At 67.3% G+C, this 57,671-nt stretch carries 51 protein-coding genes (1 of these 51 running past the window's edge); 21 read left to right on the top strand and 30 right to left on the bottom strand.

Annotation, left to right across the window (positions count from 1 at the left end; genetic code table 11):
• On the top strand, positions 1–251 hold the final stretch of the coding sequence (locus RI03_RS24710) for an ATP-binding cassette domain-containing protein (RefSeq protein ID WP_238542388.1). The gene continues 670 nt to the left of window position 1, outside the view; the window shows 251 of its 921 coding nt (coding positions 671–921); its start codon lies beyond the left edge, outside the window; the stop codon is at positions 249–251.
• A gap of 356 nt (positions 252–607) precedes the next feature.
• Here RI03_RS24710 and RI03_RS14815 read toward each other — a convergent pair whose 3' ends face one another.
• Together RI03_RS14815 and RI03_RS14810 are read right to left on the bottom strand one after the other, a co-directional pair.
• The gene (locus RI03_RS14815) at positions 608–979 is read right to left on the bottom strand and encodes a phospholipase domain-containing protein (protein ID WP_238542387.1); all 372 of its coding nucleotides are present in this window, start codon (positions 977–979) and stop codon (positions 608–610) included.
• Positions 980–1,439: 460 nt separating this feature from the next.
• Complete coding sequence (locus tag RI03_RS14810) at positions 1,440–3,617, bottom strand: phosphocholine-specific phospholipase C (RefSeq protein ID WP_010218226.1); 2,178 nt, start codon at positions 3,615–3,617, stop codon at positions 1,440–1,442.
• A 125-nt stretch (positions 3,618–3,742) separates the two neighbouring features.
• On the opposite strand from RI03_RS14810, the gene RI03_RS14805 reads away from it, so the two are divergent.
• Together RI03_RS14805 and RI03_RS14800 are read left to right on the top strand one after the other, a co-directional pair.
• Positions 3,743–4,306 carry an HD domain-containing protein gene (locus RI03_RS14805; protein WP_238542386.1) on the top strand — a complete coding sequence of 188 codons (564 nt, stop codon included), beginning with the start codon at positions 3,743–3,745 and terminating at the stop codon, positions 4,304–4,306.
• A 48-nt stretch (positions 4,307–4,354) separates the two neighbouring features.
• Positions 4,355–5,128, top strand: coding sequence for a UTRA domain-containing protein (locus RI03_RS14800; protein ID WP_010160735.1), 774 nt, complete (start codon positions 4,355–4,357; stop codon positions 5,126–5,128).
• Positions 5,129–5,430: 302 nt separating this feature from the next.
• Here RI03_RS14800 and RI03_RS14795 read toward each other — a convergent pair whose 3' ends face one another.
• Positions 5,431–6,096, bottom strand: coding sequence for a GntR family transcriptional regulator (locus RI03_RS14795; RefSeq protein WP_010218223.1), 666 nt, complete (start codon positions 6,094–6,096; stop codon positions 5,431–5,433).
• Positions 6,097–6,192: 96 nt separating this feature from the next.
• Between RI03_RS14795 and RI03_RS25260 the strand changes: the two genes are divergently transcribed.
• Positions 6,193–6,507 (top strand): DUF1272 domain-containing protein, encoded by a 315-nt coding sequence (locus RI03_RS25260; RefSeq protein ID WP_010218222.1) that lies wholly within the window; start codon positions 6,193–6,195, stop codon positions 6,505–6,507.
• Positions 6,508–6,531: 24 nt separating this feature from the next.
• Complete coding sequence (locus RI03_RS14790) at positions 6,532–7,014, top strand: OsmC family protein (RefSeq protein WP_010218221.1); 483 nt, start codon at positions 6,532–6,534, stop codon at positions 7,012–7,014.
• Between the two features lie 231 nt (positions 7,015–7,245).
• Here the strand turns inward: RI03_RS14790 and RI03_RS14785 are convergent, their stop codons facing one another.
• The 9 genes from RI03_RS14785 to RI03_RS14745 form a co-directional block, all read right to left on the bottom strand.
• Positions 7,246–8,202: an aspartyl/asparaginyl beta-hydroxylase domain-containing protein gene (locus RI03_RS14785; protein ID WP_010218220.1), complete on the bottom strand. Its 957-nt coding sequence runs from the start codon at positions 8,200–8,202 to the stop codon at positions 7,246–7,248.
• 4 nt (positions 8,203–8,206) lie between these two features.
• A complete protein-coding gene (locus tag RI03_RS14780; protein WP_010218218.1) occupies positions 8,207–10,117 on the bottom strand; it encodes a tetratricopeptide repeat-containing sulfotransferase family protein in 1,911 nt (636 codons plus the stop codon).
• Positions 10,114–10,734: an aspartyl/asparaginyl beta-hydroxylase domain-containing protein gene (locus RI03_RS14775; protein ID WP_010218217.1), complete on the bottom strand. Its 621-nt coding sequence runs from the start codon at positions 10,732–10,734 to the stop codon at positions 10,114–10,116. The genes RI03_RS14780 and RI03_RS14775 overlap by 4 nt, the downstream gene beginning before the upstream one ends.
• A complete protein-coding gene (locus RI03_RS14770) occupies positions 10,731–11,369 on the bottom strand; it encodes a sulfotransferase family 2 domain-containing protein (RefSeq protein WP_010218215.1) in 639 nt (212 codons plus the stop codon). Before RI03_RS14770 ends, RI03_RS14775 begins: the two co-directional genes overlap by 4 nt.
• A gap of 67 nt (positions 11,370–11,436) precedes the next feature.
• Entirely contained in the window at positions 11,437–14,232 is a 2,796-nt protein-coding gene (locus tag RI03_RS14765) for a TonB-dependent receptor (RefSeq protein ID WP_010218214.1), read from the bottom strand.
• A gap of 225 nt (positions 14,233–14,457) precedes the next feature.
• Positions 14,458–16,575, bottom strand: coding sequence for a phosphocholine-specific phospholipase C (locus RI03_RS14760; protein WP_238542385.1), 2,118 nt, complete (start codon positions 16,573–16,575; stop codon positions 14,458–14,460).
• Between the two features lie 11 nt (positions 16,576–16,586).
• Positions 16,587–17,912 carry a DUF5690 family protein gene (locus tag RI03_RS14755; RefSeq protein ID WP_010218212.1) on the bottom strand — a complete coding sequence of 442 codons (1,326 nt, stop codon included), beginning with the start codon at positions 17,910–17,912 and terminating at the stop codon, positions 16,587–16,589.
• Positions 17,909–18,721 carry a phosphonoacetaldehyde hydrolase gene (gene phnX, locus RI03_RS14750; RefSeq protein WP_010218211.1) on the bottom strand — a complete coding sequence of 271 codons (813 nt, stop codon included), beginning with the start codon at positions 18,719–18,721 and terminating at the stop codon, positions 17,909–17,911. Before phnX ends, RI03_RS14755 begins: the two co-directional genes overlap by 4 nt.
• Complete coding sequence (locus RI03_RS14745) at positions 18,718–19,845, bottom strand: TIGR03364 family FAD-dependent oxidoreductase (protein WP_010218209.1); 1,128 nt, start codon at positions 19,843–19,845, stop codon at positions 18,718–18,720. The genes phnX and RI03_RS14745 overlap by 4 nt, the downstream gene beginning before the upstream one ends.
• 230 nt (positions 19,846–20,075) lie before the next feature.
• Between RI03_RS14745 and RI03_RS14740 the strand changes: the two genes are divergently transcribed.
• The 5 genes from RI03_RS14740 to RI03_RS14725 all read left to right on the top strand — a co-directional run bounded on the left by RI03_RS14740 (position 20,076) and on the right by RI03_RS14725 (position 26,363).
• A complete protein-coding gene (locus RI03_RS14740) occupies positions 20,076–20,966 on the top strand; it encodes a LysR substrate-binding domain-containing protein (RefSeq protein WP_010218208.1) in 891 nt (296 codons plus the stop codon).
• Between the two features lie 291 nt (positions 20,967–21,257).
• Positions 21,258–23,000 carry an amino acid adenylation domain-containing protein gene (locus RI03_RS24700; RefSeq protein WP_238542384.1) on the top strand — a complete coding sequence of 581 codons (1,743 nt, stop codon included), beginning with the start codon at positions 21,258–21,260 and terminating at the stop codon, positions 22,998–23,000.
• Positions 22,958–25,264, top strand: a complete 2,307-nt coding sequence (locus RI03_RS24695; protein WP_238542394.1) for a Pls/PosA family non-ribosomal peptide synthetase — start codon at positions 22,958–22,960, stop codon at positions 25,262–25,264. Before RI03_RS24700 ends, RI03_RS24695 begins: the two co-directional genes overlap by 43 nt.
• Positions 25,261–25,833 carry a 4'-phosphopantetheinyl transferase family protein gene (locus tag RI03_RS14730; protein ID WP_010218207.1) on the top strand — a complete coding sequence of 191 codons (573 nt, stop codon included), beginning with the start codon at positions 25,261–25,263 and terminating at the stop codon, positions 25,831–25,833. Before RI03_RS24695 ends, RI03_RS14730 begins: the two co-directional genes overlap by 4 nt.
• A complete protein-coding gene (locus RI03_RS14725) occupies positions 25,830–26,363 on the top strand; it encodes a GNAT family N-acetyltransferase (RefSeq protein ID WP_037515381.1) in 534 nt (177 codons plus the stop codon). The genes RI03_RS14730 and RI03_RS14725 overlap by 4 nt, the downstream gene beginning before the upstream one ends.
• Positions 26,364–26,373: 10 nt before the next feature.
• Here the strand turns inward: RI03_RS14725 and RI03_RS14720 are convergent, their stop codons facing one another.
• Positions 26,374–27,753, bottom strand: coding sequence for an APC family permease (locus RI03_RS14720; RefSeq protein WP_010218205.1), 1,380 nt, complete (start codon positions 27,751–27,753; stop codon positions 26,374–26,376).
• Positions 27,754–27,923: 170 nt separating this feature from the next.
• Entirely contained in the window at positions 27,924–28,766 is an 843-nt protein-coding gene (locus RI03_RS14715; protein WP_010218204.1) for an MmyB family transcriptional regulator, read from the bottom strand.
• Positions 28,767–28,853: 87 nt separating this feature from the next.
• Here RI03_RS14715 and RI03_RS14710 point away from each other — a divergent pair, with 87 nt between their 5' ends.
• A complete protein-coding gene (locus RI03_RS14710; protein WP_010218203.1) occupies positions 28,854–29,756 on the top strand; it encodes an SDR family oxidoreductase in 903 nt (300 codons plus the stop codon).
• 32 nt (positions 29,757–29,788) lie between these two features.
• Here the strand turns inward: RI03_RS14710 and RI03_RS14705 are convergent, their stop codons facing one another.
• Entirely contained in the window at positions 29,789–30,886 is a 1,098-nt protein-coding gene (locus tag RI03_RS14705; protein ID WP_202949370.1) for an alpha/beta fold hydrolase, read from the bottom strand.
• A gap of 328 nt (positions 30,887–31,214) precedes the next feature.
• Between RI03_RS14705 and RI03_RS14700 the strand changes: the two genes are divergently transcribed.
• The 6 genes from RI03_RS14700 (at position 31,215) to rsgA (ending at position 35,477) form a co-directional block, all read left to right on the top strand.
• Positions 31,215–32,717: a helix-turn-helix transcriptional regulator gene (locus tag RI03_RS14700; RefSeq protein ID WP_010160712.1), complete on the top strand. Its 1,503-nt coding sequence runs from the start codon at positions 31,215–31,217 to the stop codon at positions 32,715–32,717.
• 141 nt (positions 32,718–32,858) lie between these two features.
• Positions 32,859–33,116 (top strand): GlsB/YeaQ/YmgE family stress response membrane protein, encoded by a 258-nt coding sequence (locus RI03_RS14695; protein ID WP_010160711.1) that lies wholly within the window; start codon positions 32,859–32,861, stop codon positions 33,114–33,116.
• Positions 33,117–33,174: 58 nt separating this feature from the next.
• Entirely contained in the window at positions 33,175–33,783 is a 609-nt protein-coding gene (locus RI03_RS14690; protein ID WP_010160710.1) for a general stress protein, read from the top strand.
• Positions 33,784–33,807: 24 nt separating this feature from the next.
• The gene (locus RI03_RS14685; RefSeq protein WP_010218199.1) at positions 33,808–34,116 is read left to right on the top strand and encodes a hypothetical protein; all 309 of its coding nucleotides are present in this window, start codon (positions 33,808–33,810) and stop codon (positions 34,114–34,116) included.
• 163 nt (positions 34,117–34,279) lie between these two features.
• A complete protein-coding gene (locus RI03_RS24095) occupies positions 34,280–34,444 on the top strand; it encodes a hypothetical protein (protein WP_157136818.1) in 165 nt (54 codons plus the stop codon).
• Between the two features lie 7 nt (positions 34,445–34,451).
• The gene (rsgA, locus tag RI03_RS14680) at positions 34,452–35,477 is read left to right on the top strand and encodes a ribosome small subunit-dependent GTPase A (protein WP_238542383.1); all 1,026 of its coding nucleotides are present in this window, start codon (positions 34,452–34,454) and stop codon (positions 35,475–35,477) included.
• Positions 35,478–35,578: 101 nt separating this feature from the next.
• Here rsgA and RI03_RS14675 read toward each other — a convergent pair whose 3' ends face one another.
• Entirely contained in the window at positions 35,579–36,475 is an 897-nt protein-coding gene (locus tag RI03_RS14675; protein ID WP_010218197.1) for an AraC family transcriptional regulator, read from the bottom strand.
• A 150-nt stretch (positions 36,476–36,625) separates the two neighbouring features.
• On the opposite strand from RI03_RS14675, the gene RI03_RS14670 reads away from it, so the two are divergent.
• A complete protein-coding gene (locus RI03_RS14670) occupies positions 36,626–37,351 on the top strand; it encodes an SDR family oxidoreductase (protein WP_010218196.1) in 726 nt (241 codons plus the stop codon).
• Between the two features lie 74 nt (positions 37,352–37,425).
• Here RI03_RS14670 and RI03_RS14665 read toward each other — a convergent pair whose 3' ends face one another.
• The 9 genes from RI03_RS14665 to RI03_RS14625 all read right to left on the bottom strand — a co-directional run bounded on the left by RI03_RS14665 (position 37,426) and on the right by RI03_RS14625 (position 47,637).
• Complete coding sequence (locus tag RI03_RS14665; protein WP_010218195.1) at positions 37,426–38,079, bottom strand: nicotinamidase; 654 nt, start codon at positions 38,077–38,079, stop codon at positions 37,426–37,428.
• Entirely contained in the window at positions 38,076–39,239 is a 1,164-nt protein-coding gene (locus tag RI03_RS14660) for an acyl-CoA dehydrogenase family protein (protein ID WP_010218194.1), read from the bottom strand. The genes RI03_RS14665 and RI03_RS14660 overlap by 4 nt, the downstream gene beginning before the upstream one ends.
• Positions 39,240–39,357: 118 nt before the next feature.
• Positions 39,358–40,584 (bottom strand): NAD(P)/FAD-dependent oxidoreductase, encoded by a 1,227-nt coding sequence (locus RI03_RS14655; RefSeq protein ID WP_010218193.1) that lies wholly within the window; start codon positions 40,582–40,584, stop codon positions 39,358–39,360.
• Positions 40,585–40,799: 215 nt separating this feature from the next.
• Positions 40,800–41,846: a glycosidase gene (locus tag RI03_RS14650; RefSeq protein WP_010218192.1), complete on the bottom strand. Its 1,047-nt coding sequence runs from the start codon at positions 41,844–41,846 to the stop codon at positions 40,800–40,802.
• Positions 41,843–42,610 (bottom strand): SDR family NAD(P)-dependent oxidoreductase, encoded by a 768-nt coding sequence (locus tag RI03_RS14645; protein WP_026046748.1) that lies wholly within the window; start codon positions 42,608–42,610, stop codon positions 41,843–41,845. The genes RI03_RS14650 and RI03_RS14645 overlap by 4 nt, the downstream gene beginning before the upstream one ends.
• 131 nt (positions 42,611–42,741) lie before the next feature.
• Positions 42,742–43,425, bottom strand: coding sequence for an HAD-IA family hydrolase (locus RI03_RS14640; protein WP_010218190.1), 684 nt, complete (start codon positions 43,423–43,425; stop codon positions 42,742–42,744).
• A 32-nt stretch (positions 43,426–43,457) separates the two neighbouring features.
• Positions 43,458–44,972 carry an efflux transporter outer membrane subunit gene (locus RI03_RS14635; protein WP_010218189.1) on the bottom strand — a complete coding sequence of 505 codons (1,515 nt, stop codon included), beginning with the start codon at positions 44,970–44,972 and terminating at the stop codon, positions 43,458–43,460.
• Between the two features lie 5 nt (positions 44,973–44,977).
• The gene (locus RI03_RS14630; protein ID WP_010218187.1) at positions 44,978–46,495 is read right to left on the bottom strand and encodes a DHA2 family efflux MFS transporter permease subunit; all 1,518 of its coding nucleotides are present in this window, start codon (positions 46,493–46,495) and stop codon (positions 44,978–44,980) included.
• Positions 46,492–47,637 carry an HlyD family secretion protein gene (locus tag RI03_RS14625; protein WP_010218186.1) on the bottom strand — a complete coding sequence of 382 codons (1,146 nt, stop codon included), beginning with the start codon at positions 47,635–47,637 and terminating at the stop codon, positions 46,492–46,494. Before RI03_RS14625 ends, RI03_RS14630 begins: the two co-directional genes overlap by 4 nt.
• A gap of 214 nt (positions 47,638–47,851) precedes the next feature.
• Here RI03_RS14625 and RI03_RS14620 point away from each other — a divergent pair, with 214 nt between their 5' ends.
• Complete coding sequence (locus RI03_RS14620; RefSeq protein ID WP_010218184.1) at positions 47,852–48,346, top strand: MarR family winged helix-turn-helix transcriptional regulator; 495 nt, start codon at positions 47,852–47,854, stop codon at positions 48,344–48,346.
• The gene (locus RI03_RS14615) at positions 48,343–49,080 is read left to right on the top strand and encodes an SDR family oxidoreductase (protein WP_010218182.1); all 738 of its coding nucleotides are present in this window, start codon (positions 48,343–48,345) and stop codon (positions 49,078–49,080) included. The genes RI03_RS14620 and RI03_RS14615 overlap by 4 nt, the downstream gene beginning before the upstream one ends.
• 26 nt (positions 49,081–49,106) lie before the next feature.
• On the opposite strand, the gene RI03_RS14610 is transcribed toward RI03_RS14615, so the two are convergent.
• From RI03_RS14610 to RI03_RS14595, 4 genes are all read right to left on the bottom strand, one after another.
• Positions 49,107–49,682, bottom strand: a complete 576-nt coding sequence (locus RI03_RS14610) for a response regulator transcription factor (RefSeq protein WP_010218180.1) — start codon at positions 49,680–49,682, stop codon at positions 49,107–49,109.
• Complete coding sequence (locus tag RI03_RS14605) at positions 49,679–51,226, bottom strand: sensor histidine kinase (protein WP_238542382.1); 1,548 nt, start codon at positions 51,224–51,226, stop codon at positions 49,679–49,681. The genes RI03_RS14610 and RI03_RS14605 overlap by 4 nt, the downstream gene beginning before the upstream one ends.
• Before the next feature lie 125 nt (positions 51,227–51,351).
• Entirely contained in the window at positions 51,352–53,667 is a 2,316-nt protein-coding gene (locus RI03_RS14600; RefSeq protein WP_010218177.1) for a GGDEF domain-containing phosphodiesterase, read from the bottom strand.
• Entirely contained in the window at positions 53,667–55,322 is a 1,656-nt protein-coding gene (locus RI03_RS14595) for a ShlB/FhaC/HecB family hemolysin secretion/activation protein (RefSeq protein WP_238542381.1), read from the bottom strand. Before RI03_RS14595 ends, RI03_RS14600 begins: the two co-directional genes overlap by 1 nt.
• 151 nt (positions 55,323–55,473) lie before the next feature.
• Between RI03_RS14595 and RI03_RS14590 the strand changes: the two genes are divergently transcribed.
• Complete coding sequence (locus RI03_RS14590; RefSeq protein WP_010218173.1) at positions 55,474–57,045, top strand: FecR family protein; 1,572 nt, start codon at positions 55,474–55,476, stop codon at positions 57,043–57,045.
• A 191-nt stretch (positions 57,046–57,236) separates the two neighbouring features.
• Here RI03_RS14590 and RI03_RS14585 read toward each other — a convergent pair.
• The coding region (locus tag RI03_RS14585; RefSeq protein WP_010218171.1) for a GGDEF domain-containing protein at positions 57,237–57,671 on the bottom strand (435 nt) is incomplete at its 5' end.

Below are 57,671 nucleotides of genomic sequence, written 5' to 3'. Positions count from 1 at the left end.
GGCAGCGCCAGCGGGTGCTGCTCGCGCGCGCCTTGTACAGGCGGCCGCACATCCTGGTGATGGACGAGGGCACCGCGCATCTCGACACGGCGTCGGAGCGTCGCGTCAATGCAGCGATCCAGCAGATGGGAATCACGCGCATCATCGTCGCGCACCGCGCCGAGACGATTGCGTCGGCGGAACGCGTGATCGAGATCGTCGGTGGTCGCGTCGTCAGCGACAAACGTCGCGTGACTTCTGTAAAGACATGACCGCCGCGATAGCGGAACAAGAATTGCCGGGGTGAAGTCCACCCCGGCAGAGGTTCTTACATGGGGTTGCGAGGAGGGCGGCCGCCAGCAACCCGAGCGATCTCGGCTGAGGTCAGTTCGCGAGTCTCGTTCTTCTTCATTTCGGTTTTCATGACTTTTCTCCGGATGCCAGAAAGTCTGGCCGGCAAATTTTAAAAAGCCACTATTACATCGTCGCCATGCAATTGAATAGATCGATGTAAAAGCAGGGTGGATGGCGAGTACGGTCCGCCCCGGTCCGCGACCAGCGCCGCGAGTATGTCGACACGGATGCTGCAGCTGACCCTCTACGCGGCGGGGTTCAAGGATGTCGCGCTCTACTGCGCACATATCATCGAGCATCGTGCGTTGTGTTTCCAGCCAGGACGCACATTGCGGCCAGCGCCGCCATCGCCCAGCATGCCGACGTAGCGGCGGAGGAAGTGCGGATCGCTTATGGCGGTGAGGGTGAGATCGTACCAATTGTCGCTGCGCGCGACAGACCGGCGGTCGGCCACGCTCTGGTGCGGCGGCACAATGATCCGACGTTGGCGCGCCCCAGGGGTCGCATAGGGTTCGGCGAGCGCGGTCTGGAACGCGAGCGGTGTCGCGCCGCGATCGAGGAGGGGCCGCGTGACCACCGCATCTTCCGGCTGGTCCGCGAGTGTCGCATCGGCGACTTCTGGAAGTGTGGATCCGGCCAAATGCACCGTGCAGGCCGTGGCGTAGCGGTGCAGCGGAACAAAAATCGCCGGGGCAAAGATTGCCCCGGCAAAGAACTTTACATCGTGGCGCGATGATATGACCCGCCCGCAACCCGAGCGATCTCGGCCGGGGTCAGTTCGCGGGTCTCGTTCTTCTTTGCTTCGGTTTTCATGACTTTTCTCCGGATGCCAGGTAATCTGGTCCGCAAATTCTAAAAACCGACGATTACTTCGTCGCCATGCAAATGAATGAGATCGATGTCAAAGTAGGGGGGGTGACGAGTACGGTCTATCCCGTTCCGCGACCAGCACCGCGCGTATGGCAACACGCAGGCTGACTCTCGATCTTCTACGCGACACGCCGCAGCGAATGCCGGACCTTGACCCGTTGCCCCGCTGTAGCCGGCGCGGCGGCAAGGATGTCACGCTCTACCGCGCGCGTACCATTGAGCACCGTGCGTGGCGCTCAGGCCAGGACGCGCATTGCGCCGATCGCCGGATCGGTGCGCCCAACGCCGCCATTGTCCAGCTTGCCGGCGAAGCGGCGGAGGAAGTGCGGATCGTCCGTGGTGGTGACGGTGAGATCGTACCAGTTATCGCTGCGCGCGACGGACCAGCGGTCGGCCACGGTCTGGTGCGGCGGCACCACGATCCGACGCTGGCGCGCCCCCGGGGTCGCATAGGGTTCGGCGAGCGCGGTCTGGAACACGAGCGGTGTCGCGCCGCGATTGATGAGGGTCAGCGTGACCACCGCATCCTCCGGCTGGCGTGCGAGCGCCACATCGGCGGCCACTGCGACCGGGGACCCGGCCGAATCTTTCGTCAAGGCAGTGGCATAGCGGTGCAGCAGCCCGTTGGGGCCACGCACCGTCACGTCGATCCGCACGGGCACCGGACCCGCACCATGCCAGGCGTCATGGGTGAGGCGATCCCCGGCGCCGACGGTGAAGTTCCACGGCGCCTCGACGTCGAGATTGTCGTGAACGGTGAACGTCGCGCCGACCGTGCCGGTATTGACGAACGCGATCTGCAAGGTGCCCTGATCGGTAAGACCGCCAGTCACGTCGAGGCGGTAGGGAAGCGCGCGGTGTGGACGCTGGCCGGTCATCTGCCGGGTTGGTGCCTGCGCCGCCGGGATCGCGTTGAGCCGGCCCGCCGCGGAACGGGCGATGCGTTCGCGGAAATCGTCGGTCGCGGGGAAGGTCAGCGCGGTGGTGTCGCCGTCGCGGCGGGTAAAGTCGAACGCCGAGGTGAGGTCGCCACACACCGATCGCCGCCAGGCGCTGATGTTGGGCTCGCGCACGCCGAAGCGCCGTTCGATGAAGCGCAGCGTCGACGTATGGTCGAACAGCTCCGAACAGACGAACCCGCCGCGGCTCCACGGCGAGACGATGATCGTCGGCGTGCGGATGCCGAGACCGATCGGGTGCTGGCCGGGATGGCGCAGGTCGTCCTCGTCGGGGTGGTCGCCATAATCCTTGGTCTCGCCGTCGAGCGGTACGGTGCTCGCGCCGCGATAGCCTGGAACCGGCGGCACCGGCGGCGGCATATGGTCGTAAAAGCCGCCGGCTTCGTCGTAATTGACGATGAAGACGGTCTTGGCGAACATCTCGGGGTGATCGACCAGCGCCGCGATCAGGGCGGCGCAGACATGCTCGCCCTTGGACGGCTCGGCCTGCGGGTGTTCGGACAGGTCGGCGGCGGTGACGATCCACGAGACCTTGGGGAGCGTGCCGGCGGCGACGTCGCGGCGGAAGGCGGCGACGAGCTGGTCGCCGTCCGAGCGGGTGCGATCGGCGCCGTCGCGGTGTTCGCTCACCCAGGCGCGGCCGCGCGCGTACAAGTCCGACTCCGGCGCGCAGGGGCGGAACGCGGGGAACACCGACAGCAGATTGTCGCCGAAATTGTCGTGTTCCTGATAGACTTTCCAGCTGATCCCCGCCGCCTGGAGCCGTTCGGCATAAGTCGTCCAGCGATAGGCGTCGGGTCGGAGCGGCTTGTCCTGCGCCATGTCGGCGCTGGGCGTCTCGTCCTCGCCATAATTGGTCATCTGCGGGTCGCCGCCGACCGTCCCGCCGCCGTTGCAGCCGGTAAAGGCGTGGAGCCGGTTGGGGTAGGTCTGCGTCAGCGTCGAACAATGATAGGCATCGCAGACGGTGAAGGCATCGGCGAGCGCGTAGTAGAACGGCAGGTCGCCGGCGGTATAGTGCAGCATCCGCTTGTGCAGTTCCCCGCTCAATCCCCAGCGGTCGAAGCGGCCATGATGATAGATGCCGATATTTTCCTGATGCGACTGCCCCGAGCCGTCGACCTTGAACGATCGGCTGATCTTCGAATCGCCGTGGAACGGCAGGACGAAGCCGTCGGGATGCTCGAGCGAGGGTTGCGCCCACACCGTGCGATCCCCCGCGAGGCGGAGCGGGCGCGGATCGCCGAAGCCGCGGACGCCGTTCAACATGCCGAGATAATGATCGAACGAACGGTTCTCCTGCATGAAGACGACGATGTGCTCGACATCCTCGATCGAGCCGTGCCGCTGTCGGGGGGCGATCGCTGCCGCGCGGGCGACCAGCCCCGGCAACAGCGACGCGGTCGCGCCGAGACCGGCGGCACGGACGAAGTCACGGCGATTGGGATGGGTCATCTTGGGGCTTCCCTGAAAAGCTGCCGCGCTGGGCGGTTCACGCTTGTTGGTCTAGTCCAGTTTCGCTACAGAATTCTGACAGGGGCCGTCGCGCAGAAAGCAGGGTGCTCGTCATGGGGATCGTAATGTCAGCATCTATCGTCGATCGCATCTTCGACACGTTCGAGCAGCACGGCGCGGAACGCTATGGCGAGGATGTCACGCAGCTTCAGCATGCGCTGCAGGCCGCAGAACTCGCGCGGCAGGACGATGCGCCCGAGACGCTGGTCGCGGCCGCGCTGCTCCACGATATCGGTCAGTTCGTCGGTGGGGCGGGCGATGCGGCGGAACTGCAGGACCGTGACGGCCGCCACGAGACGCTGGGCGCAGCGCTGCTCGCAGCGCATTTCGCGCCGGCGGTGACCGAGCCCGTACGGCTGCATGTCGCGGCAAAGCGCTATCTCGCGACGGTCCGCCCCGGCTATGCCGAGGCGTTGAGCGGCGCATCGCTGCTGAGCTTCGGGCTGCAGGGCGGGGTAATGTCGGCGGCCGAGCGCGCGGACTTCGAGGCCGAGCCGCATTTCGCGGCGGCGGTGCGGATGCGGCTGTACGACGATGGCGGCAAGCACGCCGATTGGACGGTGCCGTCGCTCGAGAGCCACCGCGCGTTATTGGTCCGGCTCAGCGCCGCCAACCAGCACCCGGCTTGACCGGTGCCGTCGCGGGCTGTCATCGTCGAACCGCAGCGAGAGGCACCGATGGCGACGCCAAGCACGATGGAAGACTTCCTGTTCGGCCCGAGCGAAGTCGCGAGCGGTCCGCAATATCTCGCGCTGCGCAACCGCATCGCCGAGGGGATCGCGCGCGGTCGGCTCGCGCCGGGTGTCCGGCTCCCGTCCGAGCGGCAGCTTCAGGTCAACACCAGCGCGGCGCGCGGGACGATCCGCGAGGCGCTGTCACAGCTCGAGGCCGAGGGGCTGGTGTATCGCCGCGATCGGAGCGGTTGGTACGTTTCGCCGCCCGCGGTGACCTATGATCCCACGCGGTGGGCGGGGTTCATGACCTATGTCACCGAACAGGGGCGCACCCCCGGCACCGAGACGCTGTCCAAGGAGATGGCGCCCGCGTCCCCCGCGCTCGCCGACATTTTCCGCGTGTCGCCGGGGACGCCGCTGTACGACATCACGCGGCGCCGTTCGATCGATGGCAGGACCGTGCTGATCGAGCGGATCATGGTCGATCCGGCGCTGGCACCGGGGTTGCTCGCGCATTCGCTCGATGCGTCGCTGACGCAGCTGCTGGCGGATCACTATCATCTCGCGGTCGCGCGCAATCGGATCGACATGAAGCCCTGTGCGCTGACCGGGGCGACGGCGGATGCGCTCGGGGTCAACCCCGGCACGCCGGGCCTGCTGGTGGTGCGGAGCAGCTTCGATGCGGCGGGGCGCGTGGTCAATTACGACCACGAATATTGGCGGCACGATGCCATCCGCGTCCATGTCGATCTCGCGGTGCGGGAGCGGACTGGGTAGGGCGCGGTTGAGGGTAGCGGGTCGTGGGGATGATCCGTTCGCGCGCAATGCCGGAAAGACGGCGGGCGCCAGGGAAGCTTGTGCTGATTTCGTGATCGGGTTCCTGACGTAAAACCTGGCGCGGTGCGGGCTCTTGCCGCACGTCAGAAAACCGAACGTTTCACTCGCGGTGCCGATCTCGGGACGATCGGCAGCTTTTGCCCAAACGCGGTCAAACAGCTGAACAAGGCGGCTGCATGAAACGCCCCCTTCGTTCAGGCGCGCTATCCAGACCCCAGTCGCCCCCTGAAAGGGACGGTTTTTTAGCCGCCGGCTCTAGATTGTAGAGGATCCTGCTCGACGATCTGTTCGATGAGAAATGCAGCCGCGTGATCAAGGTGCGCTGATAGCTGCGCGCGCGCCGCTGTTACGTCACCCCTCGCGCAGGCATCAAGCAACCCGCCGTGTTCACGCGTCCAATCAAGTCGGTTCTCAGGCAGCTTACGATAGATCGCTTCATACCGTTCAACTTCAGAGCGCAGGGACATCGCGAGTTCGAGTTGGCGCGGCCGGTTTGCCGGGAGATATAGCGCCTGATGAAATGCCCGGTCCCCCATGAGCCAATCCGGCTTGGAAGACAGCTGCTCAGCGAGCTTCGCGCTCTCGCGTATCGTCTTCAGAGCCGTCGCATCCAAAAGCGGCACGGCCTGACCGATCAGGTCCACCTCGACCAGTTGGCGAAGGTAAAAGATTTCCTGCACTTCCACGATGGTTAGTGTGGCGACATAGGCGCCACGATTGGGCACCAGCGTCACGATCCCCTCACTCTCCAGCTTCTGCAGCGCGTCACGGATGGGAATGCGGCTCACAGCGAAGCGCGCAGCCAGAGCCTCCTGCCGGAGCGCCGCGCCGGGCTGCAACACACCACGACTAATGTCGTCACGCAACGCATCGGCGATCAGTGTGGGAGTGGTCTGGGGCTTGAGCACAATTTCCTTCTAGCACTCACAGCGATTATAGCTATTGGATACATGTATCCAATTCTACGGGGATCAGTGCCTCGTGACGGTGCGGAGATGATATAAATGCTGGAACTCCGACCCAATTGCGAGCTGTGCGATGCGGATCTTCCGCCAGACTCTCCTGCCGCGCGCATCTGCACTTACGAATGCACCTACTGCGCCAGATGCGTCGAAGATGTTTTTGGAGACGTATGCCCAACTTGCGGCGGCAACTTCATGCCACGTCCGATCAGACCCCAGCAGACTTGGCGCAAAGATTTGAATCTCGGCCTGCGCTTTCACCCCGCGAGCCGCGAGCGTCGTAGGAACGCCTGGACGGACGAACAGATCGCAGAACTCACGCAGCGGTTACGAGGCGTCGCACCTGATCGACGTTGAACCCTTGGCGGGAGAGCTTACCAAATGGCCGAGCAGCATGATTTCATGAGTTGTATCGAATGGACCGGGAACCGAGGGGAAGGCACAAAGGCCTATCGGGGCTATGACAGGACCTGGGATATCGTGTCCCCGGACAAGCCGATCACCCACTGTTCGAACGACCCCCGGCTTGGCGGTGATCCTAAACTGCCGAATCCCGAAGACCTGTTCGTCTCGTCGCTCGCAGCCTGCCATATGCTCTGGTATCTTCATCTAGCCAGTCAGGCTGGCATCGTCGTGCTGGCATATCGCGACGCCCCGATAGGTGTCGGGGAGAGCACGCCTGACGGTGCAGGCCGGTTCATACGCGCCATCCTGCGCCCCCACATCGTCGTCGGGAAGGGGGCTGACCTGACCCGGGCCGAGGCAATTCATCACGAGATCGGAGAAGTCTGCTTCATCGCCCGCTCGGTTAACTTCCCCGTTACCTACGAACCGACCTTCAAGATCGCCGAACAGTCCCCATGATCAATAGCTATGCGTGATGTACGGGAACCCCCGCCTGTTTTTGTAATGCCGCGTGGATGGCAGCTATTCTAAATGGCTTACCAATCGCGGACGGTCGCCTAACCACCACTTTTCGCCGTTCCGCCTGATGCGTCGGGGCCGACAGTTGATGGGTCTCGACCACTCTCAACCGTCATCTCCGCGACGGCAGTTTCTTGCCACTATCGCTCTCATCCTCCTGCGCCGCCACCGCTAGGGCAGGGGCAGGGGCGGGGCCGCCACCAGATGCTGCAGCACGCGTTTTTCGAGCACCAGCAGCGCACTCGCGCCGTTGGTCCGCATAACGAGCCCCTCGGCGAGCGGCGTCGCGCCCGCGCGCACCGCGCCAGCGAGGCGCAGGAACGCGTCGCGGTCGCGTCCGCTCACCCCGTGCAGCGCGCAGAGCTGACGCCAGTCGAGCACGAAATGCTCGAGCAGTCGGTCGAACCGTTCGGCACGCGCGAGGGCATCGGGGGTAGCGCGCTCGACCGCGAGGTCTGCGCGGAGGTCGTCGACCAGCAATTGCACTTCGGCGGCGGGCATCACCGCGAAGCGCTGGTCGCCCTCGGTCAGCAGCGTTGGCGTGGCGTCGGGGTTCCACGCGACCGTCCGCCACGCCGCGCGCGGGGGCGTCTGGCCGCAGGCGAACTGCCAGAAGGCGGCGGTGCCGGTGGTATCGGCGACGAGATGGACGCGCGCCGCACTGCTCCGGTTCTCGACCCGGTGGCGGCGCCAGTTGTCGAAGATCCACGCCTCGCCCGCGGCCATGTGCTTCGTTTCCCCATCGCAGTGAAACGCCACCTCGGGCTGGGTGAAGACCGGCACGTGGACGCGGACGCGCGTATGCCAATGGTGGTTGATGTCGGCATGTTCTGGGACGCTCGCCCCCGGTGCGAGGCGCATCAGCCGCGCCCGGCTCCACACCACGCCGAAGCCTGCCAGCACCTGTCTCCCATATGGCATGGCGTCTAGCCAGCGCGTCGGCAGCATCTGCCCCTGATGCGAATCGTTTTCGCCGCCGTCGACCGTGATCAGCCGCGCGGCGCTGTTCCCCGCGATCCCGTCGGGATGCGGCGCCCACGCTGCGTCGGGCAGGGCGGCGACCTCGGCCTGCAGGCGGTCGACGTCGAACAGCACGGGAAGCTGGAAGAAGGGTTGCGACAGCCGCATGCGATCAGCTCCGGTAGGTCGTCAGCGCGTCGCCAAGCGCGGTGCGCAGCGGGGCGAGCCAGGGTTCGTAGTGGCGCCACTGGGTCAGGCTTGTCCGATCGATCGGCTGGCGGACCTGCTCCGAGCTCGGGGTGCGGACGCTGCGTCGGGTTTCGTGGAAGGACAGGCAGGCGGGGTCGAACGGGAGGCCACAATGCGCGAGCAACCGCCGCGCGCTGGCGTCTAGATCGGTCACGACGTCCTCCTGCTGCACGCGCAGCACGCGGCCCGGCAGCACCTCGTCCCAGTGGCGCATCAGCTCCAGATAGCAGCGGTAGTGGCGCGCAATGTCGTCGGTGGCGTAGCTGAATTCCTGGTTAGTCGTGCCGAACAGCTGTTTGAGATTGCTGAAGCAGCATGCCATCGGGTCGCGCCGCACGTCGATGATCGTCGCGCGCGGCAGGATCAGGTGGATCAGGCCGATATGCCAGACATTGTTGGGCATCTTGTCGATGAACAATGGCCGGTCGAGCGTGCGATAGGGGCGCGTCTCGGTCAGGAACCGGTCTCCTAGCGCGCGCGTCGCCGTGGCGGTCAGGCGGTGCAGCGCCTCGGGGTGGAGCGGCAGGCCGCAGGTGGGGTCGCTGCCGCACAGTTCGGCGGCGTAGCGGCCGATTTCGGTCAGTTCCTGTGTTCCCTCGACGCCGGGGTGCGAGGCGAGGATCTGCTCGATCAGCGTCGATCCCGAGCGTGGCAGCCCGACGATGAAGATCGGGGCGGGGTCGTCGACGCCCCAGCCGGCGCGCTCGGCGAAGAACTGGGGGGTGAAGGTGTGTTGCAGCCGTTGGACGCATGCCTCGGCGGCCTCTGGGCGGTAGCGCGCGGTGGCGTGGCGGAGTGCGTTGCCTTGGGCATAGGCGTGCCACGAGGCGGCGTAATCCTCGCGATCTTCCAGCGCCTTGCCCAGCGCGAAGTTCAGGTAGATGCGGTCCATCTGCTGGAGGCCGGGGCGTGCCAGCGCGGTCTGCATCCGGTCGATTTCGGCATCGCTGAAGCGATAGGTCTTGAGGTTGGCGAGGCCGAACCACGCCACGCCATAGTCGGGGCAAGCGGTGAGCGCGGCGTGATAGTCGGCGATCGCGTCGTGCTGCCGCCCGACGATCTTGAGTGCGGTCGCGCGCCACTGGCGCAGGTCGGCGATTTCCGCGGCGGATAATGTCTTGTCTTCGAGCAACCGCGCATAGACGTCGATCACCGGGGCATAATCGCCGAGGCCGACGCAGGCTGCGGCATAGGGTTTGAGATAGGCGCGGTGGTTCGCATCTTGCGCGAGCAAGCGCTCCGCCTGGGTGCGGGCGGGTGCGTGCTTCTGTTGCTGCAACAGGACCAAGGCATAATCGAGCCGCGCGTCGTGATAGTCGGGCGCGTGATCGAGGACCGCGTGGAGGATCCGTTCGGCCTCGGCCGGGTCGCTGCGATCGGTGCGGATCCGCGCGAGCAGCCGAAGCGCGCCGACATTTTGCGGGTTCTGCGGGAGATACGCGCGCAGGACCTGCTCGGCCTGCGCGAGATCGCCGTCGGCGAACAGGCTGTTTGCGACGACGATCGCGACGGGCAATTGCTTGAGCGTGGCCAGGCTGCGCGCGGCGGCTTCGGCCTGTTCGGCGTTGCCCGCGAGGCGATGGAGTTGCTCGAGCATGTCCCAGCTTGCGGGCAGCGTCGGGTTGCGCCGGACTGCCTCGTGCAACGCATGGATTGCTGCGGGCGTGTTGCGCAGCAGGACGTGGCAGTGGCCGCGCTCCTGATACAGGCGGCTGAAGGTCGGATGCGCGGCTTCGAGCCGGTCGAGCAGGGCCAGTGCGTCGGGGATGCGACCCTGCGCGCGGAGCGTTGCCGCCGTCTTAAGCAGTGCGTCGCGATCTTCCTGCACGGTCATTGCGCGACACTCGCGCGCAGCAACGGGGTCAGCCAGTCGGGTTCCGGCTGGTCGGGGTCGTAATATTCGAAGATCAGGTGGATGCGCGGGGCAGCGCCACGGTTCTGGACCCAGTGCGGGCCGAGATTGTCGACCTCGACCGCTTCGCCCTCGGCAAAGCGATGGTCCGCGCCGCCGAAATGGCAGATCACCTGATCGTTGGTCAGCAGTGGCACGTGGATCTTGTGCGGCCATTTCGCTGCGGGATTGGCGTCGGTATGCGGGTGGATCACGCCGCCCGACGGCATCCGCGCCAGCATCACGCGCGGGAACACCCCGCGTGCATAACCATAGTCGCGCACCGCCTGCTCCAGCACCGGCGCGAGTCGCGTGCGCCAGTACGGCCAGGGTGCGCGATCGTGCGAGCCACGCCAGTCGCGCGGGTCGTCGATGAAGCGGAAGACGATGTGGCGGGTCGCGTCGAGCGCGGCGAAGCGGTTGGGCTTGGCGGCATTCTCGCGGTCCCACACCGCTTCCGGAATCGCGAGCACCGCCGCGCGCAACGCCGCGATGTCGACCTGGCCGAGTGGGCGAACGCTGGTTGTCTTGCGGGGATTGCCGGAGAACGGGTCGGTCATTGCGCCCCCTCGAAGGAGTAGCCGAACAGCGCCAGATCCTGGGCATAGCGCGCGGTGACGCCGTCGATCAGCGGCTGGTCGTAATAGCGGCGATAGTCGGCGTGGCGGGTGGCGTTGACGCGTTCCAGCGCGCGGGACGGGATGCCGATCCGCGCGCAGAGCGCATCGTAGGATGCCTGCATGTCCTCGACGCGGCCGACGGCGTCGGTCAGCAGCGTGGTGCCGTCGGCGTCGAGCAAAAGCGCGGATTGCGGCTGGAACAGGATGTGCTGCTCGGGCGGGGCGCGGAACAGGAAGTGGTGCATCGTCTCCCGCGGCTGCCGTTCGAACGCATCGCCGCCGCGCAGCATGAACGCGCAATAGGACACGAAACGGTCGAACGGATTGCGGACGAACGCAAATTTTAAATAGTCGGCGAAAAGCGTGTCGCCGAGATAGGGGCGCAGTTCGCGCAGCGCGAAATGGCCGTGCTGGATCGCCGCGAGCTCGGGCCAGGGGAAGCGCTTGTTGACGAACAGCCCGACCTGTTCGAGGTCGTCCTCCCCCATCTGCTCGCGCAGCGCCTGTCGCACCGCGTGCGTGCCGGTCTTGGGCACGGCGGCGAAGATGAAGCGGTGGCGGTGCGAGACGATCATTGCGGCGCACACACGAAAAAGGCGCCCTCTCCGAGGAGAGGGCGCTCGAGGCAGGAAGGCGGCATCGTTAGAATTTGAAGCCGAACCCGAGCATGTAGGTCGCCCCGCTCTGCGTCTGATTGTACAGATAGCGGTTCTGGCCCCAGAACTGCGTGTCCTTCTGGTTGGTCAGGTTGACCGCGTTGAAGGTGAGCTGCAGCGCCGAGTTGACGTTGAGATACGCCGCGGCATCGACATAGGTGGTGGCCTCGAACCCTTGCGTGCCCGAGCTCATCACCGTGGCGCTGCGCGAGGTGTAATAGCGGCTGCGTTGATTGAGCGACCCGCGCACGCCCCACAGCTTGTTCTCGAAATACAGCGTCGCGTTGTAGCTCGTCTTCGAGATGCCGGTGATCTTCTCGTCCGCGTCGACATAGGAGAAGTTCGCCACGGCACCCAGATGATCGAACGGCGCGGGCAGGAACGAGAACTGGCTCTGCGCCGCGATTTCCGCGCCGGTCACGGTGTTGGTCCCCGCGACGTTGATCGGCATCGAGAAGTTGGCGATGATCGTGCTCGGCGTCGCGCCGGTCAGCACGCTGGTCGGTACCCCGGCATCGGCGAAGGTGATGTTGTCGGACTGCTGCGACCCGATGAAGTTGGTGATCCACTTCTTGTACACCGACGCCGACAGCAGCCCCGCCTTGCCGAAATAATATTCGACCGCGAGGTCGAGCGTATTGTCCTTGTACGGCTTCAAATTGGGGTTGCCGCGCGATGCGGTGATCTTGCCGTTGACGTCGTCCTGCGACGCCGAGCCCTGCGCCGCCATCGAGCCGAGGCCCGGGCGGTTGAGGTTCTGCGCCGCGGCGAAGCGGAGCAGGACCTGCGGGGTCAGCTCGAGCACCGCGTTCATCGCGGGGAGGACGCCGCTATAATGCCCCTTCACGTCCGCCGTGCCGAGATAGGCGTAATTGTCGCCCTGGATCCAGCCGATGCTCTGCGTATCGGTATGATAGCCGCGCACGCCGACATTGCCGCGCGCGGTCATCCCGAACAGGTCGCCATGCCAGTCGAGCTGTGCATAGCCGGACTCGGTTTCCTCCGAGGTCGTGACGACCTGCTCGATATCCTGGAGCGCGCTGCCCGTGCCATCCGCCTTCGGCCCGAGGCGGTGATATTCCTTGTACTTGGTGAACGCCTTGTCGAAATCGCCGACGACCCAGGAGCCGAAGCTGTTGTTGTAGACGCTGGTGATTCCCGCAACAGACGTGCCGCGCGTGATGTCCGTCGTGCCGTTGACGTTGCCGTCGTAGAAGTAATTGGCACCGTCCTGTTTGAAGCGGTGATAGGCGCCACCGGCGCGCAGCGTGAAGGCGTCGTTCAGCTTGTAGCGCAGGTTGATCACGCCCTCGCGCAGTTCCGAACTGTTGTTGAACGCACGATAGTAGAAATTGTCCATCGCATAGGCAGCGGCATTGGTCGGATCGAAATTCGGATAGGTGAAGGACGCCGAACGCCCGTCGGTGCCGTAGTCGGCGACCAGATTGCCCTTGCCGCGCAAGTAGAGCTTGTCGTCATAGGGCGTGTCATAGGTCGACTTTTCGTAGCCGACATGGCCGTCGACCGTGAAGCGGTCGGACGCATCCCATTTGAACGTCAGCGCCGCCTGGCTGAAACGCGTCTTGTTGAGCTGGCGGCGATGCTCGCTGCCGAAGGTCGCACCGGTCGTGTCGGTCGCGGTGACATAGTTGTTGGCGTCCCAGGCCAGGCTGTTGAGCACCGATGCGGTCTGGAAAGCGGCGGGATAGGGCTTGCCCGCCGCGCCGTCGAACGCGACCGAGCCGGTGCCGTTGATCGGCCGGGTCGCGAGGTGATATTCGTCGCGATGCGTGGTCAGCTGGCCGCGCAGGCCGTCGAGCGTCAGCAACAGGTTGGGCGCCGGACGCCACTGCACCGTTGCGGTAAGCCCGAGCCGCTCCTGACTCGCGTCGAACGAGGAAACGCGGTTGCCATCCGCGAAATAAAGGTCGCCCGACAGGAACTTGGTCCGCTGCGCCGCGGTCAGGTGCGAGATGTCGAGGCCACCCGCGACCATGTCCTGCAGGTCCGACGCGCTCGGCTTGTTGTAATTATAGGTATCGCGGCCCTGCTCGGTCGTGCGGCGCTTCGAATAGGCGGCCGAGAGCGCGATGCCGAAGGTGTTGCCCCAATTCTGGCTGAACAGCCCGGCGACGCGCGGCTGCGCATCCTTGGTATATTGGTTGGTGCCGATCTTGCCGGTGATCGCGCCCTTGGTGCCGACGCCCGATTCGAGCGGCTTGGGGGTGAACAGGCCGACCGTGCCGCCCATGCCGCCCTCGGTCTGTGCGGCTTCGTAGGTCTTCTCGACCTCGACGCGCTGGAACAGCTCGGAGGCGAAGATGTTGAAATCGAACGAGCGATCGCGCGAGCGCTGGCCGCGACTGTCCTGCGCGGAATCGACGTTGCCAAGGACTTCCATGCCGTTGAGCTGGACCCGCGCGAAATCGGACCCGAGCCCGCGCAGCGAGATCCGCCGGCCTTCGCCCGCTTCGCGCGTGATCTGCACGCCCGGCAGACGCTGCAGCGATTCCGCGAGGTTGAGCTCGGGGAACTTCGCCATGTCCTCGGCGACGATCGCATCCTTCTGGATCACTGAATTCTTCTTGATCGCGCGCGCGTCGCGCAGCGAGCGCTGATAGCCGGTGACCACGATGTCGCCAGACGTGTCGTCCGGCGTCTCGGCAGCCGCTTGCGCAAAAGCGGCATGCGGCGTGGTGCCGACGATCACCGCTGCTGCGCTGGCCAGCAGGAAACTTCGCAGCGCTGTCTGTTTGGCCTGAACCACCAGGATCTCGGTCATGTGTCTTGCCCCCCTTAAGGCGATAACTGGTATAAACCAGTTTGCCTAAGCAGGCGGGGGTGACAGTGCCGTGACAGTTCGAAGGTGAAACGATTAAATGCGGTCGAATTCTTGTTAGTGCGGGGACGGCATGCCGCAGTCTGCACGCCCGGACCTTGTCGACCTCGGCTGGATCCGGACGCTTCCAGCGAACGAGTGAGGGGTTCCAGCAGTAATCACGCCGCGCTAGCGGTTGAGCAGGCTCTGGGCGGTTTCGAACGAGAGCGTCGCCAAGCCGTGCGCCGCCGGGTCGGAATAGCTGTCGCGGCCGTTCTCGACATGGCCCGCGAGCCGCACCACCTGCCCGTCGGTGCGCACGCTCAGGTCGTACCAGCCATGGCTATGTGCGAGATCGATACCCAAGGACGATGTCTCGCCCGGCGCCAGCGTGACGCGGCGTGGCGCGGTGCCATAGGCCATGTCGGAGATCGTCAGCGTCGTCGGCGTCGCGGCGAGGCTGCGCAGGCGCAGCTTTCCCGACGGATCGACAACGGGGCTGACCCGCGGCGCACGCGCGGTGAAGCGCCGGTGGAAGCCGTTGGGGCCGAGGACGATCACGTCGTGCAACCCGGCGGCATCGGGTGCGATCTCGGCGACGAGCGACTGACCCGCGCCGACGGTGTAGCGCCGGGGGGCCGCCTCCAACTCCAGCGCATCGTATAGCTGGAACACCGCCGCCTGCTTCGCCCCGAGATTGGTGAGCCGCAGCGCGTGACCCGCACCGTGCGGTTCGAGCACGGCATCGACCACATAGGGCGTGGTCCGGCGGCGACGCAGCCCGGATTCCTGGCGCGGCGCGGTGAGTGTTTCGGGCGGATAGGGCTGGGCTAGCGGCAGCACGGCGGCGCGATCGGAGAGGGCGGCAGTCGTGGGCAGCTTGCCGACGAACGGCTCGGCATTGGGCGTGCTGAAATCGAAGCAGCTCGTCAGATCGCCGCACACCGCGCGGCGCCACGCGCTGATATTGGGTTCGCGCACCCCGAAGCGGGTCTCGAGGAAGCGGATCACGCTGGTGTGATCGAACACCTCAGAGGCGACATAGCCGCCCCGGCTCCATGGCGAGATCGCATACAAGGGCACGCGCATCCCAAGACCATAGGAGCGGTGCAGATAGGCAGCATCGGCGGTGCCCTGCGCGCGGACATGATAGTCGTCATCGGTCGGGATCGTCGATCCCCCCAGCAGCCGCGTAGGATCGGCCGGGTCGCGCGCCGGCGGGGCTGGCGGGGGGACATGGTCGAACAGCCCGTCATTCTCGTCGAAATTGAGGATGAACACGGTGCGCGCCCACACCTTGGGGTTGGCAGTCAGCGCGTCGAGCACGCGCGCGGTATAATCGGCGCCTTGCAGGGGCGACGACGGGTTGGGATGCTCGGAGAAAGCGGCGGGGGCGATGATCCACGATACTGCGGGCAAGGTGCCGGCGACGACATCGGCCTTGAGCAGATCGAGGTCGCGCGTCGTCAACGTGCGGCGGATCAGCTCGGCTTCGGTGCCGGTCGTCGCGGTCCGCGCGTCGCGATACCGGCGGAAGCCGGCGAGCGGGTTGTCGGTGAAATTGTCCGCCATGTCTTGATAGATCTGGAAGCCGACGCCCGCGGCGAGCAGCCGCTCGGGATAGGTCGTCCAGGTGTAGCCGCCATGGCCACGCGGATCGGCGAAGGAATCATAGCCATTGTCGATCGCGGGGCCGTGCCCCTTGCCTGCGGGATCGTTGGTCCCGGTCCACAGGAACAGGCGGTTGGGGTTGGTCCCCATGTGCGTCGCGGCATGATAGGCGTCGCACAGCGTGAATGCCTCGGCGAGCGCATATTGGAACGGCATGTCGGCGCGGGTGAAATGGCCCATCGCGTGGTTGTGCTTGGCCTTGGTCCACGCGCTCATCCGGCCATTGTCCCACGCCGCCTGGCTGTCGGGGAAGGTGTGCGGGGTGCCGTCGTGGCGGACCAGCGCGAAATCTTCATGCGTGTCGAAGTGGAACGGCGCGATCAGCGCTGGCGCGCCGGCATGTTCGTTGGGCTGGACGAAGACGGTGCGGTTCACCCGGTCGCCAAGGTTGGGGGCGGGGATCGCGAAGCGGTCGCCGAACCCGCGAACGCCGTTCAACGTGCCGAAATAATGGTCGAACGCGCGGTTTTCCTGAGTCAGGATCACGACGTGGTCGACATCCATGATCGTCCCGCTGCGGCGGTCGGCGGGGATGTCGAGCGCGCGCGCGATCGCCGGCATGAACGCCGCAGCCGCCCCGCCCGAGGCGAGCATCGCGCGGAGAACGGCGCGGCGATCATAAGCTGGCGTGGACATCGTCGGGTTCCTCATGTCGTCGCGGGCAGGCGGGCCCACTCCGTCGGCCCAGTCTCGGTGCGCAAGGCAGCGCGGAAACGCCTTATCGCCCATGCCGTCGCGACCAGCCCGATCGCGCAGGCGGCGTAGCATATCTCGGCGAGGAAGCTGCTCCAGTTCAGCGTGACATGCCCGAAGCTGCGCAACAGCAGCAGCGCGACGCTGCCGCAATAGCCGCTGGCATCCGCGAGATAGATCAGGAAACCGGCATTGCCCGCAAAGGCGGTCGCCGCCATCAGCCGGTCGAACAGCAGCGCGTTGAACGGCGTATAGGCCAGATACAGCCCCGCCCCCACCGCGATCATCCACCACACCGGGCCAAGCCAGCCGAGCTGGAACGCCGCGGTCGCCACGCCGAGCGTCGCCAGGCCGAGCGCGATCAGCCGCAGGTTCCAGAGCACCGCATCGGCATTGTCGCGCACCCGCATCAGCAGGCCGAGCGCGCCGAGCACGATGATCGCGACGGGCACTTCGGACCAGGTGAAGATGCTCGCTGCCCCGCCGAAGCCAAGCTCGCGCCAGATCTCGGCAGCGAAATTGTCGCGGAAATCGCGCAGTGCGGTGAGCAGGACATAGACGCCGATCAGCGCGATCAGCGCGGGCGCGTGCGCACGGAACAGCGCGGCGCGCTGCGACGCGTTCATCGGGGTGCGCGGGCGGCGTTCGGCCTCGTCGGCGGCATCCGGCGGGGGGAGCTGGACCAGCGCCCACACCGCGAGGAGCAGCATCGGCGTGAACAGCAGGCCGGTCGTCGCGGGCATCCAGCGCTCGCTCGCCCAGGCGTTTTGCAGCACGGTCTCGCCGACCGACTTGACCACGCCCGAGGCGAGGATGAAGGTCGCGCACAGCATCGCGCCGAGTACCTCGGTCAGCCGCCGCCCTTCGAGAAACCCGAACACCAGCCCCCAGATCATCCCGAGCGCAAGCCCGTTGAGGAACAGCCCGGCGACCGCCGCGACCGGCGGGAGGATCGCAAAGCCGACGAGCGCCACTTCGGACAGGCCGATCAGCAGCAGGATCGCCACGCCCCGCTTGGCGGGGGGCATTTCGGAGACGACCTTGATCCCGAGAATCTTCGACAGCGCATAGCCCGCGACCTGCGCGATCACGATCACGACCTTGAAATCGATCGCGAACGGCCAGCCGGGGATGTGGACGTAGCTGGCGGCGGTGAAGGGTTTGCGGAACGCGTACATCGCAAAATAGGCGGCGAACGCGGCACCGCCGCCGTAGAGCGCGAACAGCGCGGGCGGTGCGGTGCGCAACCAGCGCGTGACGAAGCTTTCGCGCGCGCTCATGCGGCGGGCCGTTCGCCCGCGGCGATCCGCGCGGCGATCGTTTCGAGCACCGGCCACAGGTCGGCGACGCTGTCGACCACATAGTCGGCCCCGGCAGCGTGGAGGTCGGCGGCGGCGGCGGCGACGCGGCGGGTCCGCTCGTCGACAGGAAGCGCCTGGAGCGCCGCATGGTTGAGACCGACGCCGTTGCCCGAGGCAGCGACGCCGACGGTCCACGCCCCCGCCGCCTTGCCCTCGCCGATCCCGACGCTGGCATCGTCGACCTTGACGCACGCCCAGGCGGGCCAGACGCCCAGTTCGACCAGCGCCTTCCACAGCATCAGCGGGGAGGGGCGGCCTTCCGGAGTCTCGCCCGAGCAGATGACCGCGTCGGGAGCATAGCCCTGTTCCGCGGCGCGCGGCAGGATGTCCGCCATCATCGGCCGGGTGTAGCCGGTGCACGAGCCGATCCGCACACCGTGCGCGCGCAAGGTCGCGGCGAGATCGGCTGCGCCCGGGATGAGTGCCGCGCAATCGCGCGCGGCGCTGCGCATCAGCGGCTCGACCGCATCGTGCAGGCGGGTGACGTCGTCCTCGCTCGCAGTGCTCCCGGTCGCCGCCACCCACGCCGTGGCGACGCGCGGCGCGGCCAGGATCGCGCGGATGTGATCCCGCTTGGCGCGGCCCATGTCGGCGCGCGCTTCCGCTTCGGAAACGGCGACGCCAGCCTCGGCGAAGACGCGCTGCAACGCGACGACGGGCGCGCAGCAGCCGTGGTCGATCATCGTGCCCGCCCAATCGAACACCACGGCTTTGACGGCGAAGCTCATTCTGGGTCTTTCTGCGCGGTAAGATCGGCGATCACGTCTTCGGCAAGCCCGAAGCTGGTCGAGGCCCCCGTGCCGCTGGTGACGACGACGAGGCGGACCCGCTCGGCCGGGGTCGTAACGAGGCTGTGCGTGGCGCCGGAAGCGTAGGTTCCGGTCCAGCCTTCGAGCACCGGCGGGACCGCGCCGAACACCGCGCGGAATTCGTCGAGGATCAGCTGGTCGACCGCCTCGCTCGAAAACGGGTCCGGGGTCTTGCCATAATGGTGGCTGTCGCCGACGATCAGGGTGCCATCGGCCCCTTGCGCGACGATCAGGTGGACGCCGTTGGCGAGCTGCGCGGGTTGCTCGGTCGCGAGGCGGGCGTGGAGCGCCTGCGCCTCGGGCAGCGCGGCATAGCCGAGGTAGCGGGTCAGCCCGAGGTCGGACATGATCGTCGCGGGGAGGCGGAAACCGGGTGCGGCGAGCCGCAGCATCTGCAGCTTGGAACGAGTCACGCCAGCAAGGGCCTCCGGGAACAGCGTGGCGAGATCGTCGCCCGGGCACACCACGATCGCGCTTGCGTGGACGTCGCCCGCCGATGTGGCGAGGCAGCCGGTCTCGACCCCGTGGACCGCGACGCCGCGCCGGAAGGTCACGCCATGCGCGGCCTCGAGCCATGCCGCGAGCGCCGGAATGGCGCTGCGCGATTCGACGCGGACCTCGACATCACTTTCGAGGACGCCTTCGAGCCGCGCGGGCCGGACCCCGCCAAGCCGGGCACGCGCCGCGTCATGGTCGAGCCAGCGGCACCCCTCGGCCATGTCGGTTTCCAGAAACGCCGCGCACACCGCGCGCGCTTCGGCCCGCTGCGCGACCAGCAGCAGCCCGCGTTGCTCGATCGCGATCCCCGCAGACGCGGCGACCTCGACCCACACGTCGCGCGATCGCCGCGCGCGGCGCCAGACCGTACCCTGTTCCTGGCCGGTCACGGTGATGAACCCGAAATTGCGGATCGATGCCCCATTGGCCTGCGCGTCGCGGTCGATCACTGCGACTTTCATCCCGCGCCGCACGGCGGCGAGCGCGTGCGCCAGCCCGACGATACCGGCGCCGACGATGGCGAGATCGAACGATTCGTGTGACACGCGGGACTCCCTTGCGGGGCGCACTTGGCCGCGCGCGCGAGGCGAGGCCAAGGCTTTGGCTGAATGCCGCCCATAGATAAAATCTATCGTTCTGATCGATTGTCCGCGGTTGCGCCTTCGTGTCGCGGCGCAAACGCGTCGGCGCGTCTCACGCGAGATAGGCAAGACCTATCGAGACGCCATGAAACCGTCACGCAAGCGTCACGATATCCCGCTATTTCCTGCAGCGGATGGCCGTCAATCACCAACATTTGCGCGCGTTCCACGCGATCGCGCTGGAAGGGGGCGTGTCGCGCGCGGCCCGCCGCCTCAACGTCTCGCAACCGACGCTGTCGCAGCAGTTGAAGGCATTGGAAGCGCGATACGGCGTGATGCTGTTCGAAAGCCGCAAGGTCCCGCTCAGTCTTACGGCCGCGGGGCGCGACCTGCTCGTGCTGACGCAGAAACTGTTCGCGACCGCCGCCGACATCGACGAAATCCTCGGCGAAACCGCGGAAATGACGGGGGGGATGATCCGCCTGGGGTCGGACAATCCCCATTACATCGCCCGGATGGTCGGGCTGCTCCGGCGCGACCATCCCCTAACGAGGGTGCAGGTGCGCATGGGGAACGCGCGCGAGGTGATGCAGTGGCTCGGCGACGCGCATGTCGATGCCGCGTTGGCGAGCGACCCGCCGGGCGACGCCCATTTCAGCTACGAGCCGCTCACGAGCGAGGCGCTCGCCTGCGCCTTGCCATGCGATCATCCGCTGGCGGCGCAGGCCAGCGTGCCGATCGCGGCCTTCGCCGGCGAAACGCTGTTGCTGCGCGAATCCTCGTCCAAGACCCGTGCGTTCATCGAGCGCGCGCTGGGCGACGCCGGGATCACCCCGCACGCGACGATCGAGCTCCAGACGCGCGAAACGATCCGCGAGGGGCTGGCGCTCGGCCTCGGGATCAGCGCGTTCTTCGAATCCGAATGCCCGCCCGACGCGCGGATCGCCTATCGGCCGCTCGATACCGGGGAGCGTTCCTATCCGCTGCGCAGCTACCTCGTCTGCCAGAGCGAACGCCGCCGCAGCGCGCTGATGCGCGCGCTGCGGCCGATCGTCGCCGAGATGCAAGGGAGCGGACCGGTGTAGCATCGCGCAGCAGCCTGCACCGTTGGCCCCACGTGCGCGGAACTGTCGTCCGATCGACGGCGGGCTCGACCGCCACCGCCATCAGCGCCCCGTCACGAGCTTGCAGGCGCTCGACGAAGGGGCGACGAGGCGGAACACCCGGTCCCGCGCGCACCCGACGATCGGGACCGGACCGCCTCGTGCCGGGCAGCGCAAACCGGCGATGCCCTTGTCCTCGGGCATGACCGGGTGCAAATCATGGGGATACGGCAGTTATTCAGGGATCGAACTATTCCAAACCAGGCAGATGACGTGGCGACGCTGGATCCCCAGAGCAGCGACGCCGTGATCGAGGCGTCGATCATGCCGGCCCCGGCGCTTCGGCCCGACGAACCCTATGCGCGCGACGAACTGCTGCAGGAACTGTTCGATGCGCAGTGCCGGCAGAATGCGAGTGCAACCGCGTTGCAGTTGATCGGCGCGAGCGAGGAATACGGTCGCAGCACGACGTGGAGCTACGAGACGTTGCAGCGGCGCAGCCTCGCGCTCGCGCATCGGTTGCGCGCACTCGGGATCGGGCGCGGGGATCGGGTGGTGCTGTGCCTGCCGCGCGGGCTCGATCAATATATGGCGATTCTGGGCGTGCTGCGCGCCGGGGCCGCCTATGTCCCGGTCGACTGGAGCTATCCGCAGGACCGTATCGACTTCATCATCGCGGACAGCGGTGCCGCCCTTACGGTAACGGTTGCCAGCCGCGCGGCGACGATCACCGGCGCGACGCTGGCGCTCGATGCCGAACTGGGCGACGTCGCGGCCGAACCGGCGGCACCGCTCGGGCGGCAGGAGACCGCCGCGTTGCCCGACGATCTCGCCTATATCATCTACACCTCGGGAACGACCGGCCGCCCCAAGGGGGTGATGATCACCCACGCCAACGCGTGCCATCTCGTCCGATCGGAAAGCGCGATCCTCGCGCTCGACCCGAGCGACGTCGTGTTCGGTGGCTTCAGCCTCGCGTTCGATATGTCGGTCGAGACGATGTGGAGCGCGTTCTTCGTCGGTGCGCGATTGCTCGTCGCGACCGAGGCGCTGGCGACGAGCGGGCCCGACGTCGCGGTCGCGCTGGCCGAGGCGGAGGCGACGATCTGGCATGTCGTGCCGTCGCTGATCGCGCTGGTCGAGCATCCCGTGCCGACGCTGCGGCTGATCAACATGGGCGGCGAGGCGTGCCCGGCCGATCTGCCGCGGCGGCTGGCGCGGCCGGGGCTGCGGTTGCTCAACACCTATGGCCCGACCGAAACGTCGGTCACCGCGACCTGGACCGAAGTGCAGCCCGGCCAGCGCATCACGATCGGCAAGCCGCTTCCTGGCTATACCGCTTGGATCGTCGACGAGACGCTGCACCCGGTGTCGGCGGGGCAGGAGGGCGAACTGATCATCGGCGGCCCCGGGGTCGGGGCCGGCTACGTCAACCGGCCCGACCTGACCGCCGAGAAGTTCACCATGACGCCGTTCGACACGGTTTCGGGCGGGCCCGAGCGGGTGTATCGCTCGGGCGATCTGGTGCGGCTCGACGCGGCGGGTGACATCGATTTCGTCGGGCGGATCGACACGCAGGTGAAGATCCGTGGGTTCCGGGTCGAACTTGCCGAGATCGAGGCGGTGATCGGCGAGGCGTCCGGCGTCGCACAGGTGGTCTCCAGCTTTTCTCGGACGCCGACGGTGCGGAATTCCTCGCGGCGTTCATCGTCGCACGCTCGGGAGAGACGGTCGATGTCGCCGATCTCAAGACCCGCGTCGCGGAACGGCTGCCCAATTACATGCGGCCCGCGGCCTATCAGATGCTCGCGGCATTTCCGACGCTTCCCGCCTCGGGGAAGGTCGATCGCAAGGCGCTGGTCCGGCCCGAAGGTACGGTCGACGCCGATCGCGCGATCGCGGCTGCGGCCACCCCGCTCGAGGCGCAATTGCACCGCGTATGGGCCGAGGCGTTCGCGCCGCAGCCGGTTTCGGTGCTGGACGATCTGTTCGAGGATCTCGGCGGGCATTCGCTGAAGGCGGCGCGGCTCGTCTCCGCCGCGCGCAAGGTCCCCGGCCTGGAGGGGCTGTCGCTCGAGGACGTCTATGCCGCCCCGACGATCCGTGCGCTGGCGGCACGGATCAGCGGCACCGCACCGGTCGTGGTCGAGCACGCCGGGACGTTCGTGCGGATCGCGGACTGGAAACGACGCCTGTGCGTCGTCGCGCAGACGGCGGCGTTGCTGCCGATCTATGCGCTCGCCGGGCTGCAATGGTTTTCGCCTTATATCGCCTACACCCACTTTGCCGGACGGATGGACCGGATCAGCGCGCTCGTGTTGAGCGCGTTGTTCTTCACGATCGTGCCGATCGCCTCGATGATGGTCTCGATCGTCGCCAAATGGGTGATCGTCGGGCGGTTCAAGGCGGGGGATTATCCGCTGTGGGGCAGCTATTATTTCCGCTGGTGGCTGGTGCGGCGGATCATCGGGGTTACCGCGACCCCGTATCTCGCGGGAACGCCGATGATCCGCGGCTATTACCGCATGCTCGGCGCGAAGATCGGGAAGCGCGCCTATATCGGCACCGGGGTCATCGACACCGCCGACCTGTTCACCGCGGGCGACGATGCGATCGTCAGCGACCAGGCGGTGATCGCGACCAGCTCGGTCGAGCGCGGCATGCTGCGGCTTGGTACCGTCACGCTCGGTGCCGGCGCGTTCGTCGGATCGCAGGCGGTGGTCGGCCGCAACGCGGTGCTTGGCGACGACGCGATGCTCGACGACATGTCGGCGGTGCCCGCCGAGACGATCGTGCCGCCGCGCCAGCGCTGGACCGGATCGCCCGCGACGTTTGCGGGCGACGTGCCGCCACGCCCGGCACGCACCCGCCGCGAGGCACCCGCCGCAACGTTCGGCCTGCTGGTCGGCGCGTTGCTGTTGCCGATCATCGCGATCCTGCCGATCGCGCCGGGGCTGATCGCGCTGATGGAGCTCGACTGGGCGACGACCGGCTATGCCTATGTGCTCGTCTCGCCGCTGCTCGCGACGACCTATATCGTGATGATGTGCGTGCTGACGGTCGCGGCGAAGCGGCTGATCCTCGGCAAGGTCGCGCCGGGGAGCTATGCGCTCGATAGCGGCTTCTACGTCCGCTTCTGGATGGTCAAACAGATCAACGATCTCGCGTTGCGGCTGCTCCACCCGATCTTCGCGACGCTCTACGTCATCCCCTGGTATCGCGCGCTCGGGGTCAAGGTCGGGCGGCGCGCGGAAATCTCGACCGCAAGCGCGATCGTGCCCGACCTGGTCGAGATCGGGCCGGAGAGCTTCATCGCGGACTCGGTCATCTTCGGCGCGGCCCGGATCGGGCATGGCACGATCGAGCTGGCGCACACGCGGATCGGCCGGCGCAGCTTCATCGGCAATTCGGCGCTGTTGCCAAGCGGTGCGCAGATTGGTGACGAGGTGCTGATCGGGGTGCTGTCCAAACCTCCCGAGACCCCCGGCGACGCGATGGAGAGCGGGAGCACCTGGTTCGGTTCGCCGGCGATCAAGCTTCCCGTTCGCCAGGTCGCGACGATGTTCGACGAGGGGGCACGGTTCAACCCGTCGCGCGGGTTGATCGCGACGCGCCTGACGATCGAGGCGGTGCGGACGACATTGTCGCTGACCGTCTTTCTCGTCTTTTTCAGCCTGTTGTTCTCGGTCGTCGGGGATCTCGACGATCTGGAGCGCGGCGGGGTGATCATCGGGCTGGCGTTCCCGTTCCTCTATCTCGGCTTCTGCCTGGCGTGCGGGGGGTTCGTGCTGGCGTTGAAATGGATCGTCGCCGGGCGCTACCGCGCGACCACTGCGCCGCTGTGGAGCACCTTCGTGTGGCGGACCGAACTGGTCACCGCGACCTATGAGAATCTCGCGGTTGCCAACCTGCTCGAGCCATTGCGCGGCACGCCGTGGATCACGGTCTATCTGCGGCTGATGGGGGCGAAGATCGGCAAGCGCTGCTACATCGACACGACCGACCTGACCGAGCATGATCTGGTGACGATCGGCGACGATGTCGCGCTCAACGATTTCGCCGGCCTGCAGACGCATCTGTTCGAGGATCGCGTGATGAAGGTCGGCGCGATCCGGATCGGCGACCGCGCGACGATCGGGTCGCTCGCGATCGTGCTGTACGATGCCGAGATCGGGAACGACGCGCAACTGGGCGACCTGTCGGTCGTGATGAAGGGCGAAACGCTGCCCGACGGCACCAATTGGGAGGGCAGCCCGGCGCGGATCGCGATCGGGGCATGACACCGCTGTGGCACGACGGCGCGGTGTCTGCGCTGCGTTACGCAGGCACACCGGTGGTCTGGCGCGTCGCCGATGACCGGAGCACCCCGCGCCACGCGCACGCATCCGCGCTGCTCGCGCACTGTGCGGACGTGCCTGCCGACACGGTCCGGCTTGCGCGCAGCGCTGCCGGGGCACCGCGTGTGCTCAGCCCGCCGGGCTGGTATATCGGGTTTGCCGGGCGCGGCGGATGGTCGCTGGTCGGCGCGGCGACGCGGCCGATCGCGGTCGACCGGGAGACGGTCGATGGTGCCGCGCCGCTGTGGGACATGTTGAGTGCGACGGAGGTGGCTGCGCTGCGGGCGCTCGACTCCGCCGAGCAGCCGCGCGCATGGCTGCGCCGCTGGACGATCAAGGAAGCGCACGCGAAACTGATCGGCGAACCGCGCCGCCTCGCCCCGGAGACGATCGAGACGCAGTTGCTCGATCCGGTCCGCGCTACCGCGACCTGCGAAGGGCGCTCGCACTGCTGGACGCGCGACACCGGCAAAGCGATCGACACCGTCGCCCTGTGGGAGGATGACGCATGAGCCGGGTCATGGTTCGCAACTATGCCGAGACGGATCGCGCCGCGGTGCTGGCGACGTTCGACAGCAACCTGCCCGAATATTTCGGGGACGGCGATCGCGGCTGGCTGGAGGAGACGCTCGACGATCCCGATGGCCCCGCGCTGGTCGTTACCGTCGATGGTGCCGTGGCGGCCTTTGGCGGTTACGAAATCTGGGAGCATTACAACAAGGCGTTGCTCTATTGGGGAATGGCGGCGCGCGCCTATCATCGCTGCGGGCTGGGACGGTTGCTGTTGTTCGAGCGGCTGATCCATGTCGCGCGTCACGCCGTTCCCGCGACGCGCTACGTGACGGTCGACACGTCCCCGCTGGTCGCGCCATTCTTCGAACATTGCGGCTTCGAACAGACCGCGGTGTGGCCGGAGGGGTATCGTTCGGGAATGACGATGCACGAGCTTCGCTTCGATCTCGCGCGCACCGCGCTGCCCGACCTCGTCGCCCGGCGCGACGCAGCGCTGGCGCGGGTGCTCGACCGGCTCGCGGCGGCGTGATCGATCCCGATCAGCGGTCGTCCGGCGTCGGGTCCACGACCGTCCACCCGCCCGGCCGTCGCCGGAGCACGACCCAATAATAAGCGGCAGACAGTATCATCACCGCCCCGGTGGACAGCAATCCGGGGCGCCCCGCCTCGGGATCGCCGGCATTGACGATCGCGACACCGACCAGCGCGACCAGCGTCAATACCGGGATGAGCGGGAAGGCCGGCATGCGATACAGCGTATGCGCGCTGGTCCCGCGGTGGCGACCGGCAAGCGCGGCGAGCGCTATCGCGGCGTAGATGACGACCAGTTCGCCGCCCGAGCAGACGAGCAGCAGCGGGAGCGGCACGAAACACAAGCCCACGCCCATCGCGCCGACCAACAGCGTCCCCGCCCACGGGCTGCCGTAGCGGGGATGGATCGCGCACATCAGGCGGTCGATCGGACGCCCCCAGCAGCCGTCCCGCCCGGTCGAGAAGAAAAAGCGCGCACAGGCGAGCACGGTGACGATCGCGGCGTTGACCATCGCGAGCGCGACCCCCGCGGCCATCGCGTCGCCCAGCACCGCGCCGCCGCGCGCCCGGGCGAACGCGCCGAACGGATCCGCCCCCGTCAGCACCGCCGGGAGATCGTGCGTGCCGACCAGGATCGCGGCAAGCGGCAGGACTTCCGCCGCGAAGATCAGGATGAACGACAGCAGGATCACGCGGGCGATCCGGCGTGGCGCATCGTGCAGGTCCTCGCCGAAATAGACCGCGAGGCCATAGCCGTTGAACGCGAAGATCGCGATCGTCGTCGCCACGCCGATCTGGGCGAGCGTGACCGGCCCGCCGGCGGCGACGGGATGGAGGAGCAGCGCAGCGACACCGCGCACCGGGGCCTGCAATCCAAGCAGCGCGACGATGCCGAGCACGAGCAGCTCGATCGCGAGGAAAGCCCCGGTCAGGATCGCGTTGAAGCGAATGTCGAAAATGCTGACCAGCGTCGACAGCACGATCACCGCGGTCGCGACCGGCACCGCCGGAATCGCGGGCCAGAAGGTCGCGAGCACGTCCGCGACCCCCAGCGCGACGACCGGCAGGAACAGGACGTTGTTCACCGCATTGAGCCCGAGCACGACGAATCCGGCGAGCGGACCCATCGTCCGCTCCACCATCACATATTCGCCGCCCGCGACCGGCCACGCCGAGGACAGCTCGGCATAGATGAACGCGGTGCCGATGCAGACCAGCGCGCCGAGCAGCATGGCAAGCAGCGCACCGGTCCCCGCGACGTGCAGAACTCCGGGGACGATCGCAAAGACGGACGATGCCGGCGTCGCCGCCGACAGCGTCAGGAACAGCACCGCGACTGGCCCCAGCGTGCGCGTGATCGAGGGGCGCGCCCGCGATGCCGTAGCCAACCCTGTATCGAACGCCCCATCCATCGTGCCAGCCTCGCGGAAGGTGGCGGGAAACGCCAGCCGTATCGGTCGATTTCGCAGCGCGATTTGGCTTGGGATCGTTTGCAGAGGGGCGTTGGGGAACGCCTTGGCGTAGGTCGATTGACCCGCACGACGTCCGAATTGGCCGCTCAGCTTTCGCGAGCCTCCAGCAGCACGCGCAGCCGCTCCGCATCCGCAGCCGAGGCGGGGTTATAGACGATCATGCCGAGTTCCGGCCGCCCTTCGATCGCGAAGGACGAGAACTCCATGGCGAGCAGGCCTGCATCAGGGTGATGGAGCCGCTTTACCCCCTCGCCGTGCGCGACCACGTCATTGTCTTGCCACAGCGCTTCGAACTCAGGGCTGATGCGGGACAGTTCGGTGACCAACTGGACGACCGCCGCGCTGTCACTGGCGCGCGCGCGCGCGACGTCGGCGCGAAAGGCACCGACGACGAAACGCGCAACGCCTTCCCAATCGGCGTTTCGAGCGCGGACTTGGTCACTGCCGAAGAGCAGGCGCAGGATATTGCGGCCCTCGCGCGGCAGCTTGGCATAATCGGTGAGCATCAGCGTCGCCGCCCTGTTCCAGCCAACTACATCCCACAGGGCCGTTTTGATGATGGCCGGGCTCAGCACCATCCCGTCGAGCACCCGCTGCAAGCGTGGGGAAATCCCGTCGACGGGGTGATAGCGCGCCTCCGGCGGGCGGCCAAGGCCCAGCATGTAGAGGTGCTCGCGTTCCGGCTCGGTCAGCAGGAGGCCCTTGGCGATACGGTCGAGGACGTCGGCCGACGGGGCGCCGCCGCGCCCTTGTTCCAGCCAGGTGTACCAGGTGGGACTGATATTGGCGCGACTTGCCACCTCTTCGCGGCGCAGGCCCGGCGTCCGCCGCCGTCCGCCGCCGAACCCCAGGGCGATCGGATCGAGGCGGGTCCTGCGGTCCCGCAGATAGGTTCCGAGCGGGTTTGACGTGTCGCCGGCCATGACCATCCTGTTACAAGCTATACCCCGATAAGGTCCCTACTTTACCACGTTCCTACCGGCCCCGATACACCCACCGGCAACAAGGAGATTCCCATGCGCGTATTTCTGACCGGGGCTACCGGCTTCATCGGCTCACACGTCATTCCCGAACTTCTTGGTCGTGGGCATCAGGTGCTCGGTCTGACCCGCTCCGATGCGGGCGCCCGGCTGCTCGAAGCGGCCGGCGCGAAGGTCCATCGGGGCGATCTGGAACAGCCCGAGACGCTCGCCAGCGGCGCTGCGGCGGCGGACGCGGTCATCCACTGCGCGTTCGACCATGATTTCACGACGTTCGTGGAGAACACGAAGAAGGATGAACGCAACATCGCCGCAATGGGCGAGGCGTTGGCCGGGACGCAGAAGCCGATCCTGATCACCTCCGGTGTCGGCATCGGCACGCCGTTGCATGGCGGCCCGGCGACGGAGGACGTGCTCAACCCGCGCCACGCCAATCCGCGTATCGCGACCGAGCTCGCCGGCGCGGCACTGACCGCGCGCGGGATCGACGTGCGCACGATCCGACTGCCGCAGGTGCACGACACGACGAAAGCCGGGCTGATCACCCCGTTGATCGCCGAGGCACGTCGGGCCGGCGCGGTGGCGTATCTCGGCGCGGGGCATACGCGCTGGTCGGCGGCGCACGTCAGCGACGTGGCGAGGCTCTACGTGCTGGCGCTGGAGAAGGGCGAGCCGGGCGCGCGCTACAATGCATCGGTCGAGGAGGGCGTCACCGCACGCGCCATCGCGGAGGCGATCGGCCAGGGAAGCGGGCTGCCCGTCCGCTCCATCGCAGCCGACGAAGTCCAACACTATTTCGGCTGGATGGCACCGTTCGCGGCGCTCGACATGATCGCGTCGAGCGCCTGGACGCGCGCACGCCTGGGATGGGAACCGACCGGTCCCGATCTGCTCGAGGATCTCGCCGCGATGGATTTTTCGGCGCGTTCTCCGGGTTGATCAGGTGCCGGGACGGACGAAGGATGCGGCGTTCACTCGGTTCGGTCGCCTGCGCGCATGAAGGCGCCGATACGGTCGTTGAGGAACTTGGCATCTGCCGGGTTGCTCGCCGCGCCGGCGGTATGGCCCCAGAGGGAGGGGATCGGCAACAGGGTGACGCGCGGAATGAACGCGGCTTCGTAACGGGCGTCATCGACCGGAAAGTAGAGATCCGTCGCCGATGGCATATAGAGGACGGGCACCGCGATCGACCCAAGCGCGCGTTTGATGTCGCCGCCCATGCCGGGGGTCGTGCCGATGTCATGCCCCTCCCACGTCCGCATCTGCAGGATCAGGTCGTTGGCATCGCCGCCGGGCACGAAATCCTTGTACAATCCCTCGAACACGCTGCGGTAGGTCGTGCCGGGCGCCGCCCCGGCGCGCCACAGTTCCTCGCGCCACCATCCTTGCGAGAACAGCCAGCCCGCCCACACCGCGCCGAAGGTCTGCAGCCCGGCCTTGGGCGGTGCCTTGTAGTCGCCGCCGGCGAAGGCCGGATCGTTCTGGATCGCCATGATCTGGCTCTCCAGCCGGATGATTCCGTGCGGCCACGCTTTCGCGGTCGCAGAGGTGACGACGATCCGGTCGGCGAAGCCGGGATGGCTCACCGCCCATTGGAACGCCTGTTCCCCGCCCATCGAAAAACCGACGATGGCCCGCAGGTGGTGCACCCCGAGCCCCTTGGCGAGCAGCCGATGGACCGCCTCGACATTGTCGCGGATGCTGGTGACCGGAAAGCGAGGTCCGTCGAACGGCGCGGGCGTGTTGCTGGGGGAGGACGACTTTCCGTTGCCGAACAGCTCGGTCGCGATCAGGAAGTATTTCCGCGGATCGAGCGCCTTGTCCGGACCGATCAGCCATTCGTAGCCATGCGAATCCGCCATGTAATGCGACGGGAGCAGCACGGCATTGTCATGCGCGGCGTTGAGCGTGCCGTAGGTCGCGTACATCACCCTGGCCTGTGGCAGCACGGTGCCGTTCTCGAGCCTGAACTGCTTGATGAGGAACGGTCGACGGTCCCCGTCGGCGGCAAGCGCGGGGGTCGCGACGGACGAGAGCAGTGCCAGCACCGCAACTATGAACCGAACCAAGGCTTGCCCCTTCGCGGCACCCGTGCCGTCGTCGCAATCATTCCGGAAGTGTCCGGCAATCGCAAGGGACCAAGGCGACGACCGACGGCAGTTTCCTGCGATTCGAGGGGATTATCCTTGCCGATCACCATACGGCGGCAGTGCCGTGATCGTATCGGGCGTGGGCGACCGGTTTCGGCAGACGCCGGTCTGGATGGTTGTTCGTGGGGCATCGTGGCGGCAGCGGCCGCCGCCGTCTCCGGACCGTGCTTTTTTGATTGCGCTTGAACGGGTTGTCCGGCGCTAGGCTAGGGTGTCGCAGACTGTCGAATCGCAAGGAACCAGGTCAATGCCGCGCGCCACGTCCAATTCGCCCGACCCGGCAACCCGTCCCGATCGCGAGCAGCTGCACCGCATCGTCGAGGGGTTGAGCGACGGGATCGTCCTGATCGAGCCGGATGGACGGATTGTCTGGGCCAATGAGGCGGCACTCGTGATGCACGGGTCTGCCACGCTGGCCGAATGGGGCGGAACGGTCGAGAGCTACCAGCGCGCCTTCGAGCTCCGGCTGCGCGATGGGCAGCCCATGCCCGCATCCGCCTATCCGATGGTGCGCCTGTGCCGGGGCGAGGCGTTCGAAGACGTTATCGTCGACGTGCGAAAGACCGGGCAGGAAGACCCGGATTGGGTGCACCGTGAGCGGGGGTTCGTCCTCGACCGCGACGGCAAGCCCGACTGTCTGGTGCTGATCATCTGCGACGCGACCGAGGCTTTCGAGGCGAGCGAGCGCTTCGAGAGCATGTTCAACGCCAATCCCGCGCCGGCCTTGATCGTTCGCCTTGCCGATCTGCGCTACGTCCGCGTGAACGAAGGGTTCCTCGACCTGACGGGGTGGAACCGCGACGCGATCGTCGGGCGCTCGGTGTACGAGCTCGACATCCTCGCGCAGGCGGTGGAAAGCGAGCGGGCAAAGCGGCGGCTCACCGAAGGCGCGATCATCCCGCAGATGGAAGCCGAGCTGCCGCTGCCAAACGGCGACACCAAGCTGGTGCTGCTCGCCGGGCATCCCGCCGAGATGCCCAATAACGAACAATGCATGATCTTCACCTTCGCCGATCTCGAGCCACGCCGCCGCGCCGAACACGCGCTGCGACAAAGCGAGGAGCGCTTTGCCACCGTCTTCCGGTTTGCGCCGGTGCCGATGGTCCTGACGAGCCTCGACGGGCATCGCATCCTCAACGTCAATCACGCGTTCCTGGGACTTACCGACTGGGGACTCGAGAGTGTCGTCGGGCGCAAGCCGTCCGAGATCGAACTGTTCGAAAGCTCGGCGACTCGCCGCGAAATCGAGAAGCGCGTCGCCGAGGCGGGTTCCTTCCGCGGCTACGAACTGCAGGTGAAGACGCGCACCGGCACGCTCGTCACCTGTCTGGCGTCGGCCGAAACCGTCTCGATCAACGGGCAATATTGCATCCTCGCGGCGTTCCAGGACATCAGCGACCGCAAGCGCACCGAGCTCGACCTGATCGGCGCGATCGAAGGCGTGATGCAGGATTCGAGCTGGCTCAGCCAGAAGATCATGGACCGCCTCGCGGCGTTGCGCGGCCCCACGCCGCGGCCGGGCGCGGTCGTCCGGTCAGTCGACCTCACCGCGCGCGAACGCGAGGTGCTCGCGCTGATCACGCGCGGAAAGACCGATGACGCGATCGCCGAAGCGCTCTCGCTCAAGCGCAACACGGTGCGCAACCACGTCGCGCGGTTGTACGCGAAGATCGGCGCGCATAGCCGCGCGGAAGCGATCATCTGGGCGCGCGACCGGGGCCATCAGCTGCGCTTCGAGCCGGCGGACTGAGTCGCCGGAAAGGCAAATTACTTCGTGTTTCTGGGGTGCGGGCACCCATTCATGAGGTGCCTGCGCATCTGGGGTTACCGTTTGCAAACCCTTAATTTCCAATCATCCGGGGCGTTGCCCGGTTTGAGAGGAGATCATCAAATGTCCATTCTAGCGTGGATCATCCTTGGCCTGGTGGCCGGGTTCATCGGTAGCAAGATCGTCAATCGCAGCGGCGAAGGGCTGGTGCTCGACATCATCCTCGGCGTTGTCGGTGCCGTCGTCGGCGGCTTTCTGTTCAACCAGTTCGGTGCCGCCGGGGTTACCGGCCTCAACCTGTACAGCCTGGTCGTTGCCGTGATCGGCGCGATCGTCGTGCTCGTCCTCTATCACATGGTCGTCCGCACGACCGTTCGCTGAACGGACCACCGCGCCCGCACCCATCACCGTCGGGCCAACCACCAAGCAGGAGCATATCATGACACAGACCATCACAGGACTGTTCGATCAGTACGACGACGCCCGCCGCGCCGTTCAGGACCTCGAGGCCGCGGGCATCGCGCACCGCGACATCAGCATCGTCGGCCATGACAAGCATGGAACGGTCGCAGATCGCGATACCGCGGAAGCCGCGTCCGAGGATGCCGGTATCGGTGCCGGGCTCGGGGCGGCCGTCGGCGGGGTGGGCGGCCTGCTCGCCGGTTTGGGGTTGCTCGCGATCCCGGGCGTCGGTCCGGTCGTAGCGGCAGGATGGCTTGCGGCGACGGCAGTCGGCGCGGCTGGCGGGGCGGCGATTGGCGCGGCAGCCGGGGGCCTCGTCGGGGCATTGACCCATGCCGGCGTTCCCGAACGCGACGCCAACGTCTATGCCGAGGGCGTCCGCCGCGGGGGAACGCTGGTAATCGCAAAGGTCGATGAGGCCCACGTGCAGATCGCGCGGAACATCCTCGGCGACGAACGTTCGGTCGATGTCGTGGACCGTCGCAATGCCTATGAAGCGGATGGATGGAAGCAGTTCGACGAGACGAGCCCTGCCTATTCGGACGCCGACATCGCCGCCGAACGCGGCCGCCGCACGCAGATCTGACGATCGCTTTCAAAGGACCAAATCATGCGACTCTATTCTCATATGCTTCTTGGCGTCGCCGTTGTGGCATCGCCCGCGCTTGCCCAGACGGGGACCGCCAAAGACAATCAGGCGGTCAAGTCCGCGCATACCGTGAACGACGGGGCCGCCCGGCGCGGCGCGAATTCGTTCACGCAGAACCAGGCACGCGCGCACATTGCGAAGTCGGGGTTCACCAAGATCTCGGCGCTGTCGAAGGACGCAAACGGCGTATGGCGGGGTACCGCGCATAAGGGCGGCCACACCGTCCATGTCGGACTGGACTTCAAGGGCAACGTCTCGACGCACGACTAAATCGCTTCGGGGCGGCCGCATGGACATGCTGCCGCCCCGATAAAATGCCGTCTCTGGCGGGAGTTGGCGAAAACACGCGAACCGGACCCGAACCTTTGCGTGCCCGCGTATCTAGTCGCGACCGACGGATCCGTGTACCCGGAGGTCAATATCGAGCTCCGGAGTGACCGACATCCCACGCAAGACCAATTACGACTTCGAGCGCCGCGAGCGCGAAAAGGCCAAGGCAGCTGAGGCCGCGAAGAAATCGCAGGCGAAAGCGGACAAGCGGGCAGCCGAGCAGCAAACGCCGGATGCGGTCGGTTCGGGCCGTCCCGAGGACGGCTGAAGCTCCGGTGGAAACCTCCGATCCCACGCTGACGCAGCTCGGTTGGAAGCCGTTCTTCGACGAGCAGCTTTCTCCCGAGGAGCGCCGTGACGTCCAGCCTGCCCGGGTGATTTCGGTTCATCGCGGACGAGTGACCGTCGCGGGCGAGGGGTATGAGGACTCTGTTCCCTCCGCTTTGCCCGTACCAGGGGGTGCCGAGGACAGGCCCACCGTGGGGGACTGGCTGCTGGTCGACCGGAACAGCCGAACCATCGTGCGCATCCTCGAACGGACGAGCCTGTTCAAGCGGCCCGCGCCGGGGGACGAGCGCCGGGTCCAGCTCATCGCCGCGAATGTCGACACGCTCTTCATCGTCACGGCCTGCAAGCAGGACTTCAACATCGCGCGCCTGGAACGCTATCTCGTGCTCGCGCGCGAAGTGGGCGTCCGCCCGGTCGTGGTCCTCACCAAAGCCGATCTGTCGCCCGCGCCCGAGCGTCTCGTCGACGAGGCGCGCGCGCTTCAGTCAGGATTGCGGGTGGAACTGGTCGACGGGCGAGATCCCGCGAACTCCGCTCGCCTGCTGGATTATTGCGGCGTCGGACAGACCGTAGCGCTGGTGGGGTCATCCGGCGTCGGCAAGTCCACGCTCGTAAAGACGCTGACCGGATCGAGCAGTATCGCGACGCAGGCCGTCCGCGAGGACGACGGCAAGGGTCGGCACACGACGACGGTCCGCGAGATGTATCGCCTCGCCGATGGCGCCAAAGACGGTGGCTGGCTCGTGGACACACCCGGCATGCGCGAGCTGCAGATGTCCGAAGTGAGCACCGGGGTGACCGAGGTGTTCGACGATGTCACGAATCTCGCGCTTGAGTGCCGGTTCTCGAACTGCATGCATGTCGCGGAACCGGGATGCGCCATCAACGCCGCGCTCGCGGCGGGGACGCTCGATCCCGCGCGCTTCGCGCGGTGGCGCAAGCTGTCGCACGAGGATACGGTGAACAGCGGTGCCGCGGTCGCGCGCCGCTCCCGCCCGGCGAAACGGCGATGACGGGTGGCGGACCTCGATCCGCTGGCAGCTAAAGACGAACCGGCGTCCGCGGCTCGGAAGCCCGCAGGCGGGGTCGGGATCGGGCCGGTCGCGCGGCGGGGTTACACCGGCGTGAGCAGATTGCCGCTACGCTGGAGCTGTTCGATGTCCCGGCGGGGCGGGGCGCCGAACAGGCGCGCATATTCGCGGGTGAATTGCGAGGGGCTTTCATAGCCCACGGCGAAGCCGGCGCTGCTCGCGGTCGTGCCGGCGGACAGCATCAGGCGTCGCGCCTCCTGCAGCCGCAGCTGCTTCTGATATTCCAGCGGCGTCATCCGCGTCACCGCCTTGAAATGCTCGTGCAGCGACGATGCGCTCATGCCCGCGGCGGTCGCGATGTCGCCGATCCGCAGCGGCCGGTCGAAGCCGGTGCGGATCGTCGCGATCGCGCGGCTGACCTGATTGAGGTGACTGTCGGCGACCGCCATGTAGCGAAGCGCAGGCCCGTGCGGGCCGGTGAGCAACCGGTACAGGATTTCCCGCTCGATCAGCGGCGCCAGCGCCGGGATGCTGGCGGGCTGGTCGAGCAGCCGCATCAGCCGGCATGTCGCGTCGATCAGATCGTCATCGCTGCGATAGACCGCGAGCGCCGGCAGATCCGCCCGGGGCGCGCGCCCGCCTTCCGCCAGGATGAGGTCCGCCAGCGCCGCCTGATCGATGTCGATCTTGCAGCAGAGGTAGGGGGTGTCGCGGTCGGCCTGGATGACATGCCCGACGAGCGGCAGGTCGACCGAAACCAGCAGATAATGCGCGGCATCGTAGACGAGACTCCGCTCGCCCAGAGACACCTGCTTGGTGCCTTGGGCGATCACGCAAAGCGACGCCTCGTAGACTGCGGGCAGGGGCACGGTCGGCGCGTCGGCGCGGAACAGCGACAGCCGATCGATCGGCGTCCGCACCATCCCGGTGCTCGGCACGTGCCGCGCAACCAGCGCGGCGAGGTCTGTGATCGTGCTCATGCGGAGACTGTGTTCGCTGCCGCCCGCCCTCGCAAGCGCGGTCCCTGCGTTTCGGAGGATCGGGCAAGGATCGCGGCGGATCGCTCTCACGCGCAAGCCGCGTCCGGCCCCATCTGTGCCTTGTCCTTAGGACGATGAAAAGGAACCACCATGAACGACGTCATCGACAAGACCGTGCTGATAAGCGGCGCCTCCAGCGGGATCGGCGAGGCAACCGTGCGTGAGCTCGCGGGCAAGGGGGCGCGTCTTTTCATCGGCGCGCGCCGGACCGATCGGCTCGAAGCGCTCGCGGCGGAACTCGGCGCCACTGTTGCGTGGCACGTGCTGGATGTGACCGACCCTGCGAGCTTCGCCGCCTTCGCCGACGCGGCGGAAGCGCGGTTCGGGCGCGTAGACGTGTTGATCAACAACGCCGGCGTGATGCCGCTGTCGCCGCTCGCCGCGCTGAAGACGGACGAGTGGCGGCGCATGATCGACGTCAACATTCACGGCGTGCTGAACGGGATCGCCGCGGTGCTGCCGCGGTTCATCGCGCAGCGCTCGGGCCACGTCGTCAATGTCGCCTCGATCGCCGCGCATTTCGTGATGCCGAGCGCCGCCGTCTATTGCGCGACCAAATATGCGGTCTGGGCGATCACCGAAGGGCTGCGGCAGGAGCATGACGACATCCGCACCACGATCATCTCCCCGGGGGTCGTGGCGACCGAACTGGGCAATGACATCACCGACCCGGATATCGCCTCGGCGCTCACGACGTGGCGGCAGAAATCGCTGACTCCCGACGCGATCGCGCGGGCGATCCGTTACGCGCTGGAGCAGCCCGAGGGGGTGGACATCAACGAAGTCATCGTTCGCCCGACCGCCGCCGGCATGTAAGGGGGCGAGGTCCATCGTCCGGGACGATCCTGTCATCGGCCCGGACGGTGATGCTGGCTCGAGGCAGGAATGGGCTACAACAGCCGGACGTCTGCCGCACGAAACTGCGCTTCCACCACGTCGACGGTCGTCCCACCCGGTACCGGCATTGCGATCGCGCGCGTATGCTCCGTCAGGATCGACGCTTCGAAGCCCTCGCGCCGGGCATCGAGGGCGGACCACGCAACGCAGAAATCATAGGCCAGCCCCACGAATACGCATCGGCGCACCTGCTTGTCCCGCAGATAGCCCGCCAGCCCCGTCCGCGTGGCCTTGTCGTTCTCGAAAAAGGCCGAATAGGAATCCACCTCCGGATTATACCCTTTGCGGATGATGAGGTGCGCGCGGCCGATGGCACCTTGCACGGCGGGGTGGAACGTGGCGCCAGCCGTCCCCTGGACGCAGTGATCCGGCCACAGGATCTGCTCGCCATAGGGCATCGGCACCGTATCGAACGGCTGCCGACCGGGATGGCTGCTTGCGAAGGACTGGTGCCCCGCCGGATGCCAGTCCTGCGTTACGACGACATGCCGGAAGTGCGGGGCGAGCATCGCGATCCCGGCCATGATCTCGTTTCCGCCCGTGACGGCCAGCCGGCCCCCGGGGCAGAAGTCGATCTGCGGATCGACGATGACGAGCGCGTCCGAGCCGCACCACGGCGTTGCAACACCCGCGCCTTCCGCCGTCATGCTGTCGTCCTGTCACGCTTGATCTTTTTGGCCAGGCTCCATTTGTGCACCTCGGTGGGCCCATCGTAGATGCGGAATGCGCGGATTTCGCGGAACACCTGTTCGACGATCGTGTCGCCACTCACCCCCGTGCCGCCCATCACCTGGACGCAGCGGTCCGCGATCCGCATCAGCGCCTCGGACACCGCGACCTTCGTCATCGAGCTTTCGACCGTCCCGGGTGCGCCGCCGTCGAGGACGCCGGCGCACCAGTCGACCATGAGTTCGGCTTGTTTCAGGTCGATCAGGTTTTCCGCCAGCATGAAGCCGACGCCTTCGTGGTCGATCAGCGGCTTGCCGAAGGCGTGGCGGCGACAGGCATAGTCGGTCGCGATCTCGTTCGCGCGCACGCACGCCCCCAGCCAGCGCATGCAATGCGAGAGCCGCGCCGGAGCGAGCCGGATCTGCGCGTATTTGAACCCTTCGCCGCTGTGCCCGAGCATCTGGTCCGCCGGGATGCGCAACCCGTCGATCGCAACCACCGCATGGCCACCCGGCATAGACGAATCGATCGTGTCCAGCACCCGCTCGATCGTGATCGCCGGGTCGGGCAGGTCGACCAGGAACATGCACGCGCCATCCGCGGACTTGGCCATGACGATGCCGACCTGCGCGCCGACCGCGCCGGTGATGAACGCCTTGCGCCCGTTCACCACCCAATGATTGCCGTCGGGCACCGCGGTCGTCCGCATCATCGACGGATCGGACCCAGCCCCGCCCTCCGCCGCGGGTTCGGTCATGAAGAACGCCGAGCGCGCCTGTCCGCGGACGAGCGGATCGAGGAAGCGCCGTTTCTGTTCGTCGCTGCCGACCTTGCCGAGCAGGAACATGTTGCCTTCGTCGGGCGCCGCGGTGTTGAGCGCGACCGGGCCGAGCGGCGACAATCCCGACAGCCGCAGGACAAAGGCGGTCTCGCGCTGGGTGAGATGTCCGCCGTCGTCGCGGATATGCGGCGTCAACACGCCCGCAGCACGCGCCTTTTCCCGCATCTCCAAAACGAGCGCATCGGACGGGCCGTGCGGACCACAGCGGGGGTCGCGTTCGTAGGGAATGACATGGTCGCGAACGAACGCTTCGACCTGTCCGCCGATCCGCGCGGCGCGTTCGGTCGGTGCTGGCATCGCGACCCCCGCGATGGTCGGTGCAGGCGGGGCGGGGGGTACGACGTCCATTTCAGTCTCCGGTCACGAGGGGGCCTGACAAGTGCGGAACGCGACGATGCTTGCATTGCCGGCCGCTTTAGAGGGCGAGGCTTTTCAGCGGGATGCTCGCATCTTCGACGGCGGCGGGATCGGGCGCAAGGGCGTCGACCACGAGCCGCTTGCCCTGGACGTAATCGCGCGCCGCGTTGACGCAGTCGAGCGCGATCACGCGACCCTGCCGGAAATACACGACCGAAAAGCTGCGTGTCGCCGGATCGCCGCGAACGACTGTCTGGTCGTAGCCGATCGACAGGCCGACGGTCTGCAGCTTGAGGTCGTACTGATCCGACCAGAACCACGGCACCGCGTCATAAGCGACATGCTGGCCGACGATCGTCTTTGCAACGATCGTGGCCTGATCGTTCGCGTTCTGCACCGATTCGAGCCGGATTGCCGGGCCGGCGGCGTAACGATTGGCGTGCAAGGTGCAGTCGCCGATCGCGAACACGTCGCTCAGGCTGGTGCGGCATTGCGCGTCGACGCGGACTCCGTTCCCGCCCTCGGCCCCCGCGGTCAGCAGTGGTTCGACCTCGGGCACGATCCCGATCCCGACCACGACCAGATCGCAGGCAAGCACCGTCCCGTCCGCGAGCCGGACGCCACAGACCGCGCCGTCACGCCCCTCGATACCGTCGACCGCCACGCCAAGCCGCAGGTCGACCCCATGCGCGCGGTGCTGCGCTTCGTAGAACCGCGAGAGCGGCTCGGCTGCGACGCGGGCGAGCACGCGGTCGAGCGCCTCGAGCACGGTTACCGCCTTGTCGAACGTGCGAAGCACGGCCGCCGCCTCGAGCCCGATGAATCCGCCGCCGATCACCACCGCGCGCGTCACGGCGGGGAGCTCGGCGATCATCCGGTCGGCATCGGCGCGGGTGCGGACCGTGTGAACGCCGCGCAGATGTGCCCCCGGGCAGGTCAGCCGACGCGCCCGACCACCGGTCGCCCAGACCAGTTGATCATAGCCGATCGCTTCGCCCGTCTGCAGGGTGACGGTCTTCGCCGTTGGATCGACCGCGACGACGCGGGCATTGGCGCGCATCTCGATCCCGCGATCCGCCCAGAACCGCGCCGGACGGATCAGGATCCGGTCGAAATCGCGCTTGCCCGACAGATAGTCCTTCGAAAGCGGCGGTCGCTCATATGGCAAGTCCGGCTCGTCGCCGATCATCACGATGCTGCCGTCGAACTTGGCCATGCGGAGCGCGATTGCGGCCTGCGCACCTCCGTGGCCTGCGCCTACGATGACGACGTCATATTTGCGCATCGGTTCCGATCCTTGTCCAATTCTCGCGATGACGCTCGATGCTTTGCACGGGACTCATCGAGGGGTCGCCCTCGAACGCTCCACAGGCGCGATCGCTCATCATGGCCGATCGCGGTATTACCCCGCCACGATATCGGCAATGCGTTATCCGTATCGGGCGTGTTCGCGCTCGGAGCGGGGATCGACGGCGCGGCCCCCGTCACCGCGCGCCCGGTTCAGCTCCGCCTCAGTCGGGCGCGCGACAGCCGTCGGTCCTCAAGCGAATAGTATAGCCAGATCTCGCCGTCTCGACTGGTGACCGATGCCGCAAACGCGATGTCGCTCGCGGTCCGGTCGGGCACCGGCGGCGGCGTGATCAAGGGTTCGATGCAGCGATCCACCACGCGGGACAGCGCGCGGTCGAACGCGACCCAGCCGATCCGCCAGCGGGCGTCGTGCGTCGCGCCGTTATAGAACATCACCGGCATTTCGGGATCGTCGAGCAGCATCGGGCCGGTCGAGAGATGCCAATTGTCCCAGCCATCCTCGCGCGGCATGAACGGCGTCGGTTGTTCGTCCCACGGCCCGTCGACGTTCGCGCCGATCGCCAGACCGATCCGGCTCGCGCCGTCGCTCGCATATTCGTAGAACAGGCTCCAGCGGCCGTCCTTCTCGCGATCGATCGTCGCTTCCTTGGTGTTGCCGAGCGACTTGGTCGAGGCAAGCGCGACCCCGGACTTCACCAGCTTTTCGAGGCTCGGCCCGGTGGCGTAGAACATCTCGCCATGCGCCATGTCCGCCTCGACGCCGGTATAATAGACGACGTAGCTGCCGTCCGCCATCTTGACGACGGTCGGGTCCTCCACTCCGCCGGAGTCCTTCTCGCCCGTGGCACCGGGGAGGATCGACGGCTGGTCGAGCATATTGAAATGGACGCCGTCGTCGCTCCATCCGCCCCAGATGATTCCGGTATCGGTCATCGGTTCGCCTGGCCGGGTCACCGCGCGCACCATGATGCCGAACCGGCCGTCCGGTTCCAGCCAGACGAACGGGCTCATCAGATCGCGCGCCATCAGCGCTGCGGGGCCCATCAGGTGGATATCCTCAAGCGCGTGCACGTTGAAATCGACGAGACCGGGGGATGGATAGACGAGGACCTTGCGGTCCCCCGTCACGCTGTCGGCGGGGAGCTTCGAGCGGACGACGGGGATGCCGGGCGCGATTTCAGACTGGCTGGTGGCGGGGACCGTCGACGTCCGGGCGGCAGGAACGCCGTCGGTCATGCGCCGAGTGCCTGCATCAGCGACAGGCCGCCGTCGATCACGATCCGCGCGCCGGTGATATAGGTCGCCTTGTCCGAGGCGAGGAAGACGGCGAGATCGCCGACCTCCTCCGGGCGTCCGGCCCGCTTCAGCGGAATATTCTGCTCGAGCGTCTTGCGGTAGGTCGGATCGGCGCTGGCGCGCTCGTTCATCGGCGTCAGGATCATGCCGGGTTCGATCGCGTTGACGCGGATGCCATTGGGCGCTTCCTCGATCGCGAGCGTCTCGATCAGGTTGGTCAGCCCGCCCTTGGCGGCGCAATAATCTGCACCACCCGACCGGACCGCATAGGCGTGGATCGACGAAATGTGGATGATCGCGCCTGGCGCATTCGCCGGCCGATCCCGGACGAAGCGGCGCGATGTCAGGAAGGCACCGGTCAGATCGGTATCGAGCATCCGCTGCCACTGCGCGACCGTCATCTGGCGGACCGGGACGCCCGCCATGTTGATCCCGGCGGAATTGACGAGCACGCTGACCAGGCCAAAGGTCCGTTCGGCGGTCGCAAATGCGGTCTCTACCGATGCCTCGTCGCCGACGTCGCACTGGACCGCAATCGCATCTCCGCCGGCGGCCTTGACCCGGGCGACGGTGTCGCTGCCGTCGTTGCGGGCATCATGGAACAGCACCACGACCTTGTCGCCCTGTGCCCCGAACGCAACCGCGCAGGCCGCGCCGATCCCGCTTTCCGCGCCGCTCACCACAACGCATCGACCGTCCGCCATTCTAGCATCCTCTCGCTTCTTCACCCTGCGTATCACCGCAGGATCGGTCGCGAGCAATTCTCAAATTTGTCATGTTTCAACAGGCTAGCGCCTTTGCTGGCCATGCCAGGGACGCTCGGGGCGAACGTTTCCTAGCGCGCCGGGGCCAGCCGGATCGTTCCCTCGTGGTGGATCGTGGTCAGCCCCACGTAATCGCGGACGGCCGGATATTCCGTTTCGACGGGGTGCGCATGCGTTGCGGTGATGACGACCACGGGTGCCCCGGCGGCGCGCCCCGCCGCGATCCCGGCGGGCGCGTCCTCGAACACGGCGCACCGGGTGACATCCTTGCCCAAGCGCCGCGCCGCCGCGATGTAGCAATCGGGCGCGGGCTTGCCGACCGCAATATCCTCGGCGGTGATGAACAGCAGCGGCGCGGTCAGCCCGGCGGCGGCGAGCCGGGCCTCGGCGAGCTGGCGCGTGGCCGAGGTCACGATCGCCCAGCCGTCGTCCGGCAGGCTGCCGACGAAGTCGACCGCGCCCGCAATCGCGCGAACGCCGTCGAGATCGGTCATCTCCTCGCGGACGATCCACGCCGCCTCCTCGCGCGGGTCGATCCCCGGGATGGCGAGCCGGGTGATCGTCTCGAGCGTCTGCACCCCGTGGATCGTCGGCAGGATCTTCACCGGGTCGAGCCCATGTCGGCGAAGCCAGCGCGACCACACCCGCTCGGCGGATTCGATCGAGGTCAGCAGCGTGCCGTCCATGTCGAAGAGAAAGGCTTCGAACGCATGGTCCGGATAGGGCGATCGGGGTGACGAGGGCTGTTCGGGCATGGCGTGCGCGTTCGGATAAAAAGCTGCAAAACTCAATGGGCCGCAGCGCCGTCCGGAACGTCCCCTAGAACGGCTTGTCGTGCAGGGAGCGATTGTGGCTGCGCGGCATCGACCCAGCCGCCCGCGGTCGCGACATACAGGCGCGCGACGTTCAGGAACTGCCGTGTGCGCGCGACCACGAGGGCATTGCTCGAGCGCTGGTACAGCCGCTCGGTCTCGAGCACCTGAAGGGTACCGGAATTGCCAACCTGGAAACTGCGGCGTGACAGCTTGCGCGAATGATCCGCCACCGACACCGACTCATTCTGGTTGGCGACCGAGCGTGCATCGCTCTGGATTGCCGAAAGCAGGTCGGCCACCTGCTGGAAGGCCTCGAGAACGGTTTGCTGATAGGTCGCATCGCTCGCCCGCGCGCGGTCGATCGCCGCGGCGCGTTGCGCCTTGAGGGTCCCGCCGTGGAAGATCGGCGCAGTCAGCCCGGCGAAGATATCATAGCCCCGGAACGCATTCTTGACGAGATCACCGATCCCCGGCGCGCCTTGCGTCACGGTCGCGCCGAGCGTGATGTCGGGATACAGCCGCGCGGTCGCGACGCCGATCCCCGCGGCGGCGGCGTGCAGGTTCGCTTCCGCCTGCAGGATGTCGGGGCGGCGATGGACGAGCTCGGAGGGAAGGGCGACCGGGACCTGCGTCGGCAGGGTCAACCGGGCAAGGTCGAAGTCGGTCGCGCCCAACGCGCTGGGCGCGACGCCGACGAGTGTCGCGAGCAGATGCCGCGCTTCCGCCAACTGCTGCTCCAGTTGCGGGATGTCGCCGCGATCCGCGGCATATTGGCTTTGCGCGTTGAGCACTTCGACCAGCGTACCTTCGCCCCCCGCGCGGCGTTTTTGCGTCAGGTCGACGTTGCGCAGATCGTCCGCGAGCAAGGCGTTGGCGGTCGCGACCTGCGCGCGGATCGCGGCGACCGTCAGCACCTGGTTGACGACCTGCCCCGCGATCGCGAGATGCGCCGCCTCGGTCTGGCGTTGCTGTGCCTCGACCTGCGCGGCGCTCTGTTCGACCTGGCGGCGCAGCCCGCCGAACAGGTCGAGATCGTAGCTGATCCCGCCGCCGACCGAGTAGAGATGGAATTCAGGGTTGCCTGCAGGCGCGAGCGGATTGCCCCCTGAAAAGCCGAAGCCGGCGAGATTGACCTGTTGTTGATCGACCCGCGCGGTCGCGTCGATCTGCGGCAGCCGCCGCCCGGCCACTGCGCGCAGCTCGTCCTGCGCTGCCGCGAGCGTCGCGTTGCTTGCGGCAAGGCTCCGGTTGTTCGCGATCGCGCGGTCGACCAGCGCATCGAGGTCGGGCGATCCGAACGCCGTCCACCAGCGCCGGACCGGCCCCGCGCCGAACGCGATCCCCGGCGCGCCCGCGGGGGTGGCCTGCTCGCGCGCAGGCAGATAGGCCTCGGTCGCGGGTGCCTTGGGGCGGGCGAAGTCGGGGCCGACGGTGCAACCCGCGAGCGCGGTTGCCGCCAGCAGCGGGATCGTGAAGCGGTAACGCATGCGGATCAGTCCATATGGATGGTGGGTCCGGCCGCCGCGCCTTTGCGCGGGCCGCGCATCAGGAGCAGCAGCGGGATCACCGCGAGGGTCAGCACGAAAAGCATCCAGAACGCGTCGATGTACGACACCATCGACGCCTGGCGGGTGATCTGCGCGTTCATCGCCGCGACCGCGCTCGGCAGGTCGAAATCGAACCCGCCGGGCAGCGCGGGATTGTCCGGGCGGATCCCTTCGGTCAGCCGGGCGTGGACGGTCGCCGAATTGCGGATCGTCATTGCCTGGAGCACCGAGATGCCGACCGCCGAGCCGATGTTGCGCGTCAGCGTGAACATCGCCGCGCCTTCGTTGCGATATTTGGGATCGAGCGTCGCGAACGCGATCGTTGTCAGCGGCACGAACACCAGCCCGGTGCCGAGCCCCTGGATGAACCCGGAGATGATCACCAGCCGTTCGCTCATCCCGAGCGAGAAGCCCGACATCATGTGGAGCGAATAGGCGGCAAGTCCGAAGCCGATCAGGATCAGCAGCCGCGCATCGACCCGCTTGATTACTCGCCCGACGATGATCATCGAGATGAGCGTCCCGATCCCGCGCGGCGCGGTGACGAGTCCGGTCAGCACCACCGGATAGCCCATCAGCGTCTCGAGCATCGTCGGCAACAGCGCCAGCACGCCGAACAGCACGGTGCCGAGGAAGAAGCCGAATATCGAACCCGTCAGGAAGTTGCGATCCTTGAACATGCCGATGTCGATGAACGGCTGACGCGCGGTCAGCGTCTGGACGACGAACAGATAGCCGAAGAACAGCGCCATCGCGCCCTCGATGCAGATTTCGAGCGAGCTGAACCAGTCCTTGGTCTGCCCGCGGTCGAGCATCAGCTGGAAGGAGCCCAGCGCGAGCGCCAGCATCGCGAAGCCGAAGATGTCGAGCCGTGGCCGCGTTGAATCCTTGGTCTCGGTCAGGAACCCCGACAGGCCGATGAAGGCGAGGATGCCGATCGGCAGGTTGATGTAGAAGACCCAGCGCCACGACAGATTGTCGGTCAGCCAGCCGCCGAGCGCAGGCCCGATGATCGGCCCCAGGATCGCGCCCATGCCCCACACCGCCATCGCCGGGCCGTGGCGTTCGGGCGGGTTGATATCGAGCAGGATCGCCTGGCTCATCGGCACCAGCGCGGCGCCGAACACCCCTTGCAGCAGGCGGAAGCCGACCAGTTCGCCGAGGCTGTTGGCAAGCCCGCACAGCCCCGAGACGACGGTGAACCCGACGATCGACCACAGCATCAGCCGCTTGCGCCCGAACCGTCCGGCCAGCCAGCCGGTCAGCGGCGTCATGATCGCGGCGGCGACGATATAGGACGTCAGGACCCAGGTGATCTCCTCGCTCGACGCCGACACGCTCCCCTGGATGTGCGGGAGCGCGACGTTGGCGATTGTGCTGTCGAGCGAGTTCATCACCGTTGCCGCCATCACGGCGGCGGTGATGATGTTGCGGGTCGCCGGGTCCGGGTAAGCGCCGGTCATCGTGCCTGCGTCGCGCCGCCGAACAGATGGCGCTGATAGCCGGTGTCGACCTTGACCTCGACGCTCAGCCCCGCATGGAGCGGGAGGTCGCGCGGCAACCGATCGATGCTGAACTCGATCGGCAGGCGCTGGACGACCTTGACCCAGTTGCCGGTGGCGTTCTCGGGCGGCAGCAACGCGAAGCTGTTGCCGGTGCCGGGGCTGAAGCTCGCGACGCGGCCGGTCAGCTCGAGATCGGGAAAGGCGTCGACCTTGAACGTCGCGCGCTGGCCGATCCGCATGTGGTTGAGCTGGTCTTCCTTGAAATTCCCCTCGACCCACAACCGCGTGCTGGCGAGCGTGAACACCGGCTTGGCGGCGCTGACGTAGCTGCCGACCTGGAGCTGATCGACCTTGGTGACGATCCCGTCCTGCGCGGCGCGCACGACGGTATAGCCCAGATTGAGCTTCGCGCGCTCGAGCGCCGCCTGCGCGCGGCGCACCGCTGGCTGGCGGTCGGTCGGCGCGGTCACGCTTCCGGTCAGCGTCGCGGCGACGCTCGCATTCTGCTGGACCGAGGTCTGGATCTGCTGGCGCGCGGTCTGCGCCGCGAGCACGGCCTGGTCATACTGGTTCTGCGACGAGATCCCTTCGGCGAGCAACGCCTTCTGTCGGGCGGCCTCGCGCACCGCATAGGCCAGCCGGTCGCGCCCGGCCTGCAGCGCGGCTTCGCCTTCGCGGAAGTTGGCGCGCAGTGACCCGACTTGCGCTTGCGCGGTCGCCAGTTCCGCGACGGCCTCGTCGACCGCAGCCTGATAGGGGGCGGGATCGATCCGGAACAGGACGTCGCCCGAACGGACATGCTGGTTGTTCCGCACCGCGACCGCCACCACCGGGCCGCTGACGTTCGCGCTGACCGATACCAGGCCGGACTGGATATAGCCGTTGTCGGTCGCCTGATAGCGCCCGCCGCTCAGATAGAAGTACAGGCCGAGGATGACGGCCACGACCGGTGCCAGCAGGAGCAACGGCGTCCGGAAATTGCGACGGCGGCGGGGTTGCGGGTCGACCGCCGCCACGCGCGGAGCGGGATTTTCGACCGGGGGCGACGTCTCGACGCTGGGATAATCCGTCGAGCGGCCGGGGGTATCTTCCAAGCTCATATTTCCTTGCTCACCGAAAGCAGCGGGTCGGCAGACTTGCGAGTCGAGCGGATCCGGATCGAGCGCTCCCGGCGGCTCTGCTACCGAAAGGACATTGCGCGCAAGCGAATAGTACGCAAGCGCATGATCCGCCTGCGCAGTATCAGTCTTTGACGGACAGGCAGGATTTGGTACCGACGGTGCGCGGGGGACAGTAAAGGAAGCGACCGGCGTTATGGTCACGATCGATGACAGTGGCCGCGGCGCGCCGCCAAACCGTAGATTTGCGACGCAGGTGGTTTTGATCACCAAATTGCTGCGGAAGCGCTTCGATCAGCGCGCGCGCAGTATGTCGCTGTCCGACGGCAAGCCGCTCACGCGCGCGCAGTGGCGCGTTCTCGCCGCAATCTACGTCCGCGAGGGGGCAACGCAGCGCGAAATCGCCGAGATGCTGGAAATCGGCACGGTGACGACCGGGCAGACGATCGATCGTCTCGAGGCGGCGCAATGGGTCGAACGCCGCCCGGACCAGGCCGACCGCCGCGTCAACCGGCTCTACCTCATGCCACAGGCGATGCCGACGCTGGAACGGCTCGGGTTGCTCGATGACCGGGTGGATCAGACCGCGATGGCGGGCATATCTCCCGCGGATATGGAACGCCTGACGAGCCTGCTCGAAACGATCATCACAAATCTGCTTTCGGCGGCGGACGAGACGGAGCCACGATGACGCGGTTGACCGGCAAGACCGCCCTCGTCACGGGGGCGAGTGGTGGCCTCGGCAGCGAGATCGCGCATGCCCTCGCCAAGGCCGGTGCGCATGTTCTGGTGCAGGGTCGTGACGTGGATCGTCTGCGCGCTGTCGTTCACGCGATCGCGGAGACCGGCGGTTCGGCAGAATATATCGTTGCCGACCTCGATCGGGACGATGCGGCGGCCACCTTGCTCGAAGGGCGTGGCGGCATCGACATCCTGGTCAACAATGCGGGGGCGCGCGACCGCCGGCCGCTTGCCGATCTCGCTCGCGCGGATGTGCGTCGGATGCTGGAGACCAATCTTGTCGCGCCGTTCGATCTGGCCCGCGCCGTCGCCGCGCAAATGCCGAGCGGCGGCCGCATCATCAACGTCACGTCGATTGCCGGCCAGATCGCCCGCTCCGGAGACGCCGCCTATACGGTGGCAAAAGGGGGGCTCGACGCTTTGACACGCGCTCTGGCGGCCGAGCTGGGGTCGCGCCAGATCACGGTGAATGCGGTCGCGCCGGGCTTTTTCGCGACCGAGGCGAACCGACCGATGGTCGCCGACCCCGCGATTGCCGATCATCTCACCCGCCGCACGTCGCTTGGTCGCTGGGGCCGCCCCGAGGAGATCGCGGGGGCCGTCCTCTTCTTCGCGTCGACCGGTTCTTCCTACGTCACCGGGCAGGTGCTTGCGGTCGATGGCGGTTATCTCGCGCATTTCTGACGATCGCTGACGGCGACCGCCACCGGTCACTGCGCGAGCGCGATCAACTGGGCGAGACCGTTCGCCCCGGTCTTGGCGACGATCGCGGCGCGGTGATCCTCGACGGTCTTCGGGCTGAGCGCCAGCGCGGCGGCGACGGCCTTGTTGCTATGCCCCTGGACGAGCAGGTCGAAGACCTGCCGCTCGCGGCGGGTGAGGCTGGCGGTCCGCTCGATCACCGCGCGGGTCCGGCGCGACCAGGCGATCCCCTCGGCAACCGCCGCCAGCAGGCGATCCTCGTCGAGCGGTTTTTCGAGATAATCGAGCCCGCCGTAATGGCGCACCGAGTCGACCGCGTTGGCGGTGGTCGGCCACGCGGTCATGAAGATGATCGCAACCCCCGGATCCAGCGCGCGCAACCGATCGGCGAAGGCGAACCCGTCCAGGTCGCCCATCATCACGTCGGTGACGACACAATGCGCCGGGGCCTCGGCATAGACCTCGAGCAGCAGGGCGGGGTCGAGGAACGGTTCCGCGGCGTGGCCGTGCCGCCCGAGCAAACGCGCCACGCTCGCGCCGAGATCGCCGTCGTCGTCGACGACATATACGGTTGCAGCGGTCATTTGCGGTCTCCGGCAAGGGGGAGGGTAAGGCGGACGATATGGTGCCCGGCGCGTTCCTCGCGGGTCAGGCGACCATTGTGCGCCTCGACGATCGCGCGCGCGACGAGCGTCCCGACGCCCATGCCGGCGTAAGGGGCAGCATCGGCGCAGGGATTGGCGACGGAGATGATGACGTCCTGCGCGTCCTGGTCGATCCCCACGTGGATGTCGCGGGTCTGGCTGGCCTGGATCGCGTTGCGGAGAACGTTGACGAGGGCTTGCGCCAGTTCGATTTCCTGGCCCAGCACGACCAGGTCGGGATCGATCGGGCCGACGATCAGCGCGACCCGCGCCGATTTCGCTTCCGGTGCCGCAAGACCCAGAACGATGTCGATCAGCGCGTTGACCGGAAGCAGGGACGGCTCGTCCACCGCGCGGCCGCCAAACCGGCGAAGCCGCCGGACGAGGACGGACAGCGCATCGGCCTTGCGCTCGATCAGGACCGCGCTCGCGGCAATCTCGTCCCCGGCATTCACGGTGATTTCCGCGAGATGCCGCGCCTCGATCGCCAGCGTCGACAGGGGCTGGCTTATTTCGTGGATCACCGCGACCGACATCGCGCGCAGCGTCTTCAGCCGCTCGGCCTGGAACAGCATCCGGTCCCGCCGGGCGATATCGACCCGCGCCCGTGCCTCGGCTTCGGCGAAGCTGCCCGCCAGATAGCCTACCACGACGACCGCCGCGAGACTGAGGTGGAGCGACAATCGCTCGTCGATCGGCATGACGCCGCTGGTGTGCGGCAGCACCACGAGCGCGACCAGGACGATCGCGCCCCACGCCGCCGCACGTCCGAAGCGCAGGCCGATCCAGGCGGTCCCGAGCAGGACCGGCGTCGCCGGAAGGCCAAGCCCGATGCTGGAGAGCGCGACGACCATGCCGATCGATACCGCAAGCACCGCAACCGCCTCGACCGCATGCCGCAGCCGGGGGCGTTGGAACGACGCCCGCCCGGCCACGACATCCTCCAGCCACAGCAGCGGCGGGGCCAGCAACAGGACGCCGAGCAGGTCGCCGACCGCAAAGGCGGTCAACGACGCGATGATCTGTCGCAGGCCGTCGACATGCGTGATCGCGGGTTGCAGGAACGCCGAGGGCAGGGCGAACAGGGCCGCGGCGATCGGCGCGAGGACGGCGGCGAGGCCGAACGGCATCGGCGGCGTGACCAGGCTGTTCTGGCCGCGTTCGGTCGCCCAGCGCACCCCGGCGACCGTAAGCCCGTACGCAAGCACCGGACGCGCCACGCCGACGATCTGGATGGGCCAGTCCCCCGCCGGTTGCACGACCCCGTTGAAGACCTGCATCACGATCTCGATCGCCGCGACCGCCAGGGTCAGCCGGGCGCCCCCGCGCCAGAGCAAGGCGAGACGAAGCCCCGCCGCCGGAAACCAGAGCGAGTAATAGCTGCTTCCACCCCAGAAGGCGGCAGCCCGGTGCGCGAGCAGGAATGCGCCCGCATAGCCGAGCAACACCAGCCCTTCGCGACCAGTCGGGGGCGTCGGTATCAAACGGATCAGTGTTCGACCGGAAGTCGCGAATGTCCCCATGGCGCGCCTCCATGGCGGATCGAGGCGGTCGGCCCAAGCCGGGAAATTCCCGGAACGCGTTCAGCCCCGGTCGACGGCCCGCTCCCTCAGGCCGCGAGCGTGGACGGATCGGCCAGCAGCGCCAGCAACTGCGGCAGCGGGAGCGGGCGACTGATGAAATAGCCTTGGATCACATCGCATCCGCAGGTCTTCAGGAAGTCGAGACAGGCCTGGTCCTCGACCCCCTCGGCGACGACCTTGAGGCCGAGGTCGTGCGCGAGTTCGATGGTCGAGCGGACGAGGACGCCATCGGCGCGGTTGACATGGGCGTGCTGGACGAAGCTTCGGTCGATCTTCAGTTCGTTGAGCGGCAACTGCTTCAGGTACGTCAGCGTCGACTGTCCGGTCCCGTAATCGTCCATCGACAGCGCGATCCCGAGCGCGCGATACCGTTTCAGCGCGGCGATCGCGCTGGTCGGATCGGACATGGCGGCGGATTCGGTGACTTCGAAGACCAGCGCGGTCGCGGGGACATCCGACGTACCCAGAATGCGCTCGACCTCCGCATTGAACGCCGCGTCCGAAAGCAGGTTGGCGGAGATGTTCACGGCAGCGGTCACCGCACCATGGGCGGTGCGCCAGCCGGACAGGTCGCGGACCACGGTCCGCAACACGTGGAGCGTGAGGGGGGCGATCCGGTTGGTCTTCTCGGCGAGCGGAATGAACAGGTCGGGGCCGATGAACCCGCGCGTGGCGTGACGCCAGCGGACCAGTGCTTCGGTGCTGGTAATCCGCGCGGTCCGCACGTCGTATTTCGGCTGGTAGAAGACTTCGATCCCACCCTCGACAAGCGCCGTGTCGAGCTCGCCCATCAACGAGATCGACCGTTCGAGACCGCCGTCGTCGGCAACGCTGCGGCGCCAGAAGCCCCCGCCTTGCAACGCCTGCTCGGCGGCAAGCGCCGCGTCCGCGAGCAGGCGTTCGATTGCGGTCGAAGCGCCGGTCGCAACCCCGAGCGCGACCGCGACATCGACCTTGCGGCCGGAGACCTCGACCGCTTGCAGCAGGATCGCGCGCAGCCCGTCGAGCGTGTCGTCGACCGGTTCGTCCTGTGGCAGCACGAACGCGAGCTGACGGTCGGCGGCGCGATAGACGCGGTTTCCGCTCGCTACCAGCGCGAGGCGGTCGGCGATCCGCAACAGGACGTCGCCCGAGGGCCGCGACCCGAGGACCGCGACCAGACTGTCGTAATTGGCGAGATGCACCACCACCAGCGTGCACTCGGCAGAGTCGAATCGTTCGGCAGCCAGCGACAGTCCGTTGGGAAGACCGGTCGCCGCGTCGATCATGCGCTGGTCGCGGAACCGCCCGGCGACTTCGCGGATCCCGCAGGCGCAACCGGCAAAGGTGAGCATGCCAAGAGCGGCGGCGAGCGGGTAGGTGACCAGCAGGGCATGCTGTGCCAGCAACGCCGCGCCGGACACCAGGATCAGCGCGACCGCCACCGTCGCGAACAGCGCGGCACTCCGCAGCCGGACGACGCCGGCCACGATCAGGAAAGCGAGCAGGAACGGCACGGCCGCGCTGCCGTTGACCGGGACTCCGCGCAGCAGGGTTTCGGCGGCCATCGCCTGCACCACCACACCCGGAATGACCCCCCACAAAGGGGTGGCATAGCGGTCGCCCATTTCCACCGCGGTCGCCCCGATCAGGACCGCGCGACCCCGGACCCGCGCCGGATCGAACGTGCCGTTGCGGACATCGATGAAGCTGAGGCGGGGGATGGTCGCCGGGTCGATCGACATGTCGATCGGAAAGCCGACGTTCACGGTGCCCGAGGTTTGCGCGATATAGGCGGACAGCGAGGGGCGTGGCACGCCCGCCGTCACCGTGCCGAACGGCATCGCGCGGACCTGCCCGTCGGTATCCGGCTGGATGCTGACCGACGCGAGCGCGACCGGCGCGCGGAACATCGCAAGCGGCAATGCATCGATCGTGCGCTGGTCGGCCGAATTGGCGCTCTGGCCGAAGGTCGGCAAGGCGACCAGCCCGGCGGAACGCTCCAGCGCTGCGGCAAAGGCGGTGTCGCCGGGCGAGTCCGCTGACGACGAGAAGTCCACGTCGAACACGATCGCGCTCGCCCCCGCCCGACGCAGATGGTCGACCACCGCGGCGTAATGCGCGCGTGACCATGGCCACCGCTTGATCGCGCGCGCACTTTGCGCGTCCATCTCGACCACCACCACCTTGCCGCTCGCAACCTGCGGGACCAGCGCAAAGCGCGCCGCGCTGAGCGTGCGGTCGATCGCCGCGCCGATCGGGAGGAACGCAAGCAGCAGGCCGACCAACGCGGCCGTGCCGACGATCGCCCAGCTCGACGGCCGCGGGTCGAAGGCTGCGGTCAGCCCGCGCGCGATCCGCATCAGAACACCCGCGACAGGCGGAAGGACAGGCGGGGATCGCTGTTACGGGTATCGAAACGATCCGCGTTGATCGGCATTGCGATTTCTAGCATCCCGCTCAGCCGACCGCGACCGGTCCGCACGCCCGCCGCGGTCGACAGCAGCGCGCCACCCCCGGCACCGCCGCGCAGGTTCCCGACATATCCGCCGTCGACCGACGCATAAAGTTGTACCCGATCGACGAGGCGCGGCGCAAACCGCCCGAGATCGAGACGGACTTCGCCCGAGCCGAGGATGCCGTTGTCGCCGGTGCGCTCGGCATAATCATAGCCGCGCCCGAAGCCCGGACCGCCGACGCCGATTTCCATCGTCGCGAGCAACGGGCGCGATGCGACCTGCGCTTCCGAGGCCAGCGCCAGGCTGACCCGGCGCGACAGCGGCACGACCCATTCCGCGGCGTAGCTCAACACGACGAAACGCGCGTCGCCATCGCTGCGCGATATCCGCGCGTCGCCCTCGTGTGACACGCCCGGCACCGGGAGCCCGTCGGTCAGCCGCACCCCGCCGCGCAGGATCCCGGAACCTGCGCGCATCGTTCCGGTGAGCGCGCCCGTCACCGTCGCGATCGAATCGTCGCGCAAGGGGAAGCCGAGCAGGCTCTGGCGACTTCGCAGCCCGCGGATTTCCACCGTCGCCCACAGGCTGCGTTCGCGCGACCGCAGGATCGGCCGGGAGTAGAACAGACTCGCGTCGAACGTCTCCCCGGTGACGTCGAGCGGTGCGAGGGCGGCACCGGGGTTGGCAAGACCATAAGACGCGGAGGCCGAGACGGTCGCCCCGCGCGAATCGACCGGCGCAGTGTAGCGCCCACGAACGAACACGAACTCCGAAGGGTTGATCGGCGTGTTCGCCAGAAGGAGGCTCGCTTCATCCCCCGACTGGAACAGACCGCGCGCGTTGGCGATCGCGGTCGCGCGGATCGGCCCGACTTCCTTGCTGCCGCGATTGTCGACCTGCGCGTAACCGCTCAGCCGATCCTCCGTTATCGTCACCAGCAGGATCCCAAACCCGTCCTGGCGCAGATACTTGCTTTCCTTGACCGTGATCCCCGGGATGTCGCCGACGAGCAGGATCGCGCGTTCGAGCTGTTCGCGGCGGACCGGGCGGCCGGTGACGAGCGCCTGGGTCAGCATGCGATCCGCCAGCGCATTGGGGTGGCCGATCACGCGCACCGCCGAAAGCGTTCCTGCGTCGAGCCGCACCCGCAGCACGCCGTCGGCCATCGCCTGCGGCTCGATCCATGCGCTGGCGAACGGATAGCCCGCCTGCCGCGCGACATCGGCGACCGCGCGGGAAAGCGCCCTGAGATCGCTGCCGGACAGGTTCCGTCCGAGGTACGGGATCAGGCCGTTGCTGAAGCGGTCCCGCGCAATGTCGTCCGCGCCCTGGACCACGATCGCCTGCGCGATTCGCGGTGCGGCCCGCGTTTCGGCTTGTTCTGTTCTCGGGCCCGTCGCGACCACCGGCTCGGTGGCGGGCTGCGGCGATGCGGGGCGTGGCAAAGTGCGCGAGAGGATTGCGGGGTCGGCGCGATTGAGCTGGTCCTGCGCCTGCGCGGCGCTCCACGGACACAGCACGGCCGCACCGCCCGCCAGCACACTTCTCGCCACACGCATTCCAGAAACCTCCAGCCGTTATTGGCTGGGTAGGGTGCAAGCCTTTGCAAAAGGTTAGTTTCTTCGATGGCTAACGGAGGATTTACCGCGAGTTTGAACTTTTTGCACAGGCCAGCGCGCTACCCGGTGTGCCTGAATGAGAGGTACTAGGATGCGTAAACGGTTCATCGCGATCATCGCTGCGGGTTGTTCCTCGACCGCGATGGCCACCGAGCCCGGCTGGACGGTGAGCGAGACGAGCGGACCCGTGCAGATCGGCCATGGCGGTCTCAGCAAGGTCGCCACGCGCGGCCTCGGGGTCGCAGCGGGGGACACCGTGACGACCGGTCCGGGCGGCCGCGCGGTGCTGGTGCGCGGGTCCGAATATATGATGGTCGCCGCCGCCTCCCGGCTGCGCCTGCCGGTGGAGGTCCAGGCGACCGGCTTTACGCAGGTTGTTCAGGAAGTCGGCAACGTCGTCTTCATGATCAAGAAGAAGATGACGCCGCATTTCGAGGTGAAGACGCCGTATCTCGCCGCCGTGGTCAAGGGCACGACCTTTTCGGTCGGGGTCACGGACAAGGGCGCGTCGGTCCAGGTGCTCGAAGGTGCAGTCGACGTGGCGACCGGCGATGGCGGTGCGCATGATCTGCTCAAGCCGGGCTCGGTCGCGATGGTCGGCGCGCAGGACCTTTACAGGATGCGGGTCGAGAGCAACGGCGTTACCAAGGTGGTCGCGTCGCCCTCGGCACCGGGCCCCGACCCGACGCCCGCGCCCGTCGCCGCCGAAAGCGTTGCCACGGCGGTCGCTGCGCCTTCGGAAACGCCAGCCTCGGCTGAGGTGCCGGGCGCCGTTTCGGCCCCCGTCGCGGTCGCGGCGCCGGGCATCGACGCGGCGATCTACGAGGCCCCGGTGTCGCTTGCCGCGGTGACGAACGGGCTGGTCAGCGGCACCACCGGCGGTGCGGCCGACATCGCCGAACTCGCGACCATAACCCGCTCGGTCACCGAAGCGTCCGCATCGGCCGTCAAGGCGGTCGACACCGCCAATGCCGCGATCGCAGCAGGCGCCGCCACTGCCATGGCGAGCCAGGCCGCGACCACGCAGTCGCAGGCCGAGGACATGGCCGCGCAGACCAGGATGGCGGCGGACCAGGCGGCCCGGATGGCGGCGCTGGCCGCGCAGCAGGCGGCGGAGGCGACCGCCAAGGCCAATGGGGACAAGGGGAGCAGCGAGGCAGCCGACGCTGCGGCGAAGGCGCAAGGCGATATCGATGCCATGGTGGCTGCAGCAAAAATGGTTGCCGACCAGACGGCGAAGGCTGCAGCGCAGGCCGCGCTGGACGCTGCCAATGCGGCCGGCGATCCCGGCGCGCAGGCGACAGCGCAGAAAGCTGCGGCGGAGGCGGCAAGAGCTGCGGACGATGTTGCCAAGGCCAACGTCGCCGCGGCGCAGGCAACGGCGGACAAGACGGCCAAGGACGCGTCCGATCAGGCTGCCGCAAAGGCCGCCCGCGAAGCCGCCAAGACCGCCAGCGAGGCCGCCAAGGCAGCGACCAAGGCGGCCGCGGATGCAGCCAAGCAGCAGGCCGATGCGGCGAAGGTTGCCGCCAAGGCCGCGGACGATGCCGCCAAGGCGGCAGCGGCAGCCGCCGCAGCGGCGGCCAACAACCCACAGAACGCGTCGGGCGGGATCGTCCAGAATGCATTGGAGCTGCTTACCGGCATCCTCAAGGGCAAATAACGCAAGAGGGATACGCGCACGATTGGCCGCGCCGGGAGAGCACGAACCGCCGGTGCTGGCCGTCCGATCGGAATAGACCGTTCGCGATCGGAACCCTCGACGCCCCGATGTGGCCGAACGCGACGTCGGATGCCGCCGCGTCCTGGTCCCACGCGGTACTGGCAAGGGGCGGATTCTAGCCGTCGCTCGCGTCAACCCCCCTGCAGGGCATAGGCATCGTGCCGAATGCGCTTGGTCGCGTAAAGCGAGGCATCGGCGCGACACAGCGCCGCGCTGAAGCTCTGCGAGACCTGGTCGTCGTTCGGGTTCGGCATCGTGGCCTCGCCGACGCTGGCATGGATCGGGACGACCGTGTCGACCCATTGCATCGTCTGGTTGAGCGCGCGTTCGATCCGTTGTGCCACCATCGCGACGCGTTCGACGGTCGAATCCGGCAGCAGCGCGACGAACTCGTCGCCGCCCAGCCGCGCCAGATGATCGGTCGGGCGAACGGAATTGCGCAACCGTTGGGCGACCTCGACCAGCACTGCGTCGCCGACGAGATGGCCATAACGATCGTTGACCGCCTTGAACCGATCGAGATCGATCGCGAGCACGCCGATCGGCAGGCCGCGCTTGGCTTGCGC

Source organism: Sphingomonas sp. PAMC 26621, assembly GCF_000251145.1.
Classification (GTDB): domain Bacteria; phylum Pseudomonadota; class Alphaproteobacteria; order Sphingomonadales; family Sphingomonadaceae; genus Sphingomonas.
The sequence above is the reverse complement of the archived record's forward strand: the minus strand, read 5'-3'. Positions and strand labels throughout refer to the sequence as shown.

Coding starts and splice junctions, on each gene's coding strand:
- RI03_RS14810 (WP_010218226.1), bottom strand. CDS start 3,617: ATGACCCATCCCAATCGCCGTGACTTCGTCCGTGCCGCCGGTCTCGGC.
- RI03_RS14805 (WP_238542386.1), top strand. CDS start 3,743: ATGTCAGCATCTATCGTCGATCGCATCTTCGACACGTTCGAGCAGCAC.
- RI03_RS14800 (WP_010160735.1), top strand. CDS start 4,355: ATGGCGACGCCAAGCACGATGGAAGACTTCCTGTTCGGCCCGAGCGAA.
- RI03_RS25260 (WP_010218222.1), top strand. CDS start 6,193: ATGCTGGAACTCCGACCCAATTGCGAGCTGTGCGATGCGGATCTTCCG.
- RI03_RS14790 (WP_010218221.1), top strand. CDS start 6,532: ATGGCCGAGCAGCATGATTTCATGAGTTGTATCGAATGGACCGGGAAC.
- RI03_RS14785 (WP_010218220.1), bottom strand. CDS start 8,202: ATGCGGCTGTCGCAACCCTTCTTCCAGCTTCCCGTGCTGTTCGACGTC.
- RI03_RS14780 (WP_010218218.1), bottom strand. CDS start 10,117: ATGACCGTGCAGGAAGATCGCGACGCACTGCTTAAGACGGCGGCAACG.
- RI03_RS14775 (WP_010218217.1), bottom strand. CDS start 10,734: ATGACCGACCCGTTCTCCGGCAATCCCCGCAAGACAACCAGCGTTCGC.
- RI03_RS14770 (WP_010218215.1), bottom strand. CDS start 11,369: ATGATCGTCTCGCACCGCCACCGCTTCATCTTCGCCGCCGTGCCCAAG.
- RI03_RS14765 (WP_010218214.1), bottom strand. CDS start 14,232: ATGACCGAGATCCTGGTGGTTCAGGCCAAACAGACAGCGCTGCGAAGT.
- RI03_RS14760 (WP_238542385.1), bottom strand. CDS start 16,575: ATGTCCACGCCAGCTTATGATCGCCGCGCCGTTCTCCGCGCGATGCTC.
- RI03_RS14755 (WP_010218212.1), bottom strand. CDS start 17,912: ATGAGCGCGCGCGAAAGCTTCGTCACGCGCTGGTTGCGCACCGCACCG.
- phnX (WP_010218211.1), bottom strand. CDS start 18,721: ATGAGCTTCGCCGTCAAAGCCGTGGTGTTCGATTGGGCGGGCACGATG.
- RI03_RS14740 (WP_010218208.1), top strand. CDS start 20,076: ATGGCCGTCAATCACCAACATTTGCGCGCGTTCCACGCGATCGCGCTG.
- RI03_RS14730 (WP_010218207.1), top strand. CDS start 25,261: ATGACACCGCTGTGGCACGACGGCGCGGTGTCTGCGCTGCGTTACGCA.
- RI03_RS14725 (WP_037515381.1), top strand. CDS start 25,830: ATGAGCCGGGTCATGGTTCGCAACTATGCCGAGACGGATCGCGCCGCG.
- RI03_RS14715 (WP_010218204.1), bottom strand. CDS start 28,766: ATGGTCATGGCCGGCGACACGTCAAACCCGCTCGGAACCTATCTGCGG.
- RI03_RS14710 (WP_010218203.1), top strand. CDS start 28,854: ATGCGCGTATTTCTGACCGGGGCTACCGGCTTCATCGGCTCACACGTC.
- RI03_RS14700 (WP_010160712.1), top strand. CDS start 31,215: ATGCCGCGCGCCACGTCCAATTCGCCCGACCCGGCAACCCGTCCCGAT.
- RI03_RS14695 (WP_010160711.1), top strand. CDS start 32,859: ATGTCCATTCTAGCGTGGATCATCCTTGGCCTGGTGGCCGGGTTCATC.
- RI03_RS14690 (WP_010160710.1), top strand. CDS start 33,175: ATGACACAGACCATCACAGGACTGTTCGATCAGTACGACGACGCCCGC.
- RI03_RS14685 (WP_010218199.1), top strand. CDS start 33,808: ATGCGACTCTATTCTCATATGCTTCTTGGCGTCGCCGTTGTGGCATCG.
- RI03_RS14675 (WP_010218197.1), bottom strand. CDS start 36,475: ATGAGCACGATCACAGACCTCGCCGCGCTGGTTGCGCGGCACGTGCCG.
- RI03_RS14670 (WP_010218196.1), top strand. CDS start 36,626: ATGAACGACGTCATCGACAAGACCGTGCTGATAAGCGGCGCCTCCAGC.
- RI03_RS14665 (WP_010218195.1), bottom strand. CDS start 38,079: ATGACGGCGGAAGGCGCGGGTGTTGCAACGCCGTGGTGCGGCTCGGAC.
- RI03_RS14660 (WP_010218194.1), bottom strand. CDS start 39,239: ATGCCAGCACCGACCGAACGCGCCGCGCGGATCGGCGGACAGGTCGAA.
- RI03_RS14655 (WP_010218193.1), bottom strand. CDS start 40,584: ATGCGCAAATATGACGTCGTCATCGTAGGCGCAGGCCACGGAGGTGCG.
- RI03_RS14650 (WP_010218192.1), bottom strand. CDS start 41,846: ATGACCGACGGCGTTCCTGCCGCCCGGACGTCGACGGTCCCCGCCACC.
- RI03_RS14645 (WP_026046748.1), bottom strand. CDS start 42,610: ATGGCGGACGGTCGATGCGTTGTGGTGAGCGGCGCGGAAAGCGGGATC.
- RI03_RS14640 (WP_010218190.1), bottom strand. CDS start 43,425: ATGCCCGAACAGCCCTCGTCACCCCGATCGCCCTATCCGGACCATGCG.
- RI03_RS14635 (WP_010218189.1), bottom strand. CDS start 44,972: ATGCGTTACCGCTTCACGATCCCGCTGCTGGCGGCAACCGCGCTCGCG.
- RI03_RS14630 (WP_010218187.1), bottom strand. CDS start 46,495: ATGACCGGCGCTTACCCGGACCCGGCGACCCGCAACATCATCACCGCC.
- RI03_RS14625 (WP_010218186.1), bottom strand. CDS start 47,637: ATGAGCTTGGAAGATACCCCCGGCCGCTCGACGGATTATCCCAGCGTC.
- RI03_RS14620 (WP_010218184.1), top strand. CDS start 47,852: ATGGTCACGATCGATGACAGTGGCCGCGGCGCGCCGCCAAACCGTAGA.
- RI03_RS14615 (WP_010218182.1), top strand. CDS start 48,343: ATGACGCGGTTGACCGGCAAGACCGCCCTCGTCACGGGGGCGAGTGGT.
- RI03_RS14610 (WP_010218180.1), bottom strand. CDS start 49,682: ATGACCGCTGCAACCGTATATGTCGTCGACGACGACGGCGATCTCGGC.
- RI03_RS14600 (WP_010218177.1), bottom strand. CDS start 53,667: ATGCGGATCGCGCGCGGGCTGACCGCAGCCTTCGACCCGCGGCCGTCG.
- RI03_RS14595 (WP_238542381.1), bottom strand. CDS start 55,322: ATGCGTGTGGCGAGAAGTGTGCTGGCGGGCGGTGCGGCCGTGCTGTGT.
- RI03_RS14590 (WP_010218173.1), top strand. CDS start 55,474: ATGCGTAAACGGTTCATCGCGATCATCGCTGCGGGTTGTTCCTCGACC.